This is a genomic window from Streptomyces sp. CoH27 (genome assembly GCF_020181035.1).
In the GTDB taxonomy this organism is placed as follows: domain Bacteria; phylum Actinomycetota; class Actinomycetes; order Streptomycetales; family Streptomycetaceae; genus Streptomyces; species Streptomyces camelliae.
Genome location: NZ_JAIQYY010000010.1, coordinates 232321 through 288293 on the forward strand (window position 1 = coordinate 232321; position 55973 = coordinate 288293).

The 55973-nt window shown below is 70.7% G+C and carries 53 protein-coding genes, 1 tRNA gene and 1 pseudogene (1 of these 55 running past the window's edge); 26 read left to right on the forward strand and 29 right to left on the reverse strand.

The genetic code is table 11. From position 1 onward, the window contains the following. Window positions 1-74: 74 nt before the first annotated feature. Window positions 75-575 (forward strand): hypothetical protein, encoded by a 501-nt coding sequence (locus LE548_RS18570; protein WP_225097988.1) that lies wholly within the window; start codon window positions 75-77, stop codon window positions 573-575. A 12-nt stretch (window positions 576-587) separates the two neighbouring features. On the opposite strand, the gene LE548_RS18575 is transcribed toward LE548_RS18570, so the two are convergent. Next, the gene (locus LE548_RS18575; RefSeq protein WP_225097989.1) at window positions 588-1283 is read right to left on the reverse strand and encodes a pentapeptide repeat-containing protein; all 696 of its coding nucleotides are present in this window, start codon (window positions 1281-1283) and stop codon (window positions 588-590) included. Window positions 1284-1387: 104 nt separating this feature from the next. Between LE548_RS18575 and LE548_RS18580 the strand changes: the two genes are divergently transcribed. Next, window positions 1388-2905: an MFS transporter gene (locus LE548_RS18580; protein ID WP_225097990.1), complete on the forward strand. Its 1518-nt coding sequence runs from the start codon at window positions 1388-1390 to the stop codon at window positions 2903-2905. An 18-nt stretch (window positions 2906-2923) separates the two neighbouring features. Here the strand turns inward: LE548_RS18580 and LE548_RS18585 are convergent, their stop codons facing one another. The 4 genes from LE548_RS18585 to LE548_RS18600 all read right to left on the reverse strand — a co-directional run bounded on the left by LE548_RS18585 (window position 2924) and on the right by LE548_RS18600 (window position 6018). Next, on the reverse strand, window positions 2924-3280 hold the full coding sequence (locus tag LE548_RS18585; RefSeq protein WP_225097991.1) for a hypothetical protein: 357 nt from the start codon (window positions 3278-3280) through the stop codon (window positions 2924-2926). A gap of 137 nt (window positions 3281-3417) precedes the next feature. Beyond that, on the reverse strand, window positions 3418-3897 hold the full coding sequence (locus tag LE548_RS18590) for a GNAT family N-acetyltransferase (RefSeq protein WP_225097992.1): 480 nt from the start codon (window positions 3895-3897) through the stop codon (window positions 3418-3420). Between the two features lie 24 nt (window positions 3898-3921). Further along, complete coding sequence (locus LE548_RS18595) at window positions 3922-5343, reverse strand: FAD-binding oxidoreductase (protein ID WP_225097993.1); 1422 nt, start codon at window positions 5341-5343, stop codon at window positions 3922-3924. Between the two features lie 9 nt (window positions 5344-5352). Then, window positions 5353-6018: a rhomboid-like protein gene (locus LE548_RS18600; protein WP_225097994.1), complete on the reverse strand. Its 666-nt coding sequence runs from the start codon at window positions 6016-6018 to the stop codon at window positions 5353-5355. Here LE548_RS18600 and LE548_RS18605 point away from each other — a divergent pair. The 3 genes from LE548_RS18605 to LE548_RS18615 all read left to right on the forward strand — a co-directional run bounded on the left by LE548_RS18605 (window position 6017) and on the right by LE548_RS18615 (window position 11672). Next, on the forward strand, window positions 6017-6934 hold the full coding sequence (locus LE548_RS18605; RefSeq protein WP_225097995.1) for an aminoglycoside phosphotransferase family protein: 918 nt from the start codon (window positions 6017-6019) through the stop codon (window positions 6932-6934). The genes LE548_RS18600 and LE548_RS18605 overlap by 2 nt on opposite strands. A gap of 162 nt (window positions 6935-7096) precedes the next feature. Further along, window positions 7097-9055 carry a hypothetical protein gene (locus LE548_RS18610; RefSeq protein WP_225097996.1) on the forward strand — a complete coding sequence of 653 codons (1959 nt, stop codon included), beginning with the start codon at window positions 7097-7099 and terminating at the stop codon, window positions 9053-9055. A 226-nt stretch (window positions 9056-9281) separates the two neighbouring features. Beyond that, window positions 9282-11672 carry an N-acetylmuramoyl-L-alanine amidase gene (locus LE548_RS18615; protein ID WP_225097997.1) on the forward strand — a complete coding sequence of 797 codons (2391 nt, stop codon included), beginning with the start codon at window positions 9282-9284 and terminating at the stop codon, window positions 11670-11672. Between the two features lie 84 nt (window positions 11673-11756). On the opposite strand, the gene LE548_RS18620 is transcribed toward LE548_RS18615, so the two are convergent. After that, window positions 11757-13025 (reverse strand): S53 family peptidase, encoded by a 1269-nt coding sequence (locus LE548_RS18620; RefSeq protein ID WP_225097998.1) that lies wholly within the window; start codon window positions 13023-13025, stop codon window positions 11757-11759. A gap of 349 nt (window positions 13026-13374) precedes the next feature. On the opposite strand from LE548_RS18620, the gene LE548_RS18625 reads away from it, so the two are divergent. After that, window positions 13375-14052: a hypothetical protein gene (locus tag LE548_RS18625; RefSeq protein WP_225097999.1), complete on the forward strand. Its 678-nt coding sequence runs from the start codon at window positions 13375-13377 to the stop codon at window positions 14050-14052. 156 nt (window positions 14053-14208) lie between these two features. On the opposite strand, the gene LE548_RS18630 is transcribed toward LE548_RS18625, so the two are convergent. After that, window positions 14209-14282, reverse strand: a tRNA-Thr gene (locus tag LE548_RS18630). A gap of 215 nt (window positions 14283-14497) precedes the next feature. On the opposite strand from LE548_RS18630, the gene msiK reads away from it, so the two are divergent. The 3 genes from msiK (at window position 14498) to LE548_RS18645 (ending at window position 17274) form a co-directional block, all read left to right on the forward strand. After that, complete coding sequence (gene msiK, locus LE548_RS18635; protein WP_225098000.1) at window positions 14498-15634, forward strand: diacetylchitobiose ABC transporter ATP-binding protein MsiK; 1137 nt, start codon at window positions 14498-14500, stop codon at window positions 15632-15634. A 229-nt stretch (window positions 15635-15863) separates the two neighbouring features. Further along, window positions 15864-16322, forward strand: a complete 459-nt coding sequence (locus LE548_RS18640) for a hypothetical protein (RefSeq protein ID WP_225098001.1) — start codon at window positions 15864-15866, stop codon at window positions 16320-16322. A 220-nt stretch (window positions 16323-16542) separates the two neighbouring features. Next, the gene (locus LE548_RS18645) at window positions 16543-17274 is read left to right on the forward strand and encodes a nucleotidyltransferase family protein (RefSeq protein WP_225098002.1); all 732 of its coding nucleotides are present in this window, start codon (window positions 16543-16545) and stop codon (window positions 17272-17274) included. 64 nt (window positions 17275-17338) lie between these two features. On the opposite strand, the gene LE548_RS18650 is transcribed toward LE548_RS18645, so the two are convergent. The 7 genes from LE548_RS18650 to LE548_RS18680 form a co-directional block, all read right to left on the reverse strand. Next, window positions 17339-19111 carry a DoxX family protein gene (locus LE548_RS18650; protein WP_225098003.1) on the reverse strand — a complete coding sequence of 591 codons (1773 nt, stop codon included), beginning with the start codon at window positions 19109-19111 and terminating at the stop codon, window positions 17339-17341. Between the two features lie 153 nt (window positions 19112-19264). Beyond that, the gene (gene rlmB / locus LE548_RS18655; RefSeq protein ID WP_225098004.1) at window positions 19265-20206 is read right to left on the reverse strand and encodes a 23S rRNA (guanosine(2251)-2'-O)-methyltransferase RlmB; all 942 of its coding nucleotides are present in this window, start codon (window positions 20204-20206) and stop codon (window positions 19265-19267) included. A gap of 119 nt (window positions 20207-20325) precedes the next feature. Then, window positions 20326-21720, reverse strand: coding sequence for a cysteine--tRNA ligase (cysS, locus tag LE548_RS18660; protein ID WP_225098005.1), 1395 nt, complete (start codon window positions 21718-21720; stop codon window positions 20326-20328). Between the two features lie 60 nt (window positions 21721-21780). Then, window positions 21781-22185 carry a PPOX class F420-dependent oxidoreductase gene (locus LE548_RS18665; RefSeq protein WP_225098006.1) on the reverse strand — a complete coding sequence of 135 codons (405 nt, stop codon included), beginning with the start codon at window positions 22183-22185 and terminating at the stop codon, window positions 21781-21783. A gap of 185 nt (window positions 22186-22370) precedes the next feature. Further along, the gene (gene ispF / locus LE548_RS18670) at window positions 22371-22877 is read right to left on the reverse strand and encodes a 2-C-methyl-D-erythritol 2,4-cyclodiphosphate synthase (protein WP_225098007.1); all 507 of its coding nucleotides are present in this window, start codon (window positions 22875-22877) and stop codon (window positions 22371-22373) included. After that, window positions 22867-23619: a 2-C-methyl-D-erythritol 4-phosphate cytidylyltransferase gene (ispD, locus tag LE548_RS18675; RefSeq protein ID WP_225098008.1), complete on the reverse strand. Its 753-nt coding sequence runs from the start codon at window positions 23617-23619 to the stop codon at window positions 22867-22869. The genes ispF and ispD overlap by 11 nt, the downstream gene beginning before the upstream one ends. A 360-nt stretch (window positions 23620-23979) precedes the next feature. Beyond that, complete coding sequence (locus tag LE548_RS18680) at window positions 23980-24462, reverse strand: CarD family transcriptional regulator (RefSeq protein ID WP_003953493.1); 483 nt, start codon at window positions 24460-24462, stop codon at window positions 23980-23982. A 679-nt stretch (window positions 24463-25141) separates the two neighbouring features. On the opposite strand from LE548_RS18680, the gene LE548_RS18685 reads away from it, so the two are divergent. Next, a complete protein-coding gene (locus LE548_RS18685) occupies window positions 25142-25849 on the forward strand; it encodes a DUF461 domain-containing protein (RefSeq protein ID WP_225098009.1) in 708 nt (235 codons plus the stop codon). A 145-nt stretch (window positions 25850-25994) separates the two neighbouring features. Here the strand turns inward: LE548_RS18685 and LE548_RS18690 are convergent, their stop codons facing one another. Further along, window positions 25995-26675 (reverse strand): response regulator transcription factor, encoded by a 681-nt coding sequence (locus LE548_RS18690; RefSeq protein WP_030342036.1) that lies wholly within the window; start codon window positions 26673-26675, stop codon window positions 25995-25997. After that, the gene (locus tag LE548_RS18695) at window positions 26672-27931 is read right to left on the reverse strand and encodes a cell wall metabolism sensor histidine kinase WalK (protein WP_225098010.1); all 1260 of its coding nucleotides are present in this window, start codon (window positions 27929-27931) and stop codon (window positions 26672-26674) included. The genes LE548_RS18690 and LE548_RS18695 overlap by 4 nt, the downstream gene beginning before the upstream one ends. A gap of 180 nt (window positions 27932-28111) precedes the next feature. Between LE548_RS18695 and phoU the strand changes: the two genes are divergently transcribed. From phoU to LE548_RS18710, 3 genes are all read left to right on the forward strand, one after another. Beyond that, window positions 28112-28801 (forward strand): phosphate signaling complex protein PhoU, encoded by a 690-nt coding sequence (gene phoU / locus LE548_RS18700; protein WP_225098011.1) that lies wholly within the window; start codon window positions 28112-28114, stop codon window positions 28799-28801. A gap of 116 nt (window positions 28802-28917) precedes the next feature. Further along, window positions 28918-29073: a hypothetical protein gene (locus tag LE548_RS18705; RefSeq protein ID WP_225098012.1), complete on the forward strand. Its 156-nt coding sequence runs from the start codon at window positions 28918-28920 to the stop codon at window positions 29071-29073. Window positions 29074-29515: 442 nt separating this feature from the next. Next, window positions 29516-29725 (forward strand): hypothetical protein, encoded by a 210-nt coding sequence (locus tag LE548_RS18710; protein WP_225098013.1) that lies wholly within the window; start codon window positions 29516-29518, stop codon window positions 29723-29725. A 75-nt stretch (window positions 29726-29800) separates the two neighbouring features. Here the strand turns inward: LE548_RS18710 and LE548_RS18715 are convergent, their stop codons facing one another. After that, a complete protein-coding gene (locus LE548_RS18715) occupies window positions 29801-30514 on the reverse strand; it encodes a DUF2637 domain-containing protein (protein WP_225098014.1) in 714 nt (237 codons plus the stop codon). Between the two features lie 357 nt (window positions 30515-30871). Beyond that, the gene (locus LE548_RS18720) at window positions 30872-32128 is read right to left on the reverse strand and encodes an MFS transporter (RefSeq protein ID WP_225098015.1); all 1257 of its coding nucleotides are present in this window, start codon (window positions 32126-32128) and stop codon (window positions 30872-30874) included. 190 nt (window positions 32129-32318) lie between these two features. Between LE548_RS18720 and LE548_RS18725 the strand changes: the two genes are divergently transcribed. Further along, window positions 32319-33080 (forward strand): phosphoglyceromutase, encoded by a 762-nt coding sequence (locus tag LE548_RS18725; protein ID WP_225098016.1) that lies wholly within the window; start codon window positions 32319-32321, stop codon window positions 33078-33080. Between the two features lie 430 nt (window positions 33081-33510). On the opposite strand, the pseudogene LE548_RS18735 reads toward LE548_RS18725, so the two are convergent. Further along, a pseudogene (locus LE548_RS18735) lies at window positions 33511-33963 on the reverse strand (tyrosine-type recombinase/integrase); the annotation flags it as partial. Between the two features lie 297 nt (window positions 33964-34260). Continuing rightward, the gene (locus LE548_RS46070) at window positions 34261-37233 is read right to left on the reverse strand and encodes a VCBS repeat-containing protein (RefSeq protein ID WP_225098017.1); all 2973 of its coding nucleotides are present in this window, start codon (window positions 37231-37233) and stop codon (window positions 34261-34263) included. Between the two features lie 621 nt (window positions 37234-37854). Here LE548_RS46070 and LE548_RS18745 point away from each other — a divergent pair. The 3 genes from LE548_RS18745 (at window position 37855) to LE548_RS18755 (ending at window position 39181) form a co-directional block, all read left to right on the forward strand. After that, window positions 37855-38190 (forward strand): hypothetical protein, encoded by a 336-nt coding sequence (locus LE548_RS18745; protein ID WP_225098018.1) that lies wholly within the window; start codon window positions 37855-37857, stop codon window positions 38188-38190. A 114-nt stretch (window positions 38191-38304) separates the two neighbouring features. After that, entirely contained in the window at window positions 38305-38583 is a 279-nt protein-coding gene (locus tag LE548_RS18750) for a hypothetical protein (RefSeq protein ID WP_225098019.1), read from the forward strand. A gap of 121 nt (window positions 38584-38704) precedes the next feature. Further along, window positions 38705-39181 carry a carboxymuconolactone decarboxylase family protein gene (locus LE548_RS18755; protein ID WP_225098020.1) on the forward strand — a complete coding sequence of 159 codons (477 nt, stop codon included), beginning with the start codon at window positions 38705-38707 and terminating at the stop codon, window positions 39179-39181. A gap of 29 nt (window positions 39182-39210) precedes the next feature. On the opposite strand, the gene LE548_RS18760 is transcribed toward LE548_RS18755, so the two are convergent. Continuing rightward, window positions 39211-39636 carry a DUF2000 domain-containing protein gene (locus LE548_RS18760; protein WP_225098021.1) on the reverse strand — a complete coding sequence of 142 codons (426 nt, stop codon included), beginning with the start codon at window positions 39634-39636 and terminating at the stop codon, window positions 39211-39213. A gap of 49 nt (window positions 39637-39685) precedes the next feature. Here LE548_RS18760 and LE548_RS18765 point away from each other — a divergent pair, with 49 nt between their 5' ends. Beyond that, entirely contained in the window at window positions 39686-40498 is an 813-nt protein-coding gene (locus tag LE548_RS18765) for an AraC family transcriptional regulator (RefSeq protein WP_225098022.1), read from the forward strand. 6 nt (window positions 40499-40504) lie between these two features. On the opposite strand, the gene LE548_RS18770 is transcribed toward LE548_RS18765, so the two are convergent. Both LE548_RS18770 and mshA read right to left on the reverse strand, forming a co-directional pair. Beyond that, the gene (locus LE548_RS18770) at window positions 40505-41005 is read right to left on the reverse strand and encodes a YbjN domain-containing protein (RefSeq protein WP_225098023.1); all 501 of its coding nucleotides are present in this window, start codon (window positions 41003-41005) and stop codon (window positions 40505-40507) included. Further along, window positions 40998-42335: a D-inositol-3-phosphate glycosyltransferase gene (mshA, locus tag LE548_RS18775; protein ID WP_225098024.1), complete on the reverse strand. Its 1338-nt coding sequence runs from the start codon at window positions 42333-42335 to the stop codon at window positions 40998-41000. Before mshA ends, LE548_RS18770 begins: the two co-directional genes overlap by 8 nt. A gap of 292 nt (window positions 42336-42627) precedes the next feature. Here mshA and LE548_RS18780 point away from each other — a divergent pair, with 292 nt between their 5' ends. The 4 genes from LE548_RS18780 to LE548_RS18795 all read left to right on the forward strand — a co-directional run bounded on the left by LE548_RS18780 (window position 42628) and on the right by LE548_RS18795 (window position 47323). Continuing rightward, entirely contained in the window at window positions 42628-43362 is a 735-nt protein-coding gene (locus LE548_RS18780) for an LAETG motif-containing sortase-dependent surface protein (protein ID WP_225098025.1), read from the forward strand. A gap of 232 nt (window positions 43363-43594) precedes the next feature. Continuing rightward, window positions 43595-44335, forward strand: a complete 741-nt coding sequence (locus LE548_RS18785; protein ID WP_225098026.1) for a class I SAM-dependent methyltransferase — start codon at window positions 43595-43597, stop codon at window positions 44333-44335. Window positions 44336-44637: 302 nt separating this feature from the next. After that, window positions 44638-45735, forward strand: coding sequence for a C40 family peptidase (locus LE548_RS18790; RefSeq protein WP_225098138.1), 1098 nt, complete (start codon window positions 44638-44640; stop codon window positions 45733-45735). Between the two features lie 277 nt (window positions 45736-46012). Beyond that, the gene (locus LE548_RS18795) at window positions 46013-47323 is read left to right on the forward strand and encodes a PP2C family protein-serine/threonine phosphatase (protein WP_225098027.1); all 1311 of its coding nucleotides are present in this window, start codon (window positions 46013-46015) and stop codon (window positions 47321-47323) included. A 78-nt stretch (window positions 47324-47401) separates the two neighbouring features. Here the strand turns inward: LE548_RS18795 and LE548_RS18800 are convergent, their stop codons facing one another. From LE548_RS18800 to LE548_RS18810, 3 genes are all read right to left on the reverse strand, one after another. Then, window positions 47402-47752, reverse strand: coding sequence for a DUF2516 family protein (locus tag LE548_RS18800; protein WP_263636230.1), 351 nt, complete (start codon window positions 47750-47752; stop codon window positions 47402-47404). Window positions 47753-47867: 115 nt separating this feature from the next. Beyond that, on the reverse strand, window positions 47868-48464 hold the full coding sequence (locus LE548_RS18805; protein WP_225098029.1) for a hypothetical protein: 597 nt from the start codon (window positions 48462-48464) through the stop codon (window positions 47868-47870). A 78-nt stretch (window positions 48465-48542) separates the two neighbouring features. After that, window positions 48543-48971: a helix-turn-helix domain-containing protein gene (locus LE548_RS18810; RefSeq protein ID WP_225098030.1), complete on the reverse strand. Its 429-nt coding sequence runs from the start codon at window positions 48969-48971 to the stop codon at window positions 48543-48545. 93 nt (window positions 48972-49064) lie between these two features. On the opposite strand from LE548_RS18810, the gene LE548_RS18815 reads away from it, so the two are divergent. Beyond that, window positions 49065-49439: a VOC family protein gene (locus LE548_RS18815; RefSeq protein ID WP_225098031.1), complete on the forward strand. Its 375-nt coding sequence runs from the start codon at window positions 49065-49067 to the stop codon at window positions 49437-49439. Between the two features lie 19 nt (window positions 49440-49458). Here LE548_RS18815 and LE548_RS18820 read toward each other — a convergent pair whose 3' ends face one another. The 3 genes from LE548_RS18820 to LE548_RS18830 all read right to left on the reverse strand — a co-directional run bounded on the left by LE548_RS18820 (window position 49459) and on the right by LE548_RS18830 (window position 52300). Next, a complete protein-coding gene (locus tag LE548_RS18820) occupies window positions 49459-50328 on the reverse strand; it encodes an RNA polymerase sigma-70 factor (RefSeq protein ID WP_225098032.1) in 870 nt (289 codons plus the stop codon). Next, window positions 50325-50876, reverse strand: a complete 552-nt coding sequence (locus tag LE548_RS18825) for a carboxymuconolactone decarboxylase family protein (protein ID WP_225098033.1) — start codon at window positions 50874-50876, stop codon at window positions 50325-50327. The genes LE548_RS18820 and LE548_RS18825 overlap by 4 nt, the downstream gene beginning before the upstream one ends. Before the next feature lie 83 nt (window positions 50877-50959). Then, window positions 50960-52300 carry a PLP-dependent aminotransferase family protein gene (locus LE548_RS18830; RefSeq protein ID WP_225098034.1) on the reverse strand — a complete coding sequence of 447 codons (1341 nt, stop codon included), beginning with the start codon at window positions 52298-52300 and terminating at the stop codon, window positions 50960-50962. An 81-nt stretch (window positions 52301-52381) separates the two neighbouring features. Between LE548_RS18830 and LE548_RS18835 the strand changes: the two genes are divergently transcribed. The 3 genes from LE548_RS18835 to LE548_RS18845 all read left to right on the forward strand — a co-directional run. After that, on the forward strand, window positions 52382-53020 hold the full coding sequence (locus tag LE548_RS18835) for a LysE family translocator (protein ID WP_225098035.1): 639 nt from the start codon (window positions 52382-52384) through the stop codon (window positions 53018-53020). Window positions 53021-53084: 64 nt separating this feature from the next. Beyond that, window positions 53085-55451: an excinuclease ABC subunit UvrA gene (locus LE548_RS18840; protein WP_225098036.1), complete on the forward strand. Its 2367-nt coding sequence runs from the start codon at window positions 53085-53087 to the stop codon at window positions 55449-55451. Window positions 55452-55565: 114 nt separating this feature from the next. Continuing rightward, window positions 55566-55973: the 5' end (the start) of an alpha/beta hydrolase gene (locus LE548_RS18845; protein WP_225098037.1), read on the forward strand. Its footprint extends 756 nt past the window's final position; only the first 408 of its 1164 coding nucleotides appear in the window; its start codon is at window positions 55566-55568; the stop codon falls past the right edge of the window.

Below are 55973 nucleotides of genomic sequence, written 5' to 3' on the forward strand. Positions count from 1 at the left end.
CGGGATCGGAGGTTATGGGGCCCGGAATCCAGAGGCGCGCCGGGACTCTCCGCGCCTCGTGACACCATCGGTGCGTGCTCGACATCGGCTACGCCCTCTCCAACCGCTTCCCCGACCCGCCGCAGACCGACTACCGCCGCGCGGACGTCCACGCGCTGCGCCACGACCTGTTCTGCGGCGACGTCTACCTCGCGGACACCAAGACCGACCGGGAGCTGTCCACAGCCTGGGGATGGGTGCCGGTGCTGGACTTCGCGTGGGCGCTGTGCGACATCGTGGAGCAGCTGGACCGGGATCCGATGGGCTCGCGCGCCGCCCGGCCGCAGCAGGCGGAGCTGGACTTCACCGAGTCCACCGACCGGATGCTGTTCGAGCGCCGCTTCGGCTGGGTGGACGTCGAGGCCGACTGGATGCCGGCCGAGGAGGCGCCGCTCACCTTCTCGCACGCCGAACTGCGCCGTGAGGCCCGCGACTTCCTGCACGACCTGATCGCCGACCTCACCGACCTCCACGAGGACCTGGCGGAGAACCCGGCGATCTGGACCATCCAGGCCCGCTTCCCCCGCGTGCCGTGACGCCTGCTCCCCCTACTCCACTCTGATCCCCAGCTCCACGGCCAGCACCGGCGCCAGATCCAGCAGTTGCCCGGTGCTGATCACCGCCCCGGACAGCCGGTCCAGGCCGCGGACGATCTCCAGCGGAGCGGCCCCGCGCAGGTCCACGTCCTTCAGCGTCGCGCTGCCGAAGTCGGCCCCCTTCAGCGCGCAGTCGACGAACTCCACCCGCTCCAGGCTCGCGCCCGCGAAGTCCGGCTCGACCAGGACGCAGGACTCGAAGACGACGTCCTTGAGTCTGGCCTCGCGCAGATTGAGATAGTCGATCTTGCCGCCGCGGATCACGACCCGCTCCAGCACGGCGCCGTGCAGCTGGGTGCCGCCGAGGCGGGCGTCGATCAGCTCGACGTCCCGGAACGTGGACTCGGCGAGATGCGTGCCGACCCCGCGCGGACCGGTCAGCACCGAGTCCAGCACTCTGGCCCGGCCCAGCGCCGTACCGTCCAGCGCGCAGGCCGTCAGCGCGCAGTCCATGAACCGGGCGCCCGCGCCGTCCTGCCCGCTCAGGTCGGCGTCCCGGAACTCCAGCCCGTCGTAGTCCCCGTCCGGCTCCAGCTCGCCCTCGGCCCACGGGGTCAGCGGCGGCAGCCGCAGCTCCGGCCGCCGCGCCCCTTTCACCCGGCCCCCGCTCGCCCGGCTCCCGCCCTCACCCGTCGCTCTCCTCGCCATGCCCCCCATGCTGCACCCCGCCACTGACAATCACCCTGACCTGGGGAAACACCCAGAAGACCGGCCCGGATGCGATACATCCCGATTCATGGTCTTCTGGCGGGGTGAGTATCGGCCGAACGGGTGAGGCAGGGGCCCCCGGGTCGGCCCCGGACGGCGGAGCCGACGCGCATCGCTGGTGGGCCCTGGTCGTCATCGCGCTCGCCCAGCTGATGGTCGTCCTGGACGCGACGATCGTGAACATCGCCCTCCCCTCCGCCCAGCACGCCCTGCACATGTCCGACGGCAACCGGCAGTGGGTGATCACCGCCTACTCGCTCGGTTTCGGCGGACTGCTGCTGCTCGGCGGCCGGATCGCCGACCTCGCCGGCCGCAAGCGCACCTTCGTCATCGGCCTCGTCGGCTTCGCCGTCGTCTCCGCGCTCGGCGGCGCCTCCACCAGCTCCGGAATGCTCTTCGGCGCCCGCGCGCTCCAGGGCGTCTGCGCCGCCGTCCTCGCGCCCTCCGCGCTGTCCCTGCTGACCACGACGTTCACCGGCCCGCGCGAACGCGGCAAGGCCTTCGGGGTGTACGGCGCGCTCGCGGGCAGCGGTTCGGCGATCGGGTTCATCGTGGGCGGGGTGCTCACCGAGTACCTGAACTGGCGCTGGTGCCTGTACGTCAACGTCCCCATCGCCGTCGTCGCGGTCCTGGGCGCCGTCACCCTCCTCCACGACCGCCCCGGCCACCGCGAGGGCCGCCTCGACATCCCCGGCGTGCTGCTGGGCTGCGGCGGGCTGGTGGCGATCGTCTACGGATGCAGCGAGGCGCAGCCGCGCGGCTGGACCGACCCCCTGGTCCTGTCCCTCCTCGCGGCCGGAGTCCTCCTGCTCACCCTGTTCGTGCGGTGGCAGACGAAGGCACCCAGCCCCCTGCTCCCCCCGCACATCGTCCGCGACCGCACCCGTGCGGGCTGCTTCCTGACGATGACGCTCGCGGTCGTCGGCATGTTCGGCCTGTTCCTGTTCATGACCTACTACCTCCAGGTCATCCTCGGCTACTCGCCCCTCAAAGCGGGCCTGGCCTTCCTCCCCCTGACCGCCGCGATCACCACCGGCTCCACCCAGATCTCCGCCCGCCTGCTGCACCACGTACCGCCGCGCCTGCTGATGGTCCCGGGCACGCTCCTGGCCACCTGCGGCCTCCTCCTGCTGACCCGGATGACACCCCACTCCTCCTACGCCGGCGAAATCCTGCCCGCGCTGCTCCTGATGGGCCTCGGCATGGGCCTGACCTTCATGCCGATCTTCGCCACGGCGACGGCAGGCGTGGCCCCACGCGACTCGGGGATCACCTCCGCGACGGTGAACACCTGCCAGCAGGTGGGCGGTTCGATCGGTACGGCCCTGCTCAACACGATCGCCACCAGCAGCGCCGCCGCCTACATCACCGCCCACCTGCACAGCCCCGCGGCAAAGCCCACGGTGGTCCCGGCGGGCGTGGTCCACGGCTACACGGTCGCGATCTGGGTGGCGGCCGGCGTGATGCTCCTGGCCGCCCTGACCGCCACCGTGCTGGTCACGGCGAAGGCCCCGAAGCACGCGGCACGGGCGGGGACACCGGCGCGGGAGCCGGTGCGCTGAGCTCGGCTGCCGTCGGCCCTAATCCCACACCACGGACCACACAGCCGCACCGTGCGGTACTTCCGGGACGTCCTGGTAGTCGTCCACCAGATCCGGGATCACCCCACTGGCCTCGAACCCTTCGGTCCACGCGGCGCAGGTGGACTCGTCCGCCGTGGTGCAGATGGCGACGGCCTCTGCGGTGAGTTCCTCCATCTCCAGTGTCTCCGGGTGCAGTTGCACCCGCACCCACGCGACGTCCACGCGCTGCTCGATGGCGCGCAGGCGTCCGGCCAGATCCGCGAGAGGAGGACGGCCGTAGCCCCACTGGTTCGGTGCGATGCATCCCTCGTCGTCGTTGCCGGCGAAGAACTCGTCCAGGGTGAGCAAAGGCATCACGCCTTCCTCGCCGGCCCGGTTGATCACTTGCTCAACGGAGATCACGGCCAGGGATCCTCGCACACGGAGGTGTCTGAGCAGGCAGCCAGTGCAGTGCCGGGCGCGTGTTCTTCGGCAAGGCGGACGGCATACCCCTACTCCTGAGCCCCCAGCTCGGCCAGCGCCCCCTCCGCCAGCCGGTACACCGTCCACTCGTCCTGCGGGCGGGCGCCCAGGGACTCGTAGAAGCCGATCGCGGGCGCGTTCCAGTTCAGCACCGACCACTCCAGGCGTGCGTAGCCTCGCTGCACGCAGATCCGCGCCAGCTCGGTCAGCAGGGCCCGGCCGTGGCCGGCACCGCGGGCGGTCGGGCGGACGTACAGGTCCTCCAGGTAGATGCCGTGCACCCCGCGCCAGGTGGAGAAGTTCAGGAACCACAGCGCGAAGCCGACCGGCTCGCCGCTCCCGTCGTCCACCGCCATGTGCGCGAACGCGGCCGACCGCTCCCCGAACAGCGCCTCCCGCAGCTGCTCCTCACTCGCCCGCGCCTCCTCCAACGCCTTCTCGTACTCGGCGAGTTCACGGATCAGGGCATGGATGACGGGGACGTCGGCGGGGGTCGCGGCGCGAATCATGAGCCGAGGCTAACCCGGCGGCGCTCAGTGCCGCCCCGCCACCCGGTCCGCGAGCTTCGCCAACCGCGAGGACTCCGCACCGGGCCGGAGGCGTTCGCGTTCGTCGGCGGCCCGGTACGTGGCGTACATGCCGTGGACGCCCAGCCAGCGGAAGGGCTCCGGTTCCCACTTGCGGACCTTGTGCTGCACCCAGGGCAGATCCGTGAGGTCGGTGCGGCCGGCCTGGCCGGAGTCCTGCTGGACCAGGTCGCGCAGGGTGCGGGCGGCCAGGTTGGTCGTCGCGACACCGGAGCCCACGTAGCCGCCCGCCCAGCCGAGGCCCGTCGAGCGGTCCAGCGACACCGTCGCGCACCAGTCGCGGGGGACGCCCAGGACGCCCGACCAGGCATGCTGCACCCGCACCCCGGTCAGGGACGGGAAGAAGCGGGTCAGGATCTCCGTCAACGCCTCTGTCGTCGCCTGCTGGGTGCAGCCGTCGTTGTCCGTGCGCGAGCCGAAGCGGTACGGGACTCCGCGCCCGCCCAGTGCGATCCGGCCGTCGGCCGTGCGCTGCGCGTACATGTACGCGTGCGCCATGTCGCCCAGGGTCTCGCGGCCCTCCCAGCCGACCGCCGACCACTGCTCCTCGGTCAGCGGCTCGGTCGCGATCATCGAGGAGTTCATGGGGAGCCAGGTGCGCTTCTGGCCCTTCAGGGACGCCGTGAAGCCCTCCGTGCAGCGCAGGATGTACGGCGCGCGGACCGTGCCGTACGGGGTCACCGCGTGCTTGGGGCGGATCTCCGTCACCGGCGTCGACTCGTGGATCGTCACCCCGAGGGCTTCGACCGCCGCGGCCAGGCCCTTCACCAGCTTCACCGGGTGCAGGCGCGCCCCGTGCGGGGTCCACGTCGAGCCGACCGCGTCCGCGACCCGGATCCGCTCGGCCGTCTCCCGGGCGCCGTACAGCTCCCGGTCCTTCTCGCCGTACGACAGCTCGTGCTCGTGGAAGGCCTTCAGCCGGGTCAACTGGGCCGGAGTAGTGGCCACTTCCAGGACGCCGCCCCGGTGGATGTCCGCCTCGATGCCCTCCGCCGCCGCCACCGCGATCACCTCGGCGACGGTGTCGTTCATCGCCTTCTGGAGGCGTACGGCGGCCTCCCGGCCGTGCAGCCGGGCGTACCGGTCGCGGCCCGCGATGCCGTTGTACAGCCAGCCGCCGTTGCGGCCCGAGGCGCCGTAGCCGCAGAACTTCTGCTCCAGGACGGTGATCCTCAAGAACGGCGCCGCCTTCTTGAGGTAGTACGCCGTCCACAGGCCTGTGTATCCGCCGCCGACGATCACGACGTCGGCCGAGGCGTCACCGGGCAGCGGCTCGCGCACCGCCGCCGGGAGGCCGTCGTCCGCGTACCAGAAGGAGATCCCGCCATTGACGACACCATGGCCGACTCTGCTTGCCGAGCTGCTCATGGCGGGACGTTAATCCCTCATGGCGGCCAGTGTCTCCTTCGGATTCCATGCTTTTCCGCGCCCTCTGACCAGTGGATAGCAGGCCAGCCCGATCAGCACCGAGACGAAATGACCGAGATCGGTGAAGGTCCGGCCCGCGGTCAGCGGCAGGCTGAAGATGATCAGCACCGCCAAGAGGTACGCGTACCGCCAGGGCGGCGCGATGCGGTAGGTGAGGACCGCGATGACCCCGGCCAGCGCGTAACTCACCCCGATGTCCAGGGTGTTGACCGCCGAGTGCGGGGCGATGCCGTCGCGGATCGCCTTCAGCAGGGCGCCCTCGCTGATCAGCGTCGCGAGGACGTGCGCCAGCGCGCACACCGCGAGCCAGCGGGCCGTGCCCAGCCAGCGCTCGGCCGGCGCGTGGAACACCGTGTAGAGGAAGGCGTACGGAATCCATTTGCCGCTGTCGATCCACATCGCGCTCGCCACCAGCACCCGCACCGGGTTGCGCGACAGCTCGTGGATGTTGGTCGACCGCTGCCGCAGGAAGTGCTGCTCGAAGTCCGGCGACATGTGGTGCAGCGCGACGGTCGTGACGAACAGGACCACCAGCCACACATAGGTGCCGGGCGCGCTGCGGATCCACGCCCGGACTCGCTCCCGCGCCCTCCTCAGGCCCCGTGTGATTCGCATGAGCCGATTCACGCACGCCAGTATCGTCCGGTCCGTGATCGACATTCCCGCCGAACTGGCCGAGGCGCAGGCGACGTACAACGGCGCGGCGGGGCGGGCCTTCATCGCCGCCCTGCCGGAGCTCGCGGCAGACTTCCTGAACCGCTGGGAGCTGCGGCTCGACGGGCCCGGCATGAACGGCGTCAGCGCGCTGGTCCTGCCGGTCGTCCGGGCCGCCGACGGCACCCGGGCCGTGCTCAAGCTCCAGCTGCGGGACGAGGAGACCGAAGGCGAGCCGGTCGCGCTGCGGGTCTGGGACGGCGACGGCGCCGTACGGCTCCTCGACCACGACCCGGGGACCGGGACCATGCTGCTGGAGCGGCTGGACACGTCCCGGATGCTCTCCTCGGTGGCCGACACGCACGCGGCCGTCCAGGTCATCGCCCGGCTGCTCGCCCATCTGACCTCCTGCCCCGCGCCGCCGGGCATGCGCCGGCTCGGTGACCTCGCCGAGGCCATGCTGGAGCGGACCCCGTGGGCGCTGGAGCGCATCCCCGATCCCGAGGCCCGCCGCACGGTCGCCGACTGCGCGGCCGCCGTGCGCGAGGTCGTCGCCGAGCCCGGGGACCGGCTGCTGCACTGGGACCTGCACTTCGAGAACGTGCTGGCCGCCGACCGCGCCGACTGGCTCGCCATCGACCCCAAGCCGCTGGCCGGCGACCCCTGCTTCGAGCTGTGGCCGGCCCTGGTCAACCGGTTCGAGGCGGCCGAGGTCGCCTGGCGCTTCGACGCGATGACCGACGTCCTGGGCCTCGACCGGGAGCGGGCCCGCGCCTGGACGCTGGGCCGGCTGCTGCAGAACGCCCTGTGGGACGTGGCGGACGGCCGGCCGGTCGAGGACCGCCGGCTGGAGATCGGGCGGCGACTGCGGGGCTAAACGCTCGTCAAGTAAATCTGATCAAGGATTTACCTTTCTCTCATTGTCCCTGGTTGACATGCATCGGCAGCATTCGACTGAACATCACGACTGTCATACGCCTGTCATGGCCAGACCACTCGGTCTGTCCCCATCGCACCACCACACCAGAAGGGCACTTCCTTGCTCTCAGGGAGACACCGGGCGGCATCCACCGCCGCTCTGCTGTCCACCACGGCACTCATATCCACCGCGCTGTCCACCGGATGGCTCACCGCGACCGCCTCCGCCGCGCCGTCGGCCAACGGGGCGGCCCACGTCAAGCACCTGTGCTCCCACCCGACCACGCCGGGTCAGATGGCGTGCCTGGCCGAGGCCCGCACGGACATCGTCCGGCACCTGACGGTCAGCCCGAACACGACCCCGAACGGCTACGGCCCCTCGGACCTCCAGAGCGCCTACAACCTGCCGTCCGCCACCGCCGGCGCGGGCAAGACCGTCTTCATCGTCGACGCCTACGACGACCCGAACGCCGAGTCCGACCTGGCCGCCTACCGGTCCCAGTACAACCTCCCGGCCTGCACCACCGCCAACGGCTGCTTCCACAAGGTGAACCAGACCGGCGGCACGTCGTACCCGACCGCGGACGCGGGCTGGGCCGGCGAGATCTCCCTCGACCTCGACATGGTCAGCGCGGTCTGCCCGCAGTGCCACATCACGCTGGTCGAGGCCTCCTCGCCCAGCATGACGGACATCGGCACGGCCGAGAACGAGGCCGTCGCCCTCGGCGCCAAGTACGTCTCCAACTCCTTCGGCGGCACCGAGGACCCGAGCGAGACCACCGCCGACGTCCAGTACTTCAACCACCCCGGCGTCGCCGTCACGGTCAGCGCGGGCGACGGCGGCTACGGCGCCGAGTACCCGGCGTCCTCCCCGTACGTCACCGCGGTCGGCGGCACCTCGCTCAGCCGCACCAGCAACACCCGCGGCTGGACCGAGTCGGTGTGGTCCACCAGCAGCACCGAGGGCACCGGCTCCGGCTGCTCCGCGGACGAGGCCAAGCCCACCTGGCAGACGGACAGCGGCTGCAGCCACCGCACGGTCGCAGACGTCTCCGCGGTCGCCGACCCGGCCACCGGCGTCGCCGTCTACGACACCTACGGCGGCTCCGGCGGCTGGAACGTCTACGGCGGCACCAGCGCCTCCGCGCCCATCATCGCGGGCACCTACGCCCTCGCCGGCACCCCGGCCGCGAACAGCTACCCGTCCACGTACGCCTACGGCCACAAGTCGGCCCTCAACGACGTGACCACGGGCAGCAACGGCAGCTGTTCCCCGAGCTACCTGTGCACCGCCGGCACCGGCTACGACGGCCCGACCGGCCTCGGCACGCCCAACGGGACCGCCGCCTTCGCCGCCGGCGCGAACTCCGTCAACTCCCTCCAGCCCGGCCAGAAGCTCACCTCCGGCCAGAAGCTGAGCAGCGCGAACATCACGCTGACGATGGGCAGCGACGGCAACCTCGTCGCCTACCTCAAGACGAACGGCGCCAGCGGCAGCGGCCCGGCGATCTGGGCCAGCAACACCTCCGGCCACTCCGGCGCCTACGCGTACATGCAGACCGACGGCAACCTGGTCGTCTACTCCAGCAGCGGCAGCGCCCTGTGGTCCACCCACACCAACGGCAACTCCGGCGCCTCCTTCGTGGTGCAGGACGACGGCAACCTGGTGGTCTACTCCAGCAGCGGCAGCGCGCTGTGGTCCGACGGCACCTACATGCACTCGGCGACGATCGGCTCCGGCCAGAAGCTCAAGGGCGGCTGGTGGGCCCAGGCCAAGTACACCCGCCTGGTCATGCAGCCGGACGGCAACTTCGTCATCTACCGCAAGCGCGACGGCAAGGCGATCTGGACCAGCAACACCTACGGCCACGCCGGCGCCTACGCGTACATGCAGACCGACGGCAACCTGGTCGTCTACTCCAGCAGCGGCAGCGCCCTGTGGTCCACCCACACCAACGGCGACTCCGGCGCGTACGCCCTGATGCAGAGCGACGGCAACTTCGTCGTCTACAAGAGCACCGGCGGCCCCGGCAAGGGCGGCGCCCTGTGGGCGAGCGGCACCAACTCGTACGTGCCGTGACACACCTGCTCTGAAAACACCGCTGGCCCGGGGGAAACCCCGGGCCAGCGGCGTATGTGACGCTTAAACGTTCTGGTGCGCTGGTATTCCAGGGGACTCCTGTGACAGCTGTGCCCCCGCAATGACTGCTGATGACAACGACAACAGGTCTTCCGGGTGGGGCATGGGAACTGAACACAGAGTCCGGCGCGGTCGCCGCCGAGCCGGTCTGAAGAAGCGCACATGGGTGGCGCTGGGGGCGGTCGTCGCCGGCGGTGGCGTGGCGGTGGCGACCGTCGCCATGGCCGGTTCACCGAGCCATGGCAGAGCGACGGCCGCGCCGGGACCGATCAAGACACATGTCCACTCGCTGTCCCTCACCGGGAACAGCGCGTCGCTCAAGACGCTGGGAGCCCAGTCCACGGCTCCGTTCAGCATGGTGGGTGTCACCTGGAACGGCGCCCACGCCACACTGCGCGGCACGGTCGAGGTACGGACCCGCTCCGCCGACAGCGGCCACTGGACACCGTGGCTGAAGATGCAGCAGCCGGACGACATCCCCGACGCCGCCGAACTGAACCGCCCCGGTGTGCGCGGCGGAATGTCACCCATGTGGTCCGGGCCGTCGAACGGAATCCAGGTCCGCGCGACCGGCGCGGGCAAGGCGCTGCCCGCCGGGCTGCGGGTGGACCTGGTCGACCCGGGCAAGCCCGCCACCACTGGAACGCCGGCCTCCGGCATGGCCCCGGCGGCCTACGCCATGGACGCGACCGCCACTGACAGCGCGACGCCGACGGACAGCGTCTCCCCCACGGACAGCGCCTCCCCGACCGACACCACGACGGACTCCGCCTCACCCACGGACACCCCCACAGCCACGGACTCCGCGTCCGGCACGCCGTCCACCGGGACCTCCGCCTCCCCCTCCACCTCCGACTCCGCCTCACCGAGCGCCTCCCCGACGCCCTGGCCCAGCCAGCTCCCGTCGATGTCCGACGCGTACCCGTCCTGCACGGCCTCCTCCGCCGGCCCCTCCCCGTCCTCGTCCCCGACCCCGCCGGACCCGATGCCGGCCGCGACCACCTCGACGGTGGCACCGCCCACCGTGGTCACCCGGGCCGGCTGGGGCGCCGACGAGTGCGCCCGGGACACCGGCTACCCCTCGTACGGCTCCGCCGTGAAGGTCATGTTCGTCCACCACACGGACACCACCAACACCTACTCCTGCACGGACTCCCCGGCGATCGTGCGCAGCCTCTACGCCGCGCACCTCAGCCAGGGCTGGCGCGACCTCGGTTACAACTTCCTCGTCGACAAATGCGGCACCATCTTCGAGGGCCGCTTCGGCGGAATGGCGCTGCCGGTCGTGGGCGCGCAGACGTACGGGTTCAACACCAACAGCATGGGCGTGGCCGCCATCGGCACGTACACCGACCTCAGCGGCGGCGACTCCACGGCCAGCACCTTCCCCGGAGCCACGCCGAGCCAGGCGATGCTGGGCTCCATCGCCCGGATCGCGGCCTGGAAGTTCGGCATGACCGGAGTGGACCCGAGCACCGGCACCGCGACCCTGCCCGAGGGATCCTCCAACAGCTCCGGCTTCACCCTGGGCCAGAACTACAGCTTCAACGTCATCTCCGGGCACCGTAACGGCTTCGCCACCGACTGCCCCGGAAACCAGCTCTACAACGCCCTGGGCACGGTCCGCTCGTACGCGGCCGGCCCGGTCGGCACGGTCTCCGTCACCGGGATGTCCGGCGGAGCGGCAAAGTCCGGGACGAACTACTACACCAAGGGCGCGGCCACGGTGAGCTGGACGACCGCCACACCGTCCGCCGTGATCTCCGGCTTCGACGTCCTGGTCGACGGCAAGGCCGTGGCACACACCTCCGGCGACGCCCGCTCCGCCGCGGTCTCCGTCGCCGCCGGCAGCCACACCGTCCAGGTCCGCGCCACCCACGTCCGCGGCACCACCACGCTGTCCGGCTCCGTCACCCTGGTCGGCGACACCACCGCGCCCACCTTCCCGACCGCTCCCGGCGTGCAGATGCGCACCGGCACCGTGTACTCCTCATCGGTCCCGGTCACGGTGACGTGGAAGGCCGCCGACAACGCGGCGCTGGCCGACGTCATGGCGACCGCGCCGGCCTCGGCCACCTTCGGCCCGACCGTGACCTCCTGGAACACCTGGGCCAAGCCCGGCACCTCGGACCTGTTCGCCCTGAAGGCGTACGACGTGGCCGGCAACACCGGTGGCGCCTCCGTCTACCGGACGCCGAACATCATCCAGGAGACCTCCACCACCCGCACCGGCAGCTGGACCCACAAGAGCAGCACCTCCTACCTGGGCGGCTACTCCTACAGCTCCTCGTCCGCCGGGGCCTCGATCAGCTGGACCTTCACCGGGCGCTCGGTGGCCTGGATCGTCTCGCGGGCCTCCACCTCGGGCCAGGCGTACATCTACGTCGACGGCACCAAGGTCTCCACGGTGGACCTGAAGTCCTCCACCACCCTCTACCGCCAGGCGATCTGGACCAAGACCTGGTCCGCCTCCGCCAAGCACACCCTGAAGATCGTCGTGGTCGGCACCTCGGGCCGCCCGGCCGTCACCACCGACGGCATCGCGACCATCGGCTGACCGTCCGGCCACACCTCACCAAGGAGCCCTCCGCCCGCGACAAGTCCGCGGACGGAGGGCTCCTGCACGAGGCCCGCGCCGCCGTCAGAAGGCGCCGGTGCCGATGGGCGTGCCGAGACCGGTCGGCCCGTCGTATCCCGGACCCGCGGTACACAGATAACTGCCACCGCAGGAGCCGTTGCTGCCCGAAGTGACGTCGTTGAGCGCCGACGTGCGACCGTACGGATACGAGCCGTCGACGACCTGAGAGGTGTTTCCCGCCAGCGCGTAGACGCTCGCGATGATCGGCGACGAGACGCTGGTGCCCCCGACCTCGACCCATCCGTCGGCACCCTGCGCGAGACCGAGTTGAAGCTCGGTGTCGCACAACACCCCGCCGCCGCAGCTGCTGTACGTGTCATAAACCGCCACCCCCGTATTGGGGTCGGCGACCGCGGCCACATCGGCGACGCTGCGCCTGGCACATCCGGAGTCGTGCTGCCAGGACGGCTTGGCCTCGTACGCCGAGCAACCCGAGCCCGCCCCGCTCCAGGCGGTCTCGGTCCAGCCACGCGAGGTGGACGCCTTGCTCAGCGAGGTGCCGCCCACAGCGGTGACGTACGGCGAGGAGGCCGGCCAGGAGACGCCGTAACCGGAGTCACCCGAACTCGCCGTGATCGCGACGCCGGGGTGGTCGAAGTGCGAGTCGAAGGAGGTGACGGTGTTGTCCTCGGGCCCACCCCAGCTGTTGGAGACAGAGACGACGCCCGGTGTGACGGCGGCGGTGTCCTCGGCCGTCATGAGATCCGGGACGTTCGCCGAGCCCGCCTCGACCAGCAGGATGTGGCAGTCGGGGCAGGTCGCCGAGACCATGTCGAGGTCGAGACTGATCTCCTCGGCCCATCCATAGTCACCGGAGGGCAACGGCGACGCCTGGCCGCGCTGATTCACCTTGCGGAAGCAGCCGTTGGCGGTCGTGCACGACGGCAGACCGTAGGCGCTGCGGTAAGCGGCCAGGTCGGACTCGGCGTTCGGATCGTCCATGGCGTCGACGATCGCCACCGTGCGACCGGCTCCCGAGGTACCGCCCAGTTTGTAGGCGGAACGCAGATCAGACGGTACGTACCCCACCGTGGTCGGGGATCCGGTGGTGAACGGTGACATGCGCCCCGAGGTGGTGCGGTGGGCCTTCAAGACCCCGAAACAGCGGGCTCGTCCCGCCTGCACGGGATGGAAACAGCCGAAATCCGCCGTACCCGCGGAGGCGGACGCGCGCGGCGCGGACGAGAGAGCGGCGGCCTGGACCCCGGTGGCCAGGCCGATGGAGAGGGCGGTGACGGCGAGTGTGAGCATCGCGGTGAGGGCAGCTGCCATCCTCCGCACCCGGCGTCTCGGTTGATGGCGGTGGATCACCAGGGATCCGGAGGGTATCTCGCTGCGCTGCATCAAGCCTCCGTGCGGTTTCGGGCGGTGCGGAAGGGCCACATGACGAAAAACAGCATTGACAGATGCCATGTCAGGTCAGCTGCGGGCCAGGTGGTTTCACCATGCGGCCGCCCTCTTACGGTGGTCAAGGCCATGTCAATGCAGGTCTTGTGAGGCTGCCGCGGTGAGCGAGTGAACCGCCGTTCGCGTCTCCGCGCGGCGGCGAACGTATGGCCCGTTCACCGCCTCGCACGGCCGAGCGACAAAGCGCTACCGTGACCTGGGAGGTGTACACACAGTGCATTACGCCAACACGCCCTCGTGGCGATTCACCCAGGGCACCTCTCAGATGCTTCACGCCGCACTGTTCATCCGCGACGCCGCCACTCTGCCGGCCCCGGCAACCGCACCAGTGCCGCCCCCCCTCATCAACCACCCCGAGCCTGTGGACGTCCCGCACCCCCTGGATCGAGAAGTGCTGGCTGCCCAGTGGCTGGAGTGGTGGAGCAAGCTGGTCAACTGCGAGATGAGCGAAGACCGTCCCAACCAGGGTGAAAGCAGCGACGACACCGCACTGCGCATGGACCGGATCCTGCAGCAACGCAAGACTGTCTTCGATCCTCCCGACTTCGACTCCCTCCGCGCCACGCCACAGCTCCAGGCTCTGGTTCGGCAGAACTTCCGCGAGTCCCTGCTGTGGGCCAAGGAAGTAAAGCCTCGGAAGCCACCAGGAAGCTCACCCGGCGCTTCAGCGTTCCCACGGAGTCTCGTCAAGAACGTCGCCGAGAAAGTGGCCATGACGCACGACGTTCCGATCGCGGACGTCACGGGGGCAGTCCAGGTACTGCGCGTCGAAGGAATCTGGTCACAGCCGACAGCCCCGGGCTGCATGCTCTGCTCCACCGCCGCAGCAGCCCATCCCGACTTCGCAACCGCCCTGCTGCGCGACACTTTCGTCTCCGGGCTCGGGACGTGATGTCGCCGACGAGCTGAGCAGCTCGTCGTAAGCGACTGGGAAGCGTACAAGGGCGACCCCAAGGCCGACGCCGGCGCCGGCCAGAAGGACATCCAGTGAGCGGGTCATGCCGCGCTGACCTGGGGAGAAACCCCGGGTCAGCGCGGCATTCCGAAGAGCCCCCTGTCGGATTCGAACCGACGACCTTCGCTTTACAAGAGCGGCGCTCTGACCAGCTGAGCTAAGGAGGCCTGCGTCTGCACGCCCGTGCAGTGTACCCAGGTCTGAGCCGGTCCCTGTCGAAAATTTCCGCGAAGTTCACAGTGGCATGGGTACTGACAGACGAGTGAACGCCAGGTACCGTCCTGATCCAGTTCACTTGGTTCACCTGTGTGGGCTACACCAACCACCTTCCTACAACGGATCGTCCGGCACGTTCCTGCCGGTAGAAGGGGGCCTCTGAGCCATGGCCACTGTCACGTTCGACAAGGCGACCCGGATCTACCCGGGTTCCACCAAGCCCGCCGTCGATGGTCTCGACATCGCGATCGAGGACGGCGAGTTCCTCGTCCTGGTCGGCCCGTCGGGTTGCGGAAAGTCCACCTCGCTGCGGATGCTCGCGGGCCTGGAGGACGTCAACGGCGGCGCCATCCGCATCGGTGACCGCGACGTCACGCACCTGCCGCCCAAGGACCGGGACATCGCCATGGTGTTCCAGAACTACGCCCTCTACCCGCACATGACGGTCGCCGACAACATGGGCTTCGCCCTGAAGATCGCCGGCGTCAACAAGGCGGAGATCCGGCAGAAGGTCGAGGAGGCCGCGAAGATCCTCGACCTCACCGAGTACCTGGACCGCAAGCCGAAGGCGCTCTCCGGTGGTCAGCGCCAGCGTGTCGCGATGGGCCGCGCGATCGTCCGTGAGCCGCAGGTCTTCCTCATGGACGAGCCGCTGTCCAACCTGGACGCCAAGCTCCGCGTCTCGACCCGTACGCAGATCGCCTCGCTCCAGCGCCGTCTCGGCATCACCACCGTCTACGTCACCCACGACCAGGTCGAGGCCATGACGATGGGTGACCGGGTCGCCGTGCTCAAGGACGGCCTGCTCCAGCAGGTGGACTCGCCGCGGAACATGTACGACAAGCCCGCGAACCTCTTCGTCGCCGGCTTCATCGGCTCCCCGGCCATGAACCTGATCGAGGTCCCGATCACCGACGGCGGCGTGAAGTTCGGCAACAGCGTCGTCCCCGTCAACCGGGAGGCCCTGAAGGCCGCCACCGACAAGGGCGACAAGACCGTGACCGTGGGCGTGCGCCCCGAGCACTTCGACGTGGTCGAGCTGGGCGGCGGCGCGGCGGCCTCCCTGAGCAAGGACAGCGCCGACGCCCCGGCCGGCCTCGCCGTCTCGGTGAACGTGGTCGAGGAGACCGGCGCCGACGGCTACGTCTACGGCACCGTCGAGGTCGGCGGCGAGAAGAAGGACCTCGTCGTCCGTGTCAGCAGCCGTTCCGTCCCGGAGAAGGGCGCCACGCTGCACGTCGTGCCGCGGCCGGGCGAGACCCACGTGTTCTCCACGTCCACGGGTGAGCGCCTCTCCGACTGAGCGGACTGAGCTGCGCGTTTGCGGCGGAGTTGACGAAAGGGGTCCTGCGGAGTGCCGCGGGGCCCCTTTTCGTGTCGTTTGCGCCGCCGGGTCGCTCCGGAAATACCCCGGCACAGTGATCAATTCGGGCGGACGGCGTCAACCCCTTACCCAGAAAACGGCGCGACCCCATCCCCCATATGGGTGACTCAATGTCGCCAAATCATTACCGGGCGCTACCCTCACACGCGTGAAGCACTCCACCATCCCTCAGACGCGACGCGGCCACCGGGGCGGCCCTGCCCGCCGGATCGGCCGCACTCTCGCCCTCGTCCTGCCCGTCGTCCTGGTGCTCTCCGGGACCCTCGCGGTCACCCGGGTCAACTGGACCGGGAGCCCCTCCAGCTCGGTGCTGGCCGCCTCGGACGTCTCCACGGCGGAGGTTCCCAAGGCCGTCGCGCACGCCCCCGAGGACGTGCTCCGCGACCGGCTGATGGGCGAGCTCCAGGACCGGAACCCGGGCGTGGTCCTCACCCACCTCCAGCAGGCCGTCAACGGCCACCCGTCGCTGGCCCGGCACTGCTCGTCCATCGCCCGCGCGCTGGGCCAGGCAGCGGTGCGCATGTACGGCGCCTCGCGCGCCCAGTCCTTCGCCCGACCGGTGTGCGACACGTCGTTCGCCTCGGGCGTGCTCGCCGCGGCGCGCTGAGCCCCCGGGAGGCCGGTCGGCATCGCGTCCCTGCCGGCCGCCCCGGACAGGGGCCGTAAGCCGCGGACAGGGGCCGTAGGCGGCGCGTCGCTGTCGGTCCGCTCCGGGCAGGAGCCGTAAACCGTGAACAGCGCGTCGCTGCCGGCCGCCCTGGACAGAAGCCGTAGGCGGCGCGTCGCTGTCGGTCCGCTCCGGGCAGGGCGCCGCGTACAGTGCGGGCATGACCCATCCCAGCGCCGCGTCGCGCCCCACCCAAGCCGTGATCCTGGCCGGTGGCCAGGGTTCCCGGCTGCGTCCGTACACCGACGACCGGCCCAAGCCGATGGTCGAGATCCCCGGCACGGGCACCCCGATCATCGGCCATCAGCTGACCTGGCTCGCCGAGGAAGGCGTGACGGACGTGGTGGTCTCCTGCGGCCACCTCGCCGAGGTCCTGCAGAAGTGGCTGGACTCCGCCGACCTGCCGGTCTCCGTCACCACCGTCGTGGAGACCGAGCCCCTCGGCCGCGGCGGCGGCCTCCGGTACGCCGCCGCGCATCTCCCCCGCCCCGGCCAGCCGTGGTACGCCACCAACGGCGACATCTGGACCCGCTTCTCCCTGCGGGACATGGCCGACTTCCACACCGAGCGGGACGCTGTCGCGACGCTGGCTCTGGCCCGGCCCCGTATTCCCTGGGGTGCGGTGCGGACCGACGGGTTCGGGCACGTCACCGACTTCATCGAGGCTCCGCCGTCGACGTTCGAGATCAACGCCGGTGTGTACGTCTTCTCGCCCGAGTTCGCCGAGCTGCTCCCCGAGCGGGGCGATCACGAACGGACCACGTTTCCCCGGCTGGCCCGGGAGGAGCGGCTCTTCGGATTCCCCATTCCGCAGGGGGCGTACTGGCGGGCCATCGACACCGCGAAGGATCTGACGGAGGCGGCCAAGGAGCTTGCGGCGTTGGGTCGTTGACGGTCAGAGGGCCCCGTACCTTCCCTGGTACGGGGCCCTCTGCTGTCTCTCCTGGCTCGTTCCGTCAGCCCAGCAGGCCGCCCACCAGGCCCGGCTGGCCGGAGGACGAAGCGCCGCCGGAGCTGGTCGTGCCGCCCGACGGGGAGCTGCCCCCGGTCGAGGTGCCGCCGGTGCTCGTCGGGCCCGCCGTGGTGCTCGGGGTGCCGCCTGCCGGGGAGGAGTGGCGGGGCGGGATCTGGCCCATAGTGCCCTGGGTCTCGCTGGGGGTCGTCGTCGTACCGCCCGCCGTGTGCCTGGCGCCCGGGGTCGTCGCCGCGCCGGACGGGCCCGCGCCGGCCGTGGCGCCGCCTGTGGGGGCTGTGGAGGCCGACGGGGTGGTGCGGTGCCGCGTGCCCGGTCCCTGCGGGAGCGGGGAGCCGGGGAGGTTGTTGCGGGGGGCCTCGCCGGGGCCGGGGACGACCACGCGGCTGGAGTCGCGTACGGCGCCGCCCAGCAGGGAGCCGACGAGCAGGGTGAGGCCGACCGTGATGGCCGTGATCAGCGCGCCGCGGCGCAGGACGTAACGGCGCAGCTCCCAGATGTCGGAGCGGGGGCCGAGGCGACGCCAGGCGCCGGCGGCGAGGCGGCCGTCCACGGAGTAGACGGGGGCGCCGGCGATGATCAGCGGAGACCAGGCGGCGAGGTAGATGATGTCGGGGGCGTCGTAGGCGGGGACCGTCTTCCAGCTGACCGTGACGATCAGGGCGGCGGAGAGCAGGGCGCCGACGACCGCGGCCACGCGCTGCCAGCAGCCGAGGATCGTGAGGACGCCGACGACCACCTGGAGGAACGCGATGACCAGGCCGGCGCCGACCGGGTGGTGCAGGGCGGTCTGGCGCAGCGGCTCGGCCACGTCCCACGGGTGCAGGGTGTTGAGCCACTTGACCATCGAGCCGCGCTTGCCGCCGTCGAAGTAGACGGGGTCGCACAGCTTGCCCATGCCGGCGTAGATGGAGATGAAGCCGAGGAAGATGCGCAGGGGGAGGAGGACCACGCCCAGGTTCATCCGGCGGCCGGGGTAGTAGGCGTGCCGGGCCGGGTCGTCGCCCTGGCGGCGGGCGGGGCGCGGGGTGTCGTCCTGGGCAGCGGCAGCTGCTTCCGCGTAGCCGTCGTAGCGGTCGTGATCGTCGTAGCGGTCGTAGCGGTCGTGATCGTCGTAGCCGTCGTGGCGGTCGCGATCGTCGTAGCCGTCGTAGCGGTCGTGGGGCTCGAAGTCCGTTTCCGCGTACGGGGGTTCGTCGTAGGCGCCGGTCGTCGAGCGCATATGCGGCAGCAGACGGGTGCCGTCGGCGGCCTCGGGGGCGGTGCGCTGGTGGCCCACGACGGGGGTCTCGACCGTCTGGCCCAGGTCGTCGTAGGCGTCGCCGTAGCGGGTGCCGACGCGCGGGATGACCTGGGTGGCGCCGGGCTCGGTCTCGTCGGCCTGGCGGACGCTGCCCCGCACGGCCTGGAGGAGCCGGTGCGCGCCGGTGTCGTCGGGGGCGGACTTGCCGCTCCACACGACGGGGCGGCGGCGGGCGGCGGCGCCCGCCCGGCCCGCCGGGCCCCCGACGGGCATCCCGGCGGTGTCCTGGGCGGCGCTCAGATGCCGGGCGATCCGCGAGGACTGGGGGCGCTTCGCCGACGCGCCCAGCTGCACGCGGAAGCTGGCGTGATTGACGATGACCTGCGCCGGATCGCTCGGCACCTTCACCATGCTCAGCGCGGGAGCCTCGTCGGGCCCGGAAGCGAATCCCGAGCTGAATCCCGACGAGCGTCCCCCCGTGGGTGTGCGGGGTGTTCTGGTGTCCACACTCATCTAACCGAGTGACATGGAGTTAGGACACTGCTTTGACCGGACGGATGTGTCCGGACCCCGTCAAAGCCGTCTCGAACACCACAGGAGCACCAGAATTACCCCGCAAGAGTGAAGTTCTGGACGGATGTTCAGTCCCGTCGGTGCGCCGTGCCGTCAGCCGCGCCGACGCGCCGCCTCGTAGAGGACGATCCCCGCCGCCACACCGGCGTTCAGCGACTCCGCGCCACCTGGCATCGGGATGCGCACACGGAAGTCGCAGGTTTCGCCGACCAGGCGGGACAGGCCCTTGCCCTCGCTGCCGACCACGATCACGACCGGGCCGTCCAGGGCCTGGAGCTCGCCCAGTTCGACCTCGCCGTCCGCCGCCAGCCCGACGACCGTGACGCCGGCCTTCTTGTACGACTCCAGGACGCGGGTGAGGTTGGTGGCGCGGGCGACCGGGGTACGGGCGGCCGCGCCGGCGGAGGTCTTCCAGGCACCGGCGGTCATGCCGGCCGAGCGGCGCTCGGGGACGACGACGCCGTGGCCGCCGAAGGCGGAGACGGAGCGGACGACCGCGCCGAGGTTGCGCGGGTCGGTGACCCCGTCGAGCGCGACGACCAGCGGGTCCTCGCCCTCGTCGGCCGCCGCGTCGAGCAGGTCCTCGGGGTGCGCGTACTCGTACGGCGGGACCTGCAGGACGAGGCCCTGGTGGTTGAGGCCGTTGGTCATGCGGTCCAGCTCGGGGCGCGGGGCCTCCATCAGGTTGATGCCGCCGCGCTCGGCGGCGAGCTGGAGGGCCTCGCGGACGCGCTCGTCGTTGTCGATGAACTGCTGGACGTAGAGCGTCGAGGCGGGAACGCCCTCGCGGAGCGCCTCGACGACCGGGTTACGGCCGACGACCAGCTCGGACGCCGACTTGCCGCTGCCGCGGCGCGCTTGCGGACGCCCCTGTGCGCGGCGGGCCTTCGCGGCGGCGGCGCGCTGCTTGGCGTGCCCCTTGCGCATCTCGGCGGGCGGGGTCGGGCCCTTGCCCTCCAGGCCCCGGCGCCGCTGGCCACCGCTGCCGACCTGCGCGCCCTTCTTGCCGGACATGCGGCGGTTGTTCGCGGCCATGAGTTACTCGTCTCCGTTGAGCTTCGTGTTGAGCGTCGTACGTACGTCTTATGTACGTACGCCTTATGCAGTGTGCCGCCCGGAGGGCCGGGCGGCACAGTTGATCTTCACGTGCGGGGCTAGGCCTTGAGGCTCCAGCGCGGGCCCTGTGGGCTGTCCTCGATGGCGAGGCCGGACTGGGCGAGCTGGTCGCGGATGGCGTCGGCGGTCGCCCAGTCCTTGCGGGCGCGGGCGGACTCGCGCTGGTCCAGCACCAGCCGGACGAGGCTGTCGACCACGCCGTGCAGGTCTTCGCCCTGGTCGGACTCGCCCGCCCACTGCTCGTCCAGCGGGTCGAGGCCGAGGACGCCGAGCATGGCCCGCACCTCGGCGAGCCGGGCGACGGCGGCTTCCTTGTCGTCGGCGGCCAGCGCGCTGTTGCCCTGCCGGACCGTGGTGTGCACGATCGCGAGGGCCTGCGGGACACCCAGGTCGTCGTCCATCGCCTCGGCGAAGGCCGGCGGGACCTCGGCGGCCGGCTCGACGGTCCCGGCCAGCTCGATGACCCGCTGCACGAAGCCCTCGATCCGCGCGAACGCCGACTCGGCCTCGCGCAGGGACTCCTCGCTGTACTCGATCATCGAGCGGTAGTGCGGGGTGCCCAGGTAGTAGCGGAGCACGATCGGCCGCCACTGCTTGACCATCTCGCTGACCAGGACGCTGTTGCCGAGCGACTTGGACATCTTGTCGCCGGCCATGGTGACCCAGGCGTTGTGCACCCAGTACCGGGCGAAGTCGTCGCCGTAGGCCTTGGCCTGGGCGATCTCGTTCTCGTGGTGCGGGAAGATCAGGTCGAGGCCGCCACCGTGGATGTCGAAGGCGGTGCCCAGGTACTTGTGCGCCATGGCCGAGCACTCCAGGTGCCAGCCGGGGCGGCCCTCTCCCCACGGGGTCGGCCAGGTCGGCTCGCCCGGCTTGGCGGACTTCCACATCGCGAAGTCCCGCTCGTCCCGCTTGCCGGTCTCGCCCTCGCCGGACGGCTGGCGCAGATTGTCCAGCTCCTGCCGGGACAGCTCCAGGTACTGCGGGAAGGACCGCACGTCGAAGTAGACGTTGCCGTCCGCCGCGTAGGCGTGGCCGCGCTCGATGAGGCGCTGCATCATCTCGACCATCTCGGTGATGTGGCCGGTGGCGCGCGGCTCGTACGTCGGCGGCAGGCAGCCGAGGGCGGCGTAGCCCTCGTTGAAGGCACGCTCGTTCTCGTACCCGATCGACCACCAGGGGCGGCCCTGCTCATGGGCCTTGGTGATGATCTTGTCGTCGATGTCCGTGACGTTCCGGATGAACGTCACGTCATAGCCGCGGTACGTGAACCACCGGCGCATGATGTCGAAGTTGAGCCCCGACCGGATGTGCCCGATGTGCGGTGCGGCCTGCACGGTCGCGCCACACAGGTAGATCGAGACACAACCCGGCTTGAGCGGGGCGAAGTCACGGATCTGCCGGGCGCTGGTGTCGTACAGGCGAATAGTCACCACTCCAGGGTAGTGGGCGCGGAGCGGTGCCTTGCGCCTCTTGGCTCAGAACATTCCGGCTCAGAACATTCCTACGACCTTCTCGGGAGTGATCTTGACGATCACCCGGGCGGCGTCGTTCACGGAGTCGGGGTTGAACTCTGCGTACTTCTTGCCGGTGTACTTCATCGACAGTTCGTCGATCAGGTCCTTGGCGCCCTGGGTGGTGAACTCCGCGGTGCCCCGGACCTCGCCGTAGACGTAGGGCATCTCGGGGTCCTGGACGATGACGCTCACCCGGGGGTCGCGGTCGAGGTTCTTCTTCTTGCGGCGGTCGACGGTCGTGGAGAACAGGATCTGGTCGCCGTCCCGCTTCACCCACACCGGGGACATCTGCGGGCGGCCGTCGGGCTGGATCGTGCCCACCACGATGAAGACAGGGCTGTCGAGCAGGGACTTGAGCCGGTCGGGCAGGGTGGCGGGCATGGGTACCTCCTCGGTCGACGATGACTCTCCGGGTACCCTCGCACGCTCTCGGCACACGCGCACCGCGAGCGCCACCGTCAGCAGCCCCTCCGCACCACCGGCGCAGCCGTCAGCCCGCCAGCCGCATCACTGGCGCAGCCGTCAGCCCGCCCTCCGCATCGCTGGCGCAGCCGTCAGCTCCGCCGTCAGCCCGCCGTCCGCACCACCAGTGCCGTCGCGATCGCCATCAGGCCCTCGTCGCGGCCGGGGAAGCCGAGGCCGTCCGTCGTCGCACCGGAGACGGAGACGGGGGCGCCGGCCGCCTCGGAGAGGACCTTCTGGGCCTCGGTGCGCCGCTTGCCGATCTTCGGGCGGGGGCCGATCACCTGGACGGCGATATTGCCGATGGTGAAGCCCGCCGCGCGGACGATCCGGGCGGCCTCGGTGAGCAGCGTGACTCCGGGCGCGCCCGACCACTCGGGCCGGCCGGTGCCGAAGTGCTGCCCCAGGTCACCGAGCCCGGCGGCGGAGAAGAGGGCGTTGCAGGCCGCGTGGGCGACGACGTCGGCGTCGGAGTGGCCGGCCAGCCCGGGGCCCTCCCCCTCCCACTTCAGGCCCGCGCACCACAGCTCGCGACCCTCCTCGAAGGCGTGGATGTCGGTGCCGATGCCGACCTGCGGCAGGGGCAGCACGAAGCCGGCCTCAGAAGCCATCGTTGAGCCTCCTGCGGGCCAGGACCGCCTCGGCGAGGACCAGGTCGAGGGGGCGGGTGACCTTGAAGGCCTCCTCGTGACCCGGGACGGTCACGACCGGCAGGCCGAGCTGCTCGACCATGCTCGCGTCGTCCGTCACATCGCCGGAGACGGTCTCGTGCGCGCGGACCAGGGTCGTACGGTCGAAGCCCTGCGGCGTCTGTACGGCGCGCAGGCGGGCCCGCTCGGGCGTGGCGACGACCGGTTCCGGCTCGCCGGCGACGGCCGCGGGCTCGACCTCCTTGACCGTGTCGGCCAGCGGCAGCGCCGGGACGACGGCCGGCGCGCCCTCGCGGACGGCCTCGATGACCGCGTCGACCGTGTCGACCGGGACGAGCGGGCGGGCCGCGTCGTGCACGAGGACGATTCCGTACTCGGGCGGCAGGGCGTCAAGGCCGAGCTTGACCGACTCCTGGCGGGTGTCGCCGCCCGGGACGACCAGGAAGTCCGTGCGGTCCGGCAGCGCGTGCACGTCGAGCAGGGACTTGACCTCGGCGGCGCCGTCGGACGGGGCGACGACGACCACCAGGGAGACATGGCGGGACGCGGCGAGCGCGCGGACCGCGTGGATGAGCATGGGCGTGCCGTTCAGCGCGCGCAGCGCCTTGGGGGCGCCCGGACCGAGGCGTACGCCCCGGCCGGCGGCGGGAATCACGGCTGCGACGGGGGTCTGCGCAGGTGAGGGGCGCGATTCGTCAGACATCGGTTCCTGTCAGGTTTGTGTGCTCGACCTAGGTGGGTATGGCCTGGAGGAGTGCCGGGCGCGACGCCCTTGACCGGACCCTTCCGTGACCCTGGTCGAGGTCAGCTGCCCGGGCCCGGCACATCAAGTATCGGGGGGCGCGTTCGCTGATCGACCGAGGGTCCACCAAGGATCCAGCGGCGGGGGATTCACTGGATTCACCAGGATCCACCGGTTCCCCGACGCAGACCCGCCTGCGGGGACGACCCGCGAGGACGAACATGCCGCAGCGCCCGGCGACAGGGTCAGTGTCATCGGGCACCGCGGCATTTCACTGTGCTGAGCGTGCCGGCAGCGAGAGGTCGCCGCCCACGGCGCGTGTCAGGAGGCGAGCACCTCGTCGAGCAGGGCCTCGGCCTTGTCCTCGTTCGTGTTCTCCGCGAGAGCCAGCTCGCTCACCAGGATCTGGCGGGCCTTGGCGAGCATGCGCTTCTCACCGGCGGACAGTCCGCGCTCGCGCTCACGACGCCACAGGTCACGCACGACTTCCGCGACCTTGATGACATCGCCGGAGGCGAGCTTCTCCAGGTTTGCCTTGTAGCGACGCGACCAGTTCGTGGGCTCCTCGGCGTACGGTGCGCGCAGCACCTCGAAGACCCGGTCCAGCCCGTCCTGACCGACCACATCACGCACGCCCACGAACTCAGCATTGTCCGCTGGCACACGTACCGTCAGGTCACCCTGGGCAACCTTCAGCACCAAGTAGGTCTTGTCCACGCCTTTGATCTGGCGAGTTTCGATGGCCTCGATCAGCGCGGCCCCGTGATGGGGATAGACCACGGTGTCGCCAACCTTGAACGTCATGTGACAGGTACCCCTTCCGTGGCTATCCAGGGTAACACGGATACGGCGTCTTCTGAATGGCGTTTTCGCAGGTCAGGGCATATCTCGGGGCTTGACAACAGCGACAGGAACGTGCTGCGAAGGGCCTGCGGAAGCGGGTATTCGCAGGTCGGAGGGGCTCTTCAGGCGGGGTGAAACGCGTACGTTACACACACCGAGCGCCCTCTCCAAGTGGCTTAACATCCCGATTTGTCCTGTTCCAAGCGTGCGACTTCCGCTACTCCGTTCGGCGTGCGGGGGCCGATCCGGAGCCGGACGCCGCACGAATCCGGAATTGATCAACGACGCGCGGAGGGGTGTCCGATGATCAATATCGGGGACGGTCCTCGAAGACGGTCATCGAAGGCGTCATCGGAAGGCGCCATCGAAGATGTCATCGAAGGGGCTCACATTCCTTCACGGAAATTTTGCGCGCGGTTATGCGAATGGCGGACGAGCGCCTCGCCAAAGTGACTCAAGAGTCACTTGTGACTGGAGTGACGAGAGGCCCGCAGTACCCCCAGCCGGAGGCCAAGGCGGCCTCTTGGGGAGGGTCGGGTGCGGTGGCGTGGGAACGGCTCGGTAACCTAAGCCCGCTGACAGACACTTAGGGTGGCTTTATAAGGGGAGCCGCCCGCGCGTTCAAGGAGTTGCCGCCGCCGTGAGCAGCAGCCTTCGACGCGGCGCCCTCGCCGCCTCCGCCATCGTCTTCTCGATCGCCTCGCTCGCCGCCTGCGGCGCCGGCAACGACTCACAGACCCTGGGAATCAAGCCGGACAACGCGGCGACCGCCGTCGGCAACATCAAGGTCCAGAACGCCCTGATCATCACCCAGCCGGACCTGCAGTCCACCGGGCCGGCCGTGATCTCCGCGACCCTGTTCAACCAGGGCCCCACGGACGAGACCCTCCAGTCCATCTCCCTCCCGGGCACGAGCGGGTCGGTCACGCTGACCGCCCCCAGGGGCCAGAGCCTGACCGTCCCGGCGCACGGCTCCCTGCTCCTCGGCGGCAAGGGCAACGCCTCCGCCGAGCTGCCCAGCGGCCGTGAGGCGGTCAAGGACGGCAACGTCCAGAAGCTCACCTTCACCCTCAGCAAGACCGGCGCCGTGAGCCTGGACGCCTTCGTGGTCCCGGCCACCAGCTACTTCGACAAGTGGGGCCCGAGCACGATCCCGTCCGCTCCGGCGAGCCCGTCCGCTCCGGCGAGCCCGTCCGGCGCCCCGGGCGCGTCCGCTTCCGCCAGCGGCAAGCCGGCGAAGGGCAAGGGCAAGGGCGGCAAGGCGACCCCGTCGGCGGGCGCGAGCGAGTCCGCGTCCACCGGCGCCACCCCGACCGGTTCCGCGTCCCAGTCGACCACCGGTCACTGACCGACGTACGCACGAGGGCGGCACCCCTGCGGGGGCGCCGCCCTTCGTCGTGGGTACCGCGAGTCGTACGACCGCCGTACGGCTCACGGCTCGGACCGAGTCGTACGACCGCCCTACGGCTCACGGCTCGGACTCGGAGCCCGGTTTACGGCTCGAACTTGTAGCCCAGGCCCCGGACCGTCACCAGGTACCGCGGCGCGCCCGGGTCCGGTTCGATCTTGGCGCGGAGGCGCTTGACGTGGACGTCGAGGGTCTTGGTGTCGCCCACGTAGTCGGCACCCCAGACGCGGTCGATCAGCTGCATGCGGGTCAGGACGCGGCCCGCGTTGCGCAGCAGCATCTCCAGGAGGTCGAACTCCTTGAGCGGGAGGTCGACCTTGGAGCCGGCCACCGTCACCACGTGGCGGTCGACGTCCATGCGGACCGGGCCCGCCTCCAGCGCGGCCGGGGTGACCTCCTCCGGCTCGCCGCGGCGGCGGAGCACCGCGCGGATGCGGGCGACCAGCTCGCGGGAGGAGAAGGGCTTGGTGACGTAGTCGTCGGCTCCTATTTCGAGGCCCACGACCTTGTCGATCTCGCTGTCCTTCGCGGTCACCATGATCACGGGGACGTTGGAGCGGCCGCGCAGCTGTCGGCACACCTCCGTACCGGGCAGACCCGGCAGCATCAGGTCGAGGAGGACGAGGTCGGCGCCGTTGCGCTCGAACTCGTCGAGTCCGTCGGGCCCGGTGGCCGCGACGGCGACCTCGAAGCCCTCCTTGCGGAGCATGTACGACAGGGCGTCGGAGAAGGACTCCTCGTCCTCGACGACGAGCACTCGGGTCACGGAAGGACCTCCGGGGCGGGAAGCGGTTCGTACGGGGATGACTCGGTGGAGCCGCCGGCCTCGCCATCGAGGTCGGGGTCGGGGTGCTGCGATGCGCGGTCGCGGGCCGCGCCCGCCTCCGGCAGCCTGAGGGTGAACGTGGAGCCCTGGCCTTCGGCGCTCCAGACCGTGACCTCCCCGCCGTGCGAGGCGACCACGTGCTTGACGATCGCGAGACCCAGGCCGGTGCCTCCGGTGGCCCGGGAGCGGGCCGGGTCGACGCGGTAGAAGCGCTCGAAGATGCGCTCCTTGTCCTTGTCGGAGATGCCGATGCCCTGGTCCGTGACGGCCAGCTCGATCATGTCCCCGCCGGGTGCGTTGACCCGGCGGGCGGCTATGCCGACGCGGGTGCGGGCCGGGGAGTAGTTCACGGCGTTCTCGACGAGGTTGCCGAGGGCGGCGGCCAGCTGGCCGCGGTTCCCCCAGACGTGCAGGTCGGCTGTGCCCCCGGCGGACATGATGATCTGCTTTGTACCGGCCTGGTGGCGGCAGCGGTCCATGGCCTCGGCGACCAGCTCGTCCACGCGGACGGGCTCGGCGTCCTCCAGCGGATCGTCGTTCTGCACGCGGGAGAGGTCGATGAGCTCCTGGACCAGGTTGGTCAGCCGGGTCGCCTCGATCTGCATGCGGCCCGCGAAGCGCTGGACGGCCTCGGGGTCGTCGGAGGCGTCCATGACCGCCTCGGAGAGGAGGGACAGCGCGCCGACGGGCGTCTTCAGCTCATGGCTGACGTTCGCCACGAAGTCGCGTCGTACCGCCTCGATCCGGCGGGCCTCGGTGAGGTCCTCGACCAGCAGCAGGACCAGACGGGAGCCGAGCGGGGCCACGCGCGCGGAGACGGCGAGGGCCTCGCCGCGTCCGGTGCCGCGGCGGGGCAGATCCAGCTCGACCTGGCGTATCTCGCCGTCTCTCCGGGTGTCCCGCGCCATCTGGAGCATGGGCTCGACGGAGAGCTTGCCGCCGCGGACCAGCCCGAGGGCGTAGGCGGCGGAGCTGGCCTTGACCACGGCGTCGGCCTCGTCGAGGACGACGGCCGAGGAGCGGAGCACGGACAGCACGGTGTCCACGCCGGGCGGGAGTACGGGATCGGTGTGCAAGGAAGTCCTGGTCGGTCGCTTCTGGTCGCGTTCGCTCCAGCGGAACGCCAGCATGGCGATGACGCCGGTGAGCACCCCGGCGATCGCTGCCGCTGCGGCGACCGCCGCGTTCACGTCCATGCATCCAGGTTAAGCAGGGGGTACGACATGACCACAGCCGTCACGGTGCGTCCTCGAACACTCGTCGCCCAGAGTTCACCTTGGAGCCAGTATTGGTTCATTTGGGGTGGCAGAAACGGACGCGTGTGGGGCAGAACGTGGGAGCGTGGGGACCAAGCACACCTATGAGAGGGAACCCTGATGCGGGACGCGTACCACGAGGAACTTGACTCGATCGGCGACGGTCTGGTGGAGATGGCCCGGCTGGTCGGGTCGGCGATCGGGCGCGCCACGACCGCCATCCTGGACGCCGACCTGAAGCTGGCCGAGAGTGTCATCGAGGCGGACCAGAAGGTCGACGAGCTCCAGCACGACCTGGAGGCGCGGGCCATAGCCTTGCTGGCGCGGCAGCAGCCGGTGGCGACCGACCTCCGCATCGTCGTCACCAGCCTGCGCATGTCCGCCGACCTGGAGCGCTCCGGCGACCTGGCCCAGCACGTGGCGAAGCTGGCCCGGCTGCGCTTCCCCGAGCGCGCGGTCCCGAACGACCTGCACGCCACGATCCTGGAGATGGGCCAGCTCGCGCAGCGCCTGATGGCGAAGGCGGCCGAGGTGATCATCACGAAGGACGTCGATCTCGCGCTCCAGCTGGAGCAGGACGACGACGAGATGGACCTGCTGCACCGCACGCTCTTCCAGCACCTGATCGACGAGCGCTGGAAGCACGGCATCGAGACGGCGGTGGACGTCACGCTCCTCGGCCGCTACTACGAGCGGTACGCCGACCACGCGGTCGCGGTCGCCAAGCGCGTCGTCTATCTGGTCACGGGCGAGCACGCGGACGAGCTCCAGCCGGACATCCAGCCGGTGACGGGCGTCGAGGGCGCGTAACCCCGCCGGGGCCGGGCCGCGGGGCGCGTGGGCGCCTCCATGCGCCGTTGATGCGCCCTGGGGAGCGGGCATGAAATGGGCGAGGGCACTGCTGCCCCAGCATCCAGGAGGGACCCATGGCCGAATCCCCCAGCACCACGCCCGACCCCACCCAGGAGCGCCAGAGCGACCAGCCCGCCGAGACCAGGAGCCTTCCGCTGTTCGGCGCGTGCGGCTGCGGCTCGGGCTGCGGCTGCGGGTGCCAGCAGGGCAACCCCTGCCAGTGCGGCTGACGAAACACCCGCGAACACCCGGGGCCGGTGTGAACTCGTTTCACACCGGCCCTTTGTCGTATGCGCCGTCGGGTCCGTGAACCGAATCTGCACAGTGCGCACGCAACTGCGGGCTTCCGGGGTCCGTTCGTACGGAGTTGTCCCAGTCGGCATGGCCACAACAAGAGCTGTGACCCGCCTGTATGGCAAGGATGTGTGGAGAAACTGCCCTCAACGCGTGACCACGCGTGCACCGATACGTCGAACAGGGCTGCCAACTGGGCAGGCGGGAGCGGCGGTTGACTGGATGCCCGGCGCGCTCCGTGGTTTGATCGCTCGGGCCGCCGGGATCGCGCCAAGGTGTCCTGAAAAGGCTGGCGCGTACCTGCGGCCGCGGCCCGTCGTCTGTCCCCAGCCGGGCCGCTCCCCCTTGTGGACCATCCATGCGAAGGGCAGTTTCCCCATGAACTCCGCTCACCAGGTTCAGACCGCCGAGATCTCCGACGCCGAGCTCGACAACGTCTCCGGCGGCCTGAGCCCCGAGGCGAACGCCACCCTCGGCACCACGACCCTCAGCAGCGCCGAGGTGCTGTCCCAGCTCGACGGCGTCAAGGGCGAGGCCCTCGGCCTCCTCGGCCAGTACGGCCACGCCAGCGTCAGCGTCTCCCTCTGAGGCGCGCTGCCGGCCTGACCGCACCGCACCGAGCCCCCTGTCCCGCGGAGAACCGCCGGACAGGGGGCTCGGTCGTCACGGCAGGGAATTCGGCGGATCGGTATATGTGGCGTGCCGGGCCCGGCTCCTGGTCGAGATCTGGCCGACCAGTTCCCAGAAACACACCAGAGCGGTGACCGGCGGAATTCCGAAGATCACTAACGAGAGCAGCGTGTGTGACGAGTGGCTGACGCAGAGCGCCACGGCCATCACGGAGGTTGCCAGCACAACACCCCAGGACCGCCGCGCAGCCCGACGTTGAGCGGTGGCCCGCAGAACGGAGAGCGCCGCCACGAACCACGGCCCGTACACCGTCAGCGGCCAGTATTTCGCGAGACTCGCCGGCAGCACCGACGAGGCGATCACGCACAGTTGGCCGTACGAATAGCAGAGGGACCATGCCAGCATGCACACCGCACACAGCGAGACCGCCACGATCAGCAGCGTGATGTGAGTGATACGACGGCCGCCGTCGAACACATGGGGCTCCTGGCGGACCCGCCGCCGACTGCTCCGGCGCGGGGCCGGCACGGTCGGCGGGTCGGGAACGGGGATGGCGACGGTCGGCGCGGCCAGCATCTGGGCCAGCTCCTCGACCGGGTCCCAGTCGTTCGGCGCCATGCCCGCGTCCGGCACGCTCCAGGCGTCGCCGTAGAGACCGGAGTCGTAGCGGCCCGCGTCGTCGTAGCGGCCCGCGTCGTCGTAGCGGCCCGCGTCGTAGCAGCCTGTGTCGTGATGAATCCTGTCCATCGATAAACCTCCGGGCCCAGCCTCAGGACGCCCCGTACAGATCCGCCATGGCCCGCCAGTATTCATTTTCCACTGCGCTGAGTCTCTTCAGAAAATCAGTGAGCAGGTCCGAGCACGACGTGCGGTCCACCTCATCACCCCAGTGGAGCGTCGTCGGATTATCTTCGGCAGTGCGCCAGTGCAATCGCGTCACGGTGAGCTAACGACGGCTCCCGGAAGCGGGGTTTGGGGCATTCGAGGGATCTGGGTGGCCCGAAAGGGGAGCTTTCGAGTGCTTGTTGACGCAGCGGCGAAGATTTATGAATATGCGTCCAATTACATTCCGTGAATACTGGAATGAGATGGTCGGCCATGGAATTAAATGGTCGACGCCGATCCGGCGGCACGCGCGCTGCCCCGCTCGGCCGCCGGCCGCTCGTTCGGCAGCCTCCGCATGAGCACCCCGTACCCCAGCCCGGCGACCGTCCCCACCACCGCGCACATCCCCCACAGCCACTGCGCGCCCCACAGGTCGATGACCGCGCCGGACATCAGCGGGGCGACCAGGGCGGCGAGGGACCAGGACAGGGTGTAGACGCCCTGGTAGCGGCCGCGGCCGTGCACCGGGGACAGGCGGACGACGAGGCCGGTCTGGGTGGGCGCGTTGACGATCTCGGCGAGGGTCCAGACGCACACGGTGACCATGAAGACGCCGACCGAGCCCGCGAAGGCCGTGAGACCGAAGCCGTAGCCGGCGAGTACCGAGGAGACGATCAGCAGGGTGCGCGGGTCGCGGTGCTCGATGAACCGGGTGACCGGGATCTGCAGGGCGACGATCAGGATGCCGTTGACCGCGATGGCGAGGCCGTAGTCGGCGGGCGAGAACCCGGCCTCGCCCATGGCCACCGGCAGTCCGACGGACCCCTGCTGGAAGATCAGGGCGACCAGGAAGGACAGGCCGACGACGGCCATGTACCGCCCGTCGCGCAGCACGGCCTTGAGGCTGACCTCGCCCTCCGCGCCCTTGGCGCTCGCGGCGGCCGGGCGGGACTCGGGCACCTTCAGGAAGACGACGAGCGCGCAGCAGGCCGTCATCCCGGCCTCGATCAGGAACCCGGCGAGATAGCTGAACTCGGCGATGAACCCGGCGGCCATGGAGGAGACGGCGAACCCGAGGTTGATGGCCCAGTAGTTCAGGGAGAAGGCGCGGACGCGGTCCTCGGGACGGACGATGTCGGCCATCATCGCCTGCACGGCCGGGCGCGAGGCGTTGGAGGCCATACCCACGAGGAAGGCGACGGCGGCGATGGCGGCCGGGTCGGTCATGAAGCCGAGCAGCGCGACCGAGGCTGCCGTCGCGGACTGCGCGATCAGCAGGGTCGGCCGCCTGCCCAGCCGGTCGGCCATCACCCCGCCGCCCAGCGAGGAGACGACCCCGCCGAGCCCGTGCAGCGAGGCGACGAGACCGGCGTACGAGGCGGAGTAGCCGCGGTCGAGGGTGAGGTACAGGGCCATGAAGGTGGCCACGAAGGCGCCGAGCCGGTTGACCAGGGTGCTGGTCCACAGCCACCAGAACTCACGGGGGAGCCCGGAGACGGTCTCCCGGGCGGCACGTCTGAGACGGGCGGCGGACATGGCGGATCCCCCCATGGGTGTACGACGGGTGTACGACGCCTCGGCGTAGGGCGTTGTAAGCGGCTCAAGCGGTAGGCACAACTTACAAACTGGGGGATGCCGCCGGCCACTGGATTAACAGATGCCGTCAACTGTCCACCCATCGGCCGACCCGGGCGGCGCCCCGAACGGGTGGATTACGCTCTTTCCCATGGCCGACGCACCGTACAAGCTGATCCTCCTCCGCCACGGCGAGAGCGAGTGGAACGCGAAGAACCTGTTCACCGGCTGGGTGGACGTCAACCTCAACGAGAAGGGCGAGAAGGAGGCAGTCCGCGGTGGCGAGCTCCTGAAGGACGCCGACCTTCTCCCGGACGTGGTCCACACGTCCCTCCAGAAGCGCGCGATCCGCACCGCGCAGCTGGCCCTGGAAGCCGCCGACCGCCACTGGATCCCGGTCCACCGCAGCTGGCGCCTGAACGAGCGCCACTACGGCGCCCTGCAGGGCAAGGACAAGGCGGCGACGCTGGCCGAGTTCGGCGAGGAGCAGTTCATGCTCTGGCGCCGCTCGTACGACACCCCGCCCCCGCCGCTCGCGGACGACTCCGAGTTCTCCCAGGCGCACGACCCGCGCTACGCCTCCATCCCGCCGGAGCTGCGCCCGGCCACGGAGTGCCTGAAGGACGTCGTCGTCCGGATGCTCCCCTACTGGTACGACGGCATCGTCCCCGACCTCCTGGCCGGCCGCACGGTCCTCGTCGCCGCCCACGGCAACAGCCTGCGCGCCCTGGTCAAGCACCTGGACGGCATCTCCGACGCCGATATCGCGGGCCTGAACATCCCGACGGGCATCCCGCTCTCCTACGAGCTGGACGAGAACTTCAAGCCGGTCACCCCCGGCGGCACGTACCTCGACCCCGAGGCGGCCGCGGCGGCGATCGAGGCGGTCAAGAACCAGGGCAAGAAGAAGTAAGCCGTACTGATCAAGCCCTCTACCTGCGGATTGTCCGCTGGTAGAGGGCTTGATGCTGTCCTGGGGCCGTCTCTGGGCCGTGAGCTGCCCGACCGGGCCGTGAGGCAACAGGGCCGGGGGAGTGCTGTGCCGGCTGCTGCCTCAGCTCTGCCTGTCCTCCTGCCTCGCGCAGGGCCGCGACCGCTCTCTCGGCGGTCTCTTCCGGAATGCGGTCGAGAATCACGACGGGGGTCGATCCACCAGGACCTTGCTACCCCAGAGGCTCAGTCCAGCTATCCGGCGTACGACCCGGACCACGTCGAGTGGACAGGCACCCGGATGGACGAGCACCACCTCATGGGGCAGGTCGTCGCAGACCAAGGTGAAGTACTTGACCGCCATCCCTGTTCCCCTCCCGTTTCTGATGAGGAGCGTAAGTGCCTGAGCCGTCTCAGACACCGGCTATTTCGCCGCTGAAAACGGCGGCCACGGCCTTGCGGGTGCGCTCCTGGCTGGAGGGCATCAGGTGCGCGTACACCCGCACCGTCAGGCCCGGGTCTGAGTGGCCCAGGTACTCGGCGAGTGCCTTGATGTTCTCGCCGGCGTCCAGGAGCTCCGAGGCGTAGAAGTGGCGGAGGGCGTGCATGCCGTTCTCCCGGGACTCGACGTACGACCCGCCCGGCTTCCGCTCGGGGATCACCCCAGCCGAGGCGAGGGCGCGCTTCCACACCTCCTCGTTGAGCGACGTATGCCAGACGTGTCCGCCGCACGGCCCGGTGAAGATCAGCCGCTTGGTCACCGGAGGGCCGTCCGCCACCTTCCACGGCAAGGTGATCTCGACCGGAGGGAACCGCTTCATGTGGGCGCGGAGAGCGTCAGCGACTGGACCAGGGAGCGCTAGCTCCGGCTGACATCCACGGGTGACATCAACAGCACCGGACACGGGCGTTCATGCACGGCTCAGCACATTCGACCTGGCCACGCGGTGGCGCTGCTGGGCCGCGCTTGGATCGAACTCCTGAAGCGGGTGTCGCAGGTTCGAATCCTGTCGGTGGCACAGCGGGGAAGGCCCCGGACCAATCTTGGTCCGGGGCGTTTGACATCCAGTTATCGGCAAGCGCCAGGTCAGCCGACGGCGTAGGCCTGGTTGGAGTATGTCTGGGGCCGGAGGACTGTCCTCCGGCCCCGCGCCGTGTGGCCGTCAGTAGAGATTCAGGTAGTTCTGCCAGCCGGTGTCGGCCTTGATTCGTGCGCCGAACGTGCCGTTTCCGCGGCCGGGGTTGACCCAGACGTTGCCGGCGGAGTCGCGTTCCAGCAGGTCCGCCTTGCCGTCACCGGTCACGTCGCCCACACCGATGATCGTGTTGTATCCCTGTCCCCAGTCGGCGAAGACCTCCTTGCGCGCCGCGTAGTTGCTCTTGCCGTTGCCGGCCATGAGCCACAGGTTCCGCTTGGAGTCGTACGCCAGCAGGTCCCCCACCCCGTCACCGGTGACGTCCCCGACCGCGATCAGCTTGGTGTACGCCAGGCCGGTGCGCAGCAGCGTCCGCGCCCCGAACCGGCCCTGGGCGTTGCCCGGGTACAGGTACAGGTTGCCGTTCGACGCGCTCCACGCCAGCAGGTCCGGGTACCCGTCCCCGTTGACGTCCCCGGCGTGGCCGAGCCACTTGAACTGGTTCCAGCCGGTGCCCAGGTCGGTGTAGGCGCTGCCGTTGGACAGGGTCGAGTACGCGCGCAGATCACCGGACGGCGTGCGTACGAGCACGTCGTTGGTCTTCCGGTCGCGCAGAGGACCGAACGGCACCACCGTGGTGCCGGCGGGCCAGGTCGACTTGCCCTTGAGCGGGATGAAGGAGCCGTTTCCGGTGCTGTCCTTGAAGGAGAAGGTGGTCGCCGAGGTGCGGACCAGGATGTCGCCGAAGGTGTCCGGAAGGCCGTTCGCCGACTGGAAGTCGTGGAACGCCGGTGCGCCGCCGGGCAGCAGGGTCGTACCCGTGCTGGTGGCGTCCGGGCCCAGGCCGTCGGCCGGCCGTGCGGTGATCTTCCACGTGTAGGGCCCGATCGAGGGCCGGGTGATGCCCGGCTCGGTGCCGTCCCATTGCGCGGTGAACTGCGCGCGGGCCGGACCGCCGGTGACGGTGCTGACGACCCTGCCGGTGGCCACGCTCGTCACGGTCAGCGTCCAGGAGGCGATCGGGCGGGTGACCTGCCATGTGCCCTGCCACGCCGTACCGGCGCTCCTGACGCCGATTGTCGTCTCGCCGTACAGGGCCACGTCGGACGGCGACACCCCGCTGGGCACCACGTGCACCGTGCCGTCGCTGCCCGCGTACGCGATCCCGCCGCCGTACGGGTCGACGGTCCAGCCTTGTCCCAGCACGGGGTCGGCCAGATCGGCGACCTTGCGGGTCTGCGCCGTACCGCTGGTGACGTCGGTGACGCTGAGGGTGCTGCCGGAGGCGGTCGCCGCGAACCCGTCGCCGAGCGCGGTGTCCCCGTCGGCGGTCCACGGCACGGGCACCGACATGCGGGTCACCGTGTTGTACACCCCAGCGCCTCCGTCGGCCGTGGCACAGGCCCAGTAGATCCAGGGGCCGTTCGCCCGCAGTACCGACAGCGGGCAGTTCGCGACGGTGAAGGTGCCGGGCGCGGGGGCGGTGGAGGGGGACGTGTTCAGGTTGACGCCGGTGACCGTGCCCGGCGCGGTCTGGGTCCACAGGGTGGTCGCGGACAGCGCGAATGTGCTGAACGGCCACGTTTTCGCCTCGACGCCCGTACCGACCTGGATGATCCGGGTCCCTGCCGGTGTCAGGCCGCTGAACGCCTCGGTCGAACCGGCCACCTGGACATCGCGCAGGTCGGACAGGCCGGTGGAGGATTTGGACCCGGCGCCCGAAATGATGTCGCCGTTCGCCGTGTCCACCTCGACCGGTGAGCCGTCCGCGGAGGCGAACAGCGCGTCCCCCTGCGGCAGGGCATTCAGTGGGGTGGTCGCACCCGTGCTCCCCGCGGCATCGACGGGCAGCTCTGTGTGCTCCATCCGGGAACTGTCCGGGGCGTACGGGCTGGTGTAGGCGGCGTCCAGTTCCCCGTTCGCCAGCGCGAGGGCGTCCGGCCGCCAGGTGGCCACTGGGAAGTCCGCGATCGCGGTCGAGTCCACGGAGCCGTCGGAGGCTGCGGTCAGCACACGCAGGGTGGTGCCGGACGCCGATGTCTGCGCGACCACGACCTTGCCGTCCGGGGACTCCGGATCGGTGAGCGGCACGGTGCGCGGGTATCCGGTGCCCAGGGACTGGCCGGGCCCCCCGTTCAGCGGGAGCGCCGACAACGTGAAGCCGGAACCCCCTGCCGACGTGACCACGATGAGGTTGTCCCCCACCACTCCGACCGGGCGGGACGGGCCGGGCAGACTCAGGGTGACGGACACCGGGGGCGCCGTGACGTCGCTTGCGTCGAAGACCCGGACGTCGCCGGCGGCGTTCAGAAAAACGAGCTTGCCGTCACCGACAGCGAACTGTCCCGTCCCCGGCAGCGAGGACGCGTCGATCACGGAGTTGCTGCCGTCAGCGTTGATCCACAAGTAGTACTGGGCGCCATTCTGCTCATAGGGGATCAGCATGTGATCGTTGTCCCCACCGCCCCAGACCGAGCTGCTGAACACGGCGCCGGTCGGTGCGGCGACCGGGGTGAGGGTGCCGTCCGGCGAGGCGAGTGCCAGCCCCCCGCCGTGGTTGGACACCAGGGCCTTTCCGGCGAAGGCGCCGTACACGTAGCAGTCGCAGGCCGTCCGGCGGCTGCCGTCGGAAAGACTTTGGAACACCAGCGGAGTGCCGCCGGCGCCGTTGGCGTAGAACGCCACCAGCCCGTTGCCGGCGTACCGGGCGTCCCGGGTACCGGCCGGGAACGCCAGTTGCGTGGTCGTCCCGGAGGCGAAGTCGGTCCAGGCGTAGCTGTTCCCGTAACTGCCGTGCAGGACGCCGGACGAGGAGACGCCGACGACCTGGCCCGGGTCGACGGAGGCCGGAACGGTCTCGGCCGGCAGGGTGATTGGCGCGGTGACCGGTGCTGGTGCGGCGGTGTCCGCCCAGGCGACGGGAACAGCGAAGGTTGCCGCGAGCACGGTCGCGGTGGCCGCGGCCAGCAGACGGCCGCGTCTGTGAGGGTGTTGAGCCACCCGTTCCTCCCCATGAAGGGAGCGCACCGGGCGCTCAACGCCGGCCATGGTGGGGGTAGGGGGAGCACGCCGGCGGCCGGTACCCGGTCCGCTCAAAGTCACGACAGTGTACGCACCTTCCCCTGCGCCACAGCAGGCCCCCACCCCACGCCCGCACGTGATATCGCGGGCCCCACCTGGGAGAGCATCCGGCCCATCATCGAGGAGTGGACCCGGGCAACCCTGGAGGATGACGACTCAGACGTCCTTCGTATCCCGCGCGCGTGGCAAGCGGTGGACGATCTCGGCTTGGTCCTCGTACCGCTCGACGGTGAGCCAGCGATCACAGACTTCCTCCTGCACGTCGACGGTGCTACGGCTCGCTTCCGCTACTGACCAGGCGAGGCGGCAGGTCCGGCTGTCCCGCGTCCGTCTCAGTTTCCGTCTCATTCAGCCCCGTTCACTGCCGTTCCTGCGAGACCTTGAGCTGTCCCCGCCTCCACGGCCAACCGACCATGAACGCAGGTGAACGCCCCGACGCTCACGCCTCCGAGCCACCAACAGACTTGGAAAGCGTGCGCGTTCGAAACCGGGGAGGACTGCCGCGGGCTCGCTGTCAGAGGTCGATGAGATCGTGCGCCCATGGACACGTTCTTCGATCTCCCCGAACCGGAGACCCCAGAACAAGCCGTCATCGCCCACTATCGCCTCAGCAACGACCAGTACGGCTCACGTGCCGAGCGCCAAGCAATCTTCGATGCCGAGCGGGCCATGTCTGCCGCAGTTGAGGAGGCGGGCGTCGGGGACGTCGACGGGAACGAGTTCGGTGGAGGCGAGGTCGTGCTGTACGCCTACGGGGCTGACGCCGAAGCACTTTTCAAGGTCATGGAGCCGACCCTTCGCAGCCTGCCGTTCAGACCGGCGCATGTTGTGTTGCGACACGGGAGCCACGGAACGGAGTCCCGTGTCGATCTGTGATGCGGTCAGCAGCGAAGTACCGCAAGGCCCAGGGCAAGAAGAAGTAGCCCGGCACGATCAAGCCCCCTGCCTGCGTCTTCTCCGCCGGCACCTGAAGGAGATGAGGGAGAGTCCGTGAGCAGACCGGCCTCGCACCGCACCACAGCCCTGTATGCGATATCCGCGACCTGCGCCGTCATAGGCGCTCTGCTGTGGATACGCAGCCGGACCAGTACGCCCCTCACGCTCTCGTCTTCCTCCTACGGGTCCTACCTGGCAGCCGACAGCTACCGCCCGTCGGCCTGGCGGGTGTGGTCACCGGCAGTGCCCGAAGGACGTCTCGGCCTCTATCTCCTCGCGGCCGGGCTGGTGCTGGCCGTGGTGACGCGCCTGCTCTCCGCCCGGCGTGACTGAGCGGCGCCGAGCGGCGTGCTCCGCGCGTGACTGCCGTCACATCGCCTCTCGCCATGTCACATCCTGGCACCCCCCGCCCGTCAGAGGGGTGTAGTCAGCACCGAGGACACAGGAGTAGATCATGGAACCGCGTCTGAACCTCTTCGGCAACCCGCTCGCCGGCCGGGCGATCAAGCACCTGAACGCGGTGGGCCAGGTGGTCGTGGAGTCCGGGCTCCCCGCCGCCACTCAGGAACTGGTGAAGATCCGGGCCAGCCAGATCAACGGCTGCGGGTTCTGCACCGACATGCACGTCAAGGATGCGCGCGTGGCCGGTGAGACCGAGCAGCGGCTGCACCTCGTCGCGGTGTGGCGGGAGGCCAAGGTGTTCTCCGAGGCCGAGCGGGCCGCCCTGGAGCTGGTGGAGGAGGGCACCCGGATCGCCGACGCGGCCGGTGGTGTCCCGGACGACGTGTGGGCGAACGCCGCCAAGCACTACGACGAGAACCAGCTCTTCGGCCTGATGACGCTGGTCGCGCTCATCAACGCGTACAACCGCCTGAACGTCATCGTCCGGATGCCCGCCGGCGACTACCAGCCGGGCCAGTTCCAGCACTGACCGCGACGTGCCAGGGGGCGCGGATCACCTCACGGGTGCATCCGGGCCCCCTTCAGCACCTTGTCCACTCCGCTCCGGGGGCCGTACACCGCCAGCCCCACGAGGTCCAGCTCGGCCGTCGGCACGGCCCGTACCGCCGCGCGGTTGTCGCGGTCGTTGCCCGTCGTGAAGAGGTCCGCCGTGAAGACCGCGCGGGGCAGGGCGCGGTTCAGCACCCTTGTGTGGGCCGCCTTCAGGGTCTCCTTCGTGCCCTCGAAGACCAGGACCGGCTGGCGGAACATCGGCAGGTACGACACCCCGTCCGCGTCCTCGTACGGCTCCCCGATCACCTCCTCGATCTCGCTGCCCAGGCCGCTGACCAGGAACGCGGTCACATTGAGGCGCTGCCAGGGCTCCAGGTCCTCGCGGAGCAGTACGGCGATCTTCGTGTCGAAGCGGATCGGTTCGGTGTTCATGGACTGAGACTGCCGCGCCGCCGGGCGGGCGGTCTTGTACGTTCTTTGCGTGGCCGCAGCTCAGCCGGACGTCTCCGCCTGGCGCCCACGGGTCCCGGGTGTCGTGGAGGTCTTCCACGCCCGATTCACTGAATACGCCTACCCCATGCACGTCCATGACGTCTGGACGCTGCTCATCGTGGACGACGGGGCCGTACGGTACGAGCTGGACCGGCACGAGCACGGCACCCCGCTCGGCACCGTGACCCTGCTGCCGCCGCACGTCCCGCACAACGGCTCCCCCGCCACCCCGCAGGGCTTCCGCAAGCGGGTGCTGTACCTCGACACCAGCCGGCTCGGTGCCGACCTCATCGGCCCCGCCGTCGACCGGCCCGATCTCGTCGATCCCCTGCTGCGGCGGCGCGTCGGGCAGCTGCACTCCGCCCTCGCCCGGCCCGGCGACGAGCTGGAGGCGGAGAGCCGGCTGACCCTCGTCGGGGAGCGGTTGCGGGACCATCTGCGAAGCCGGGGCGGTACGTCCGCGCACCGGGGCGACCCGCTCCTCGCCCGGCGGCTGCGCGAACTGCTGGACGCCCGGGTCGTCGACGGGATGCGGCTGGAGGAGGCCGCGCGGCTGCTGCACGCCCATCCCGCCCATCTGGTGCGGGCGTTCAGCGCCGCTTACGGCATCGCACCGCACCAGTACCTCATGTCACGGCGGGTCGGGCGGGCCCGGCGGCTGCTGCTGGACGGGCAGGCGCCGGGTGAAGTGGCGGCGGCGACCGGCTTCTGCGACCAGGCCCATCTCACCCGGCACTTCAAGAAGCTGGTCGGGGTCACTCCGGGGCGCTACCGGGTCAGTTCGCGCCGGTCGCCGTCATAGCGACCGTCAGTCGGCCGGGCGCTCGATCAGATGGCGGAACGCGTCCAGGTTGCGCGTGGACTCGCCCCGGGACACCCGCCAGGCGTACTCCTTGCGGATGGAGGAGGCGAAGCCCATCTCCAGCAGGGTGTTGAAGGCGCCGTCGGCCGCTTCCAGGACCTGGCCGAGAAGGCGGTCGATCTCGTCGGGGGTGACGGAGGCGAGGGGGAGGCGGGCGGTGACGTAGATGTCGCCGAGGCGGTCCACGGCGTAACTGACGCCGTACAGCTTGAGGTTGCGCTCCAGGAGCCAGCGGTGGACGCCGGGCTCGTTCTCGTCGGGGTGGCGGACGACGAAGGCGTTCAGGGACAGCGAGTGGCGGCCCACCAGGAAGGAGACCGTCGTGGACAGCTTGCGGGTGCCGGGGAGTTTGACCACGTAGTTCCCGGGCTCGGGGCTCTCCCACTCCAGTTCGGCGTCCTTGAGGGCACCTTCGAGGATCCGCCCCGCCTTCTCCACATCACCCATGGGGGGAGCGTACGCGACGACGGTGGGACTGGGTCGCGGCCGTGTAGACCTCGGCGGTGGCGGCGGCCGCCGTGTCCCAGCCGAAGCACTGGGCGTGGCGAGCCGCGGCCTGGCCCATGCTCGTCGCGAGGGACGGCTCGTCGGCGAAACGGCGCAGCACGCGCGCGTAGTCCGCTGGGTTGTGGCCCTGGACCAGGAAGCCGGTCTCGCCGTCCTGTACGGCCACCGGGAGACCGCCGACGGACGCCGCCAGCACCGGCGTACCGGCCGCCTGCGCCTCTATGGCGACCAGCCCGAAGGACTCGCTGTACGACGGCATGACCAGCACGGACGCGGCCCGGAACCAGTCCGCGAGCTGTTCCTGGCCGACCGGCGGGCGGAACCGTACGACGTCCGCGATGCCCAGGCGTGCGGCCAGTTTCTGCAGGCCCTCCGGCTTGGCCAGGCCGCTGCCGCTCGGGCCGCCGACGATCGGCACGAGGATGCGGGAGCGCAGCCCCGGGCGTTCGTCCAGCAACACCGCCACCGCGCGCAACAACACGTCCGGAGCCTTCAGGGGCTGTATGCGGCCCGCGAAGAGCGGGATCAGGGCGTCCTGGGGCAGGCCCAGACGGAGGCGGGCGGCGGCGCGGCCGTCGGCCGGGCGGAAGCGGTCGAGGTTCACGCCGGGGTGGACCACGGCGACCTTGGCGGGGTCGGCCGCGTAGTGCCGGACCAGCTCGTCGGCCTCCTCGTCCGTGTTGGCGATGAGCCGGTCGGCGGCGGCCACGATCTGGGTCTCGCCGATGACGCGGGCGGCGGGCTCGGGCGTGTCGCCGTCGGCCAGGTTGGCGTTCTTGACCTTGGCCATGGTGTGCATGGCGTGCACCAGGGGCACGCCCCAGCGCTGGGCGGCGAGCCAGCCGACGTGGCCGGAGAGCCAGTAGTGGGAGTGGACGAGGTCGTAGTAGCCGGGGCGGTGGCCGGCCCAGGCCTGCATCACGCCGTGCGTGAAGGCGCACAGCTGGGCGGGCAGGTCCTCCTTGGCGAGGCCTTCGTACGGCCCCGCGTCGACATGGCGCACGAGGACGCCCGGGGCCAGCTGGACGGTGGGGGCGAGGCCGCCGGAGGTGGCGCGGGTGAAGATCTCGACCTCGATGCCCTGCGCGGCGAGGCGCTGGGCCAGCTCCACGATGTAGACGTTCATGCCGCCGGCGTCGCCGGTGCCGGGCTGGTGGAGCGGGGACGTGTGCACGGAGAGCATGGCGACCCGGCGGGGTCGGCGGTGCAGCCGGAGCCGGGGGGAGGCGGCCGGGGAGCGTCGCCCGAGCCTGCTGACGTACTGGCTCACCGTGGCGTTCCTCCTTACTGCGGGCATGCCGGACGGAGGTCCGGGCTCGGCCTCCGAGGGAGTCAACAGCGGCCGGGCGTCCCGCCATTTCCCGATCAAGCGGCTTTACTCAATCATGACCCGTGGTCGATCAACCGTTCGGGGGCGGTGGCGGGGGTGCTTGACCCGCTAAGAGGAGACCCTTGGACCAGCCTTGACCTGCACCGATACAACCTTTGACAGGACACGGCCAGCCCCGGTACACGCTTCCTCGTCGGATGCCACTCCCCCTCACCGAACCCCGAGGACCAGCGTGTTCCGTTCCCGTCACCTCACCAGGGCGGCTCGTGCCGTCGGCACGTCAGCCGCCGCGGCCGCGCTCTCCGTCGCCGCCGCCCAGACCGCGCTCGCCTGCAGCATCGCCGACTTCTCCGCCGCCCCCGCCTGCGACAGCTCGGGCAAGCCGGTCGTCCGGGTCACCGACAAGGACCCCTCCGGCACGCCGGCCACGCTCACCCTGAAAATCGAGCTGAGCGCCCCCGGTGGGGAGCGGGACCTCGACACGCAGACGATCCAGCACCCGACGGCGCAGGGCGTCAGCGTCGATCTGCATCCCCTGACCTGGAACGCCGGACAGACCTACGTGATCCACGTCAAGGCGGGCGACAGCGTCGACGAGGACCTCAAGCCCCCGGTGGTCGTACCGGACAACTTCACCTGCGCCCCCGCCGGCGGCTCCTTCTCGGCCTCCCCGACGCCGACCGCCCCCGCGTCCTCGGCGCCCACCGCTCCCGCGTCCTCGGCGCCCACCGCTCCCGCGTCCTCGGCGCCGTCCGCCACCCCGGCCCCGGTGCACAGCGGCGGTGGCACGGCCGCCTCGCCCGTGGCGAGCAGCGCCCCGTCGCCCGCGGGCGGCGGTACGCACCTCGCCTCGACCGGCGCCTCCGGCAACACCCCGCTGATCGCCGGCGCGGCAGCTGCGCTGGTCCTCGCGGGCGCCGGCATCGTCACAGCCCTGCGCCGCCGCACGGCAGGCCGCGCCGGCTGAGCCCGGCATCCGGCTGGGCAAGCCGCTCCGACTGGCTGCGGTACCGGGCCTGAGGAGCGGCTTCCCGCCGCCTCAGGCACCCGGCCGGGGAACTGTGCCCGCGCCTCTTACCCTCGTAGGCATGACAGCCCGCGCAGCGACCCTCCCCCACTCTCGGCTTCGCTCAAGCGGGGGGACCCCCGTCGTGGGAACGGTGACGCGCGGGACGACCAATCCCAATCGGCTGCGGCGTATGGACCGCTGGATCGCCGCCACGCACGGGGCGGAGCTGCGTCGCGCCGAGGACCCGCTGGCGGTCGACCTCGGATACGGCGCCGCGCCCTGGACCGCCGTCGAGCTGCTCGGCCGGCTGCGGACCGCCGCGCCGCGCGCGCGTGTGGTCGGTGTCGAGATCGAGCCGGAGCGGGTCGCGGCGGCCGAGCCGTACGCGCGGGAGGGGCTCGCCTTCCGGCACGGCGGGTTCGAGATCCCCGTCCCGGGGCGCCCGGTGCTCGTGCGGGCCGCCAATGTGCTGCGCCAGTACGACGAGGACCAGGTCGCCGCCGTCTGGGAGCGGCTGCGCGCGCGGCTCGCCCCGGCCGGCGCCGGTTCGCGCGGCGGGCTGCTGGTCGAGGGGACGTGCGACGAGATCGGCCGGCGGCATGTGTGGGTCGCGCTCGGCCCGGAGGGGCCGCGGACCGTGACCTTCGCGACGCGGCTCGGCTCGCTGGAGCAGCCGTCCGACCTCGCCGAGCGGTTGCCGAAGGCGCTGATCCACCGCAACGTACCCGGCGAGCCGGTGCACGCCTTCCTGCGCGACTTCGACCGCGCCTGGGCCGCCGCCGCGCCCTACGCCTCCTACGGCGCCCGCCAGCGCTGGCTGCGCGCGGTACGGGACCTGACGGCCGACTGGCCGGTGACGGACTCCCCGGCCCGCTGGCGGCAGGGCGAAGTGACGGTGGCGTGGGAGGCGTTGGCGCCGCGCGGCCGCTGACCGCCGACCGCCGACCGCCGACCGCCGACCGCCGACCGCCGACCGCCGACCGCTGACCGCTGACCGCTGACCGCTGACCGCTGACCGCTGACCGCTGACCGCTGACCGCTGACCGCTGACCGCTGACCGCGCAGGAACGATCTCTGCGCGTCGTTCGTCACACCGGCGGGGAGATCGTCATGCCGGGGCCGGCAAGGGGGGACAGGAGAGAGCACCTGCCTCTGTCGCTTTTCGCCGTGACGTGGCACGATCCCCCAGATACGGTAAGTTACTGACGGTAAATCAGTTTGGGGGTACGGGTGATGGGCTGGGGCAAGCGCGGCATCCTGACGGCCGCCGTGACCGTGGTCTGCGCGGTGACCGCGCTGGCGGTACCCGGCACGGCCTTCGCCGCCCCGGTACCGACACCGAGTACGTCCCCTTCCCCGGCCCCCTCCCCTTCGCCGTCCTCGACTCCCGCGCCCAGCAAGGACCTTGAGAAGGTCCGCGAGAAGCTCGACGGGCTGTATCACGACGCGGCCGTCGCCACCGACGCCTACAACGCGGCCGAGGAGAAGGCCAAGAAACAGTCCGCCGAGATCGTCGCGCTGGCGAAGAAGATCGTCGAGGGGCAGGAGAAGCTCGACCGGCTCAAGGACCAGGCGGGCGCGGCGGCCCGCGAGCAGTACCGCACCGGAGGCATCCCGCCCACCGCCCAGTTCCTGCTCAGCGACGACCCGGCCCAGGTGCTCGACGGCGCCGGGCTGGTGCTCCAGGGCCAGCGGGCGACGAGGGACCTGATCGGCGAACTGGCCCGCACCCAGAACGACTTGCAGGCGTACGCCGACGACGCCGCCGAGCAGTGGCAGAAGCTGGACACCGAGCGCAAGGCGAAGGCCGCCGCCAAGAAGAAGATCGAGCAGCAGATCTCCGCCGCCAAGAAGCTGGAGTCCGAGCTGGCGAAGAGAGACCAGGAGCGGCTGCGGCAGCTGGAGGACCAGGCTGCGCTGAAGGCGCAGACCACCTGGCTGGACACCGGCATCCTCCAGGAGATCAACGGCAAGGCCTCCGAGCAGGGCAAGAAAGCCGTCGCGTTCGCCACCGCCCAGCTCGGCAAGCCGTACGTCTGGGGCGCCGAGGGCCCGGAGTCGTACGACTGCTCGGGCCTGACCTCCCAGGCCTGGGCGGCGGCCGGCCGGCCCATCCCGCGCACCTCGCAGGAGCAGTGGCAGCAGCTGAAGCACATCGACATCAAGGACATGCGGCCCGGCGACCTCATCCTCTACTTCACCGACGCCAGCCATGTCGCCCTCTACATCGGCGACGGCGCGATCATCCAGGCCCCGCGCCCGGGCCGGAACGTGACGATCGCGGGCGCCGGCTCGATGCCGATCCTGGGGGTCGTACGGCCCGACGCATAGCCCGCACGGAGGGGCGGGCGGTGACACGGGTCACGTGACCCACCGCACGCCCAACTCCGGATCAAACCCCGGCAGGACGTGAGCTTCGTCATTCCGGGTGGTCCGGCGCCCTGTCCAACTGCGGTACGGAACGCGGCATATGACGGCGGCCTGCGCGGGAGCGACGCGGCTCACACCATTCCATCGGGACGGGCAATGCCGCTATGGTCACCCGTCGGTGGCTTCGAGACCCTCGGCGCCGCCCATGCCCTCGGGGGGAGGGAAGGAACCCAAGACGATGCCCGTACCCATACCGCGGCAGAGAGCGATCCCGGCCGCGGAGAGTGGTCAGGCTGAGGCCGCCTCCACAGTCGGCGGCCCCCTCAAGGAAGAGGCCCACCTGGCCCACCGCGACGCCACGCCCACGAGCGGCACCGGCACCACGCTCACCCTGCTGCTGATCGAGGACGATCCGGCCGGCTCGCCGATCGTGCCCGAACTGCTGGACGCGTCCGGCAAGCCGATCCGCGTGCGCACCGCCCGCAACCTCACCGAGGCCGAGCGGCTGCTCACCGACGATGTCCACTGCATCCTGCTGGACCTCGCCCTGCCCGCGCCGGGCGGCAGCGACGCCGACGACGAGCTGGCCGTGCTCAAGCACGTGCTCCGGCTCGCGCCCCGGCACGCCGTGCTCGCGCTGACCGCCTCCGCCGACGCCGAGCGCGGCGCCGAGGCCGTGCGCGTGGGCGCCCAGGACTATCTCTTCCGGGACGAGCTGGACGGCCGGCTGCTCAGCCGCGCCATCCGGTACGCGGTGGAGCGGAAACGTTCCGACACCGCCGAGCGGCGGCTGGCCGAGGGCCGGCTGCGCGCGCAGGAGAACCGCCGGCTGGAGCGCGGGCTGCTGCCCACGCCCCTGCTGGACGGCTCCTCGCTGCGCTTCGCCGCCCGCTACCGCCCCGGCCGCTCGCGGGCCCTGCTCGGCGGCGACTTCTACGACGCCGTCCGCACACCCGACGGCACGGTGCACGCCATGATCGGTGACGTCTGCGGCCACGGCCCGGACGAGGCCGCGCTCGGCGTGGAGCTGCGCATCGCCTGGCGTGCGCTGACGCTGGCCGGGCTGTGCGGGGACGAGCTGCTGGGCACGCTGCAACAGGTGCTGGAGCACGAGCGCGCCGACGAGGAGATCTTCGCGACGCTGTGCACGGTGGACATCGCGCCGGACGGGCGGAGTGCGGGCCTGTGCCTGGCCGGGCACCCGGCGCCGCTGCTCGCCCGTCCCGGGCGGGACGCGCAACTGCTGCCGTACGACAACAACGGGCCCGCGCTCGGGCTGCTGCCCGGGGCCCGGTGGCCGCGGATGCAGGTGGAGCTCGGGGCCGAGTGGAGTCTGATGCTCTACACCGACGGGCTGATCGAGGGCCGGGTCGGTGCGGGCGGTGAGCGTCTGGGGCAGGACGGGATGGTGTCGATGATCCGCCGGCAGCTCTCCGAGGGGCTGCGGGGGGAGGCGCTGTTGCGGGCCGCGGTCACCGAGGTCCGTGAGCTCAATGGGGGCGAGCTGACGGACGACGTGGCTGTGGTGTTGCTGGACAGGACGTCGTAGGCGAAGTCCCGTCGGCGCCCCTCGGTCAGCTGTCAGCCATCAGCTGTGAGCCGTCAGCTGACTCCAGGGGCGCTCTTTTCAGCGGCCCCCGTTGTACGGGCCGTACGGGCCGTCGCTGCTGCTTCCCCTGCCCCGGCGGCGGAAGCCGCCCCGGCCGCCCCGCCCGCCGGAGACCTGCTGGAGGGCCGGGCGGACGTCGACGAAGAAGACGATCGTGGCGACCAGGCCCGCGAGCTGGAGGAACAGCATGGGCACGAAGAGGTTCACGCCCACCGCCACGCCCAGGATGATCAGCCAGAAGCCCTTGTTCTGCTTGTCCGCGGCGCGGTAGGCGTCCTCGCGGAAGATCGCGGCCATCACGAACGCCACGATGGCGAACGCCAGCATGGCCGTGAAGATCAGCCACATCACTCCGCCGACTGCAGTCATCAGCACAGTACCCACCACCCGAGTCGACTCGTCCGTACAGCCACCGTACCCATACAACGGGCCGGACACCCCGAAGGTGCCCGGCCCGGTAACGCTGTCGTCGCGTCGCCCGCGCTCACTTCGCCGGCGGCGTGGTCTTCTTCGCCGTGGTGCTCTTGCGCGGGGCCGGGGCCTTCCGGGCGGCCGGCTTCTTGTCCGCGGCGGGCTCGGACGTGGCCTCGGCGGGCTTCGGCTCGTCCTTGGCCCCGGCCTGCTCGGGCTCGCCCTCGACGGCGACGGCCAGTTCCTCGATGCCCTCGGCGGCCTCGCCTCGCCAGTGCTTCACGGTCTGCTCGCCGTGCTCGGCGACCTTCTCATAGGTCTCGCGGGCCTTGACGGCGTACTCGGCGGCGACGCCGACGCCGCGCAGGGCGAGGTCCTGGGCCTGCTCGCCGAGCTTCTTCAGGTCCACGTCGAGAGTGCCGAGGAACTCGTTGACCTTCGTCTGGAGGGTCTCCTGCGCCTCCTTGGCGCGGGCGGCGGCCTTCTCCTGCACGGCCTTGGGGTCGGTGTTGCGCACGGCCTCGATGCGGGCCGGTGCCTCGGCGCGCAGCTGCTCGACCAGGGCGGGCACCTTCTTGGCCTGCTGGTAGGCGAGGTCGGCGGTGCCGGCGGCGAAGTAGAGCGGAGTCGGGTCGCTGAGGGTCTTGCGCAGGTCGTCGGTGATGGCCATGGTGTTCAGGTCCTCCCGGATTCGCGTTCGGCTGAGGTTGGTGTGGTCCGCGGTGGGGCGGCCGGCGCCCTGGTCCGGTTATCCGGCCGTCCGCCGCGGACCGGCATCGATATCGACATCGCCGGCATCGACTTCGGTATCGCTCATGTCTGCCGTACCGAGTCCGTTCTCCTTGCGGAAGGACTCGTAGATCTGGAGCAGCACCTGCTTCTGCCGCTCGTTGAGCGAGGGATCGGCGAGGATGACCGCCCGGGTCTCCACTTCGTCCAGGTCCCGCTCCGCGTCGAGGATGCCGGCGCGGACGTACAAGGTCTCGGCGGAGATGCGCAGGGCCTTGGCGACCTGCTGGAGCACCTCCGCGCTGGGCTTGCGCAGCCCGCGCTCGATCTGGCTCAGGTACGGATTGGACACCCCGGCGGCATCGGCGAGCTGCCGCAGCGACAGCTGGGCGTTCCGCCGCTGTTCGCGCAGGTACTCACCGAGGTTGCCGACGTTCAGCGATGCCATGCCTCCACCTTGCCCCATCCCTGCTAACAATTGCAAGCACCCGCTTGCAAAAGTGTGTCGCACGGGTGGCGCGGGTGCCCTAGGGTGCCGATCATGGCTTGTCGTATCTCCGAACTGATCATCCCTTGCCGGGATCCGCAGCGGCTGGCGGCGTTCTGGTGCGAGGTGCTGGACTTCATCGTGCTCGACCCCGACGACGGCGGCGCGGTGGAGATCGGGCCGCAGGAAGGGTTCGGCGGACTCCAGCCGACTCTGGTCTTCGTCCCCTCCACCGAGCCCAAGGCGGGCCCGCTGCGGATGCACTTCGACGTCAACGCCACCGACCGCGACCAGGCCGCCGAACTCGAACGCCTCCTGAAGCTCGGGGCGCGCCCGGCCGACATCGGCCAGAGCGGCGCGGAGCAGTGGCACGTCCTGGCCGACCCCGAGGGCAACGAGTTCTGCCTCCTGCGAGCCCGGCTGAGCTGAGCACAGAGAAGCCGTAGAACTACCGGGACAGTTCCGACGGTTCGTCCAGCCTGGTCAGCTTGTGCGGGTTGCGGACGACGTAGATCCGGGTGATCAGGCCGTTCTCCACCGTGAGGCTGACCGCGGTCGGCTCGCCGTCGAAGTCGATGCGGCCGGCCGGTGTGCCATTGAGCCACACCGGTGTCGTCTCCAGCGTGACCACCGACCGGTGTGCGCCCGCGAGCACCTCCGCGACCAGGCCGGCCCCGTGGAACGGCGTCGGAGCGGCGGCCACCACGCCACCCCCGTCGGTGATCATGACCACGTCGGGGGCCATGATCTCCAGCAGCTCCCGCAGCTGCCCGGTGCGCAGTGCCTCCAGGAAGCGCTCCACCACCGCCCGCTGCTCGGAGCGGCTCACCCGCACCCGCGGCTGCCGGGCCGCCACGTGCTCCCGGGCGCGCCGCGCGATCTGCCGGACCGCGGCGGCCGTCTTCCCGACGGCCTCCGCGATCTCGCCGTACGGCACGTCGAAGACCTCGCGGAGCACGAACACCGCCCGCTCGGTCGGCCCGAGGGTCTCCAGCACGGTCAGCATCGCCATCGAGACGCTCTCCGCGAGCTCGACGTCCTCGGCGACGTCGGGGCTGGTCAGCAGGGGTTCGGGCAGCCACTCGCCGACGTACTCCTCGCGCCTGCGCGCCAGGGTGCGCAGGCGGTTGAGCGACTGGCGGGTGACCGTCCGGACGAGGTACGACCGCGGGTCGCGGACCTCGGCCCGGTCGACGTCGGCCCAGCGCAGCCAGGACTCCTGGAGCACGTCCTCGGCGTCGGCGGCCGAGCCGAGGATCTCGTAGGCGACCGTGAAGAGCAGGCTGCGGTGGGTGACGAAGGGATCTTCCACGGTCATGCCTTCGGCGCCAGGGGGATCGAGCAGGCCTCGGAGTAGCCCTGCGAGGTGATGCCGTGCGCCGTGTTGCACCGGGTCGCCAGGTTGGCGAAGCCGATGAACACGGTGAGTTCGACCAGGGCCGCCGGGCCGAGCCGGTCCAGCAGGCGCGCGGACAGCTCGTCGGTGACGGTCGACGGGGTGTTCGTCATCGCCTCCGCGTACTCCAGCACGTCCCGCTCCAGCGGGGTGAACGCGTCCGACACCCGCCAGCGCGGCACCTGGCTCGCCTTGGCCAGGTCCAGGTTCTGGTTCAGCGCATGGAAGTAGTTGATGTCGAGGCACCAGCTGCAGCCGACCTGGGCCGCGACCGCCATGTGCGCGAAGGTCTTGAGGCTCGCGTCGGCCTCGTCCAGCGAACCGATCGCCGCCGAGAACTCCTGGTTGGCCTCGGCGAGCTTCGGGTGGTTCCACAGCACTTCGAAGGGCTCGGGCACCGAGCCGAGCTGTTCGAGCACCGCCTGCCGCAGCTCGGCGGGAATGTCAGCCTTCGGAATGCGCACCGTCATCGTCTGCTCCTCGATCTGACCGGCCTGTCCGGTTGTCCGGCATGAAGACACCGGCCGGTGCGCGGATGTGACACCGGCTCGCGTCAGTCCGTGACGAGGTCCTCCGGGGCCGAGCGGGCGAGGTCGGCGAGGGTGGTGAGCGCTCGGGCGAGGACGTCCGGCGGGGGTGTGGCCAGGCCCAGGCGGACGGCGTTCGGGGCATGGCCGGCGTCGACGGTGAACGCGGCGGCGGGTACGACCCCGATGCCGTGCCGCGCGGCGGCGGCGACAAAGGTGTCCGCCCGCCACGTGCGCGGGAGGCGCCACCAGCAGTGGTAGGAACGTGGCTCGCTCCGCACCGGGAAGCCGGCCAGGCACCGGGCCGCGAGCTCCTGCCGTTCCGTCGCCTCCCGCTGCTTGGCGGCGACCAGCTTCCGTACCGTGCCGTCCTGCTGCCAGCGGTGGGCGGCCTCCAGGGCGAAGCGCATCGGGGCCCAGCCGCCCGCGCGCAGGGCGGCGGCGACCGTGGCCGTCAGGGCGGGCGGGGCGACCGCGAAGCCCAGGGTCAGGCCGGGGGCGATGCGCTTGGAGAGGCTGTCGATCAGGACGGTCCGCTCGGGGGCGTACGCGGCGAGCGGCGGGAGTTCGTCGCGCAGGAACGCCCAGATCGCGTCCTCCACGGCGGGCAGTCCGAGGCTCAGCAGCACCTCGGCCAGCTCCTCGATCCGCCGCTCGGGCATGGTGAGCGAGAGCGGGTTGTGCAGCCTCGGCTGGACGTAGAGAGCGTGCAGCGGGGCGGCCGCGTGGGCCTCGGCCAGCGCCTGCGGGACCAGGCCGTCCTCGTCCATGGGCAGCGGGACGAGGGTGATGCCGAGCCGGGCCGCCACCGCCTTGATCACCGGGTACGTGAGCTCCTCCACCCCGAGGCGGCCGCCCGGCGGGACCAGGGCGGCGACGGCGGCGGAGAGGGCCTGCCGGCCGTTGCCCGCGAACAGCACCCGCGCGGGGTCGGGGCGCCAGCCGCCGCGGGCGAGGAGGCCGGCGGCGGACTCCTGGACGGCGGGCAGGCCGGCGGCGGCGACCGGGCGCAGGGCGTGCGCGAGGGCGTCGGGGCGCAGCAGGCCGCCGAGCCCCTCGGCGAGCAGTGCGCTCTGTCCGGGTACGGCCGGGTAGTTCAGCTCCAGGTCGATCCGGCCGCCGGCCGCCGGTTCGGTGAGCGCGGGAGCGGTCTCGTCCTGCGCCGCGCGGACGTACGTACCGCGTCCGACCTCGCCCACGGTCAGGCCGCGGCGGGCCAGTTCGCGGTACACGCGCGTGGCGGTGGAGTTGGCGATGCCGCGCCGTTTCGCGAACGCGCGCTGCGGGGGCAGCCGGTCGCCGGGCCGCAGGGCGCCGGAGCGGATCTCCTCGGCCACGGCGTCGGCGACGCTCAGGTAGTCGGTCACGGGCAGCCACCCCACCACAGAATTGCACCGAGCGCAATCTTTTGATTGCACTGAGCTATTGAACTGACCTACGCTCCCCGCATGATCGAGCCAAGCGAAGTGTTCGGCGTGAGCGTGGTGGCACTCGGCATGGTGCTCACCCCCGGCCCGAACATGATCTATCTCGTCTCGCGGAGCATCACCCAGGGCAGGCGCGCCGGGATGATCTCCCTGGGCGGCGTGGCCCTGGGCTTCCTGACGTACCTGCTCGCCGCGAACCTGGGCCTGTCCGTCGTCTTCACCGCCGTACCCGAGCTGTACGTCGCGGTGAAGCTGGCCGGCGCCGCCTATCTCGCGTATCTCGCCTTCAACGCCCTGAAGCCGGGCGGCATCTCGGTCTTCGCCCCGCAGGACGTGCCGCACGACTCACCGCGCAGGCTGTTCACGATGGGCCTGACGACGAATCTGCTCAACCCGAAGATCGCCGTCATGTACGTCTCCCTCATCCCGCAGTTCATCGATCCGGGCCGGGGCCATGTCCTGCTCCAGGGGCTGGTGCTGGGCTCCGTGCAGATCGTGGTGAGCATCGCGGTGAACACGGCCATCGTGCTCGCCGCCGGCACCATCGCGGTCTTCCTCGCCCGCCGCCCCTCCTGGCTGAAGGTGCAGCGCCGGCTGATGGGCACAGTGCTGGGTGCGCTCGCCGTCTCGCTGGCCGCCGACACCTCGGGACCGGCGTGACCCCGGTGAACGTGGTCAGGATTCGAGAAGCGCCGGCCGGGCGGGCGGCGTTAGGTTGGCCGGCATGGACCTCACCGCAGCGCACGCCGCCGACAGCCATGACCTGATCCGGGTGCACGGCGCCCGGGAGAACAACCTCAAGGACGTCGACGTCGAGCTGCCCAAGCGCCGGCTGACCGTCTTCACCGGCGTCTCCGGCTCGGGCAAGAGCTCGCTGGTGTTCGACACGATCGCCGCCGAGTCGCAGCGGCTGATCAACGAGACGTACCCCGCCTTCGTGCAGGGGTTCATGCCGAACCTGGCGCGTCCCGAGGTCGACGTCCTCGACGGGCTGACGACCGTGATCACCGTCGACCAGCAGCGGATGGGCGCCGACCCGAGGTCCACCGTCGGCACCGCCACCGACGCCAACGCCATGCTGCGCATCCTCTTCAGCCGGCTCGGCACCCCGCACATCGGCTCGCCCAAGGCGTTCTCCTTCAACGTGGCCTCGATCAGCGGCGCCGGCGCGGTGACCGTCGAGCGCGGCGGGCAGCAGGTGAAGGAGCGGCGCAGCTTCAGCATCACCGGCGGCATGTGCCCGCGCTGCGAGGGCCGGGGCACGGTCTCCGACCTGGACCTCACCGAGCTCTACGACGACTCCCTGTCCCTGAACGAGGGCGCGCTGACGATCCCCGGCTACAGGTCCGGCGGATGGAACTACCGCCTCTACACCGAGTCCGGCCTGGTCGACCCCGACAAGCCGATCCGGAAGTACACCAAGAGGGAGCTCCAGGACTTCCTGTACCGCGAGCCGACCCGGATGAAGATCGCGGGCATCAACATGACGTACGAGGGTCTGATCCCGCGGATCCAGAAGTCGATGCTCGCCAAGGACAAGGAGGGCATGCAGCCGCACATCCGGGCCTTCGTGGACCGCGCTGTCACCTTCACGGTCTGCCCCGCGTGCGAGGGCACCCGGCTCACCGAGGCGGCCCGGTCCTCGAAGATCGCGGGGGTCAGCATCGCCGACGCGTGCGCGCTGCAGATCAGCGACCTGGCGCAGTGGGTGCGGGGGCTGGACGAGCCGTCGGTGGCGCCGCTGCTCAGCTCACTGCGGCACACCCTGGACTCCTTCGTGGAGATCGGCCTCGGCTATCTCTCGCTGGACCGGCCGGCGGGCACGCTGTCGGGCGGCGAGGCCCAGCGCGTGAAGATGATCCGCCACCTCGGCTCCTCGCTCACCGACGTCACGTACGTCTTCGACGAGCCCACCACCGGGCTGCACCCGCACGACATCCGGCGGATGAACGACCTGCTGCTGCGGCTGCGCGACAAGGGCAACACGGTGCTGGTCGTGGAGCACAAGCCGGAGGTCATCGCGATCGCCGACCACGTCGTGGACCTCGGCCCCGGCGCCGGCACGGAAGGCGGCACGGTCTGCTTCGAGGGCACGGTGGAGGGGCTGCGGGCGAGTGACACCCTCACCGGCCGCCACCTGGACGACCGGGAAGCGGTGAAGGAGGCCGTGCGCAAGCCGACCGGCGCCCTGGAGATCCGCGGGGCGACGACGCACAACCTCCAGGACGTGGACGTCGACATCCCGCTCGGGGTGCTGTGCGTGGTCACCGGTGTCGCGGGCTCCGGCAAGAGCTCGCTCGTACACGGCTCGGTGCCCAAGGGCGCGGACGTCGTCTCCATCGACCAGACCCCGATCCGCGGCTCCCGGCGCAGCAATCCGGCGACGTACACCGGGCTGCTGGAGCCCGTCCGCAAGGCCTTCGCCAAGGCCAACGGCGTCAAGCCGGCCCTGTTCAGCGCCAACTCCGAGGGCGCCTGCCCCACCTGCAACGGCGCCGGGGTCGTCTACACCGACCTGGCGATGATGGCCGGGGTCGCCACGACCTGCGAGGAGTGCGAGGGCAAGCGGTTCGAGGCGTCGGTGCTGGAGTACACGCTCGGCGGGCGGGACATCGCGGAGGTGCTGGCGATGTCGGTGACCGAGGCCGAGGAGTTCTTCGGGACCGGCGAGGCGCACATCCCGGCCGCCCACCGGATCCTCCGGCGGATGGCCGACGTCGGCCTCGGCTACCTCACCCTCGGCCAGCCCCTGACCACCCTGTCGGGCGGCGAGCGGCAGCGGCTGAAGCTGGCCACGCACATGGCCGACAAGGGGGGCGTGTACGTCCTGGACGAGCCGACCACGGGTCTCCATCTGGCCGACGTAGAGCACCTGTTGGGCCTGCTCGACCACCTGGTCGACTCCGGCAAGTCCGTCATCGTGGTCGAGCACCACCAGGCCGTCATGGCCCACGCGGACTGGATCATCGACCTCGGGCCCGGGGCCGGGCACGACGGGGGGCGGGTGGTCTTCGAGGGGACGCCGGCCGAGCTGGTCGCCGCCCGGTCGACGCTCACCGGCGAGCATCTGGCCGAGTACGTGGGGGCGTGACCCGCCGGCACCGGTCAACGGCTCCGGGGCCCCGGCCCGTCCGCCTCTGAGGGGACGCCCGGGTCCGCTCCGGAGCTGACGTCAGGCCCCCTGACCGCGGCCTAGCGTCCTGGCATGAACGGAATCCGACGCATGACCGCGGCCGCCGTGCTGGCACTCCTGCTGCCGCTGCCCCTCGGCGAGCCGGCCTTCGCCGCTCCGCAACCCACCGCCCAGAACGCCGTCGACCCCCCTGCTCAGCTCGCGCTCCCCCGCCCCACCGGCCCCTACGCCGTCGGCCGCGATGTGCTGCACCTGGTCGACGAGCACCGCACGGACCCGTGGGTGCCGTCGGCGGGGGCCCGCCGGCTGATGGTGTCGATGTACTACCCCGCCCACGCCGGCACCGGAAGCCCGGCCCCCTACATGACCCTGGAGGAGGCCCGGCTGCTGCTCGCGGCCAAGGCTCCGGGCCGTGGCATCCCGCCGGAGACGGTCGCCTCGACCCGTACCTGGGCGCGCACCGACGCCCGCCCGGTCTCC

Excerpts from the sequence above, each read along its gene's own strand:
- LE548_RS18575 (WP_225097989.1), bottom strand. The coding sequence starts at position 1,283 with ATGGCGAGGAGAGCGACGGGTGAGGGCGGGAGCCGGGCGAGCGGGGGC.
- LE548_RS18585 (WP_225097991.1), bottom strand. The coding sequence starts at position 3,280 with ATGCCTTTGCTCACCCTGGACGAGTTCTTCGCCGGCAACGACGACGAG.
- LE548_RS18590 (WP_225097992.1), bottom strand. The coding sequence starts at position 3,897 with ATGATTCGCGCCGCGACCCCCGCCGACGTCCCCGTCATCCATGCCCTG.
- LE548_RS18595 (WP_225097993.1), bottom strand. The coding sequence starts at position 5,343 with ATGAGCAGCTCGGCAAGCAGAGTCGGCCATGGTGTCGTCAATGGCGGG.
- LE548_RS18605 (WP_225097995.1), top strand. The coding sequence starts at position 6,017 with ATGAGCCGATTCACGCACGCCAGTATCGTCCGGTCCGTGATCGACATT.
- LE548_RS18600 (WP_225097994.1), bottom strand. The coding sequence starts at position 6,018 with ATGCGAATCACACGGGGCCTGAGGAGGGCGCGGGAGCGAGTCCGGGCG.
- LE548_RS18620 (WP_225097998.1), bottom strand. The coding sequence starts at position 13,025 with ATGGCAGCTGCCCTCACCGCGATGCTCACACTCGCCGTCACCGCCCTC.
- msiK (WP_225098000.1), top strand. The coding sequence starts at position 14,498 with ATGGCCACTGTCACGTTCGACAAGGCGACCCGGATCTACCCGGGTTCC.
- LE548_RS18645 (WP_225098002.1), top strand. The coding sequence starts at position 16,543 with ATGACCCATCCCAGCGCCGCGTCGCGCCCCACCCAAGCCGTGATCCTG.
- LE548_RS18650 (WP_225098003.1), bottom strand. The coding sequence starts at position 19,111 with ATGAGTGTGGACACCAGAACACCCCGCACACCCACGGGGGGACGCTCG.
- rlmB (WP_225098004.1), bottom strand. The coding sequence starts at position 20,206 with ATGGCCGCGAACAACCGCCGCATGTCCGGCAAGAAGGGCGCGCAGGTC.
- LE548_RS18665 (WP_225098006.1), bottom strand. The coding sequence starts at position 22,185 with ATGCCCGCCACCCTGCCCGACCGGCTCAAGTCCCTGCTCGACAGCCCT.
- ispF (WP_225098007.1), bottom strand. The coding sequence starts at position 22,877 with ATGGCTTCTGAGGCCGGCTTCGTGCTGCCCCTGCCGCAGGTCGGCATC.
- ispD (WP_225098008.1), bottom strand. The coding sequence starts at position 23,619 with ATGTCTGACGAATCGCGCCCCTCACCTGCGCAGACCCCCGTCGCAGCC.
- LE548_RS18680 (WP_003953493.1), bottom strand. The coding sequence starts at position 24,462 with ATGACGTTCAAGGTTGGCGACACCGTGGTCTATCCCCATCACGGGGCC.
- LE548_RS18695 (WP_225098010.1), bottom strand. The coding sequence starts at position 27,931 with ATGGACGTGAACGCGGCGGTCGCCGCAGCGGCAGCGATCGCCGGGGTG.
- phoU (WP_225098011.1), top strand. The coding sequence starts at position 28,112 with ATGCGGGACGCGTACCACGAGGAACTTGACTCGATCGGCGACGGTCTG.
- LE548_RS18705 (WP_225098012.1), top strand. The coding sequence starts at position 28,918 with ATGGCCGAATCCCCCAGCACCACGCCCGACCCCACCCAGGAGCGCCAG.
- LE548_RS18710 (WP_225098013.1), top strand. The coding sequence starts at position 29,516 with ATGAACTCCGCTCACCAGGTTCAGACCGCCGAGATCTCCGACGCCGAG.
- LE548_RS18715 (WP_225098014.1), bottom strand. The coding sequence starts at position 30,514 with ATGGACAGGATTCATCACGACACAGGCTGCTACGACGCGGGCCGCTAC.
- LE548_RS18720 (WP_225098015.1), bottom strand. The coding sequence starts at position 32,128 with ATGTCCGCCGCCCGTCTCAGACGTGCCGCCCGGGAGACCGTCTCCGGG.
- LE548_RS18725 (WP_225098016.1), top strand. The coding sequence starts at position 32,319 with ATGGCCGACGCACCGTACAAGCTGATCCTCCTCCGCCACGGCGAGAGC.
- LE548_RS18745 (WP_225098018.1), top strand. The coding sequence starts at position 37,855 with ATGGACACGTTCTTCGATCTCCCCGAACCGGAGACCCCAGAACAAGCC.
- LE548_RS18755 (WP_225098020.1), top strand. The coding sequence starts at position 38,705 with ATGGAACCGCGTCTGAACCTCTTCGGCAACCCGCTCGCCGGCCGGGCG.
- LE548_RS18760 (WP_225098021.1), bottom strand. The coding sequence starts at position 39,636 with ATGAACACCGAACCGATCCGCTTCGACACGAAGATCGCCGTACTGCTC.
- LE548_RS18770 (WP_225098023.1), bottom strand. The coding sequence starts at position 41,005 with ATGGGTGATGTGGAGAAGGCGGGGCGGATCCTCGAAGGTGCCCTCAAG.
- LE548_RS18785 (WP_225098026.1), top strand. The coding sequence starts at position 43,595 with ATGGACCGCTGGATCGCCGCCACGCACGGGGCGGAGCTGCGTCGCGCC.
- LE548_RS18790 (WP_225098138.1), top strand. The coding sequence starts at position 44,638 with ATGGGCTGGGGCAAGCGCGGCATCCTGACGGCCGCCGTGACCGTGGTC.
- LE548_RS18795 (WP_225098027.1), top strand. The coding sequence starts at position 46,013 with ATGCCCGTACCCATACCGCGGCAGAGAGCGATCCCGGCCGCGGAGAGT.
- LE548_RS18800 (WP_263636230.1), bottom strand. The coding sequence starts at position 47,752 with ATGACTGCAGTCGGCGGAGTGATGTGGCTGATCTTCACGGCCATGCTG.
- LE548_RS18805 (WP_225098029.1), bottom strand. The coding sequence starts at position 48,464 with ATGGCCATCACCGACGACCTGCGCAAGACCCTCAGCGACCCGACTCCG.
- LE548_RS18810 (WP_225098030.1), bottom strand. The coding sequence starts at position 48,971 with ATGGCATCGCTGAACGTCGGCAACCTCGGTGAGTACCTGCGCGAACAG.
- LE548_RS18815 (WP_225098031.1), top strand. The coding sequence starts at position 49,065 with ATGGCTTGTCGTATCTCCGAACTGATCATCCCTTGCCGGGATCCGCAG.
- LE548_RS18820 (WP_225098032.1), bottom strand. The coding sequence starts at position 50,328 with ATGACCGTGGAAGATCCCTTCGTCACCCACCGCAGCCTGCTCTTCACG.
- LE548_RS18825 (WP_225098033.1), bottom strand. The coding sequence starts at position 50,876 with ATGACGGTGCGCATTCCGAAGGCTGACATTCCCGCCGAGCTGCGGCAG.
- LE548_RS18835 (WP_225098035.1), top strand. The coding sequence starts at position 52,382 with ATGATCGAGCCAAGCGAAGTGTTCGGCGTGAGCGTGGTGGCACTCGGC.
- LE548_RS18840 (WP_225098036.1), top strand. The coding sequence starts at position 53,085 with ATGGACCTCACCGCAGCGCACGCCGCCGACAGCCATGACCTGATCCGG.